52 protein-coding genes, 3 pseudogenes and 1 riboswitch (2 of these 56 cut by a window edge) are annotated in these 57,321 nt (G+C 70.9%); of the genes and pseudogenes, 35 read left to right on the top strand and 20 right to left on the bottom strand.

The window, feature by feature from the left end:
- From ABGB18_RS03105 to ABGB18_RS03085, 5 genes are all read left to right on the top strand, one after another.
- Positions 1–918, top strand: partial view of a sensor histidine kinase gene (locus ABGB18_RS03105; protein WP_347693754.1) — the 3' portion only. 663 nt of this gene lie to the left of the window's left edge; only the last 918 of its 1,581 coding nucleotides appear in the window; its start codon lies off the left edge, out of view; its stop codon occupies positions 916–918.
- 23 nt (positions 919–941) lie between these two features.
- Entirely contained in the window at positions 942–1,607 is a 666-nt protein-coding gene (locus ABGB18_RS03100; RefSeq protein WP_347693753.1) for a response regulator, read from the top strand.
- Between the two features lie 73 nt (positions 1,608–1,680).
- Positions 1,681–3,717, top strand: a complete 2,037-nt coding sequence (locus ABGB18_RS03095; protein ID WP_347693752.1) for an N-acetylneuraminate synthase family protein — start codon at positions 1,681–1,683, stop codon at positions 3,715–3,717.
- Positions 3,718–3,742: 25 nt separating this feature from the next.
- The gene (locus ABGB18_RS03090) at positions 3,743–4,723 is read left to right on the top strand and encodes a glycosyltransferase family 2 protein (RefSeq protein ID WP_347693751.1); all 981 of its coding nucleotides are present in this window, start codon (positions 3,743–3,745) and stop codon (positions 4,721–4,723) included.
- Positions 4,723–5,967: a polysialyltransferase family glycosyltransferase gene (locus ABGB18_RS03085; protein WP_347693750.1), complete on the top strand. Its 1,245-nt coding sequence runs from the start codon at positions 4,723–4,725 to the stop codon at positions 5,965–5,967. Before ABGB18_RS03090 ends, ABGB18_RS03085 begins: the two co-directional genes overlap by 1 nt.
- On the opposite strand, the gene ABGB18_RS03080 is transcribed toward ABGB18_RS03085, so the two are convergent.
- Together ABGB18_RS03080 and ABGB18_RS03075 are read right to left on the bottom strand one after the other, a co-directional pair.
- Complete coding sequence (locus ABGB18_RS03080) at positions 5,951–7,123, bottom strand: DUF6716 putative glycosyltransferase (RefSeq protein WP_347694294.1); 1,173 nt, start codon at positions 7,121–7,123, stop codon at positions 5,951–5,953. The two genes, ABGB18_RS03085 and ABGB18_RS03080, sit on opposite strands and share 17 nt — an antisense overlap.
- Positions 7,124–7,125: 2 nt before the next feature.
- On the bottom strand, positions 7,126–8,070 hold the full coding sequence (locus tag ABGB18_RS03075) for a hypothetical protein (protein ID WP_347693749.1): 945 nt from the start codon (positions 8,068–8,070) through the stop codon (positions 7,126–7,128).
- 97 nt (positions 8,071–8,167) lie between these two features.
- Here ABGB18_RS03075 and ABGB18_RS03070 point away from each other — a divergent pair, with 97 nt between their 5' ends.
- From ABGB18_RS03070 to ABGB18_RS03045, 6 genes and pseudogenes are all read left to right on the top strand, one after another.
- Positions 8,168–8,989 (top strand): aldo/keto reductase, encoded by an 822-nt coding sequence (locus ABGB18_RS03070; protein WP_347693748.1) that lies wholly within the window; start codon positions 8,168–8,170, stop codon positions 8,987–8,989.
- Positions 8,990–9,010: 21 nt separating this feature from the next.
- Positions 9,011–9,964 carry a Gfo/Idh/MocA family oxidoreductase gene (locus tag ABGB18_RS03065; RefSeq protein ID WP_347693747.1) on the top strand — a complete coding sequence of 318 codons (954 nt, stop codon included), beginning with the start codon at positions 9,011–9,013 and terminating at the stop codon, positions 9,962–9,964.
- Positions 9,965–10,081: 117 nt separating this feature from the next.
- Positions 10,082–10,218, top strand: a riboswitch (cyclic di-AMP (ydaO/yuaA leader).
- A gap of 11 nt (positions 10,219–10,229) precedes the next feature.
- On the top strand, positions 10,230–10,910 hold the full coding sequence (locus tag ABGB18_RS03060) for a CHAP domain-containing protein (RefSeq protein ID WP_347693746.1): 681 nt from the start codon (positions 10,230–10,232) through the stop codon (positions 10,908–10,910).
- 438 nt (positions 10,911–11,348) lie between these two features.
- Positions 11,349–12,059 (top strand): YoaK family protein, encoded by a 711-nt coding sequence (locus ABGB18_RS03055; protein ID WP_347693745.1) that lies wholly within the window; start codon positions 11,349–11,351, stop codon positions 12,057–12,059.
- Between the two features lie 156 nt (positions 12,060–12,215).
- Positions 12,216–12,356: pseudogene (locus tag ABGB18_RS03050) on the top strand (YciI family protein); the annotation flags it as partial.
- Positions 12,357–12,400: 44 nt separating this feature from the next.
- Positions 12,401–12,661, top strand: a pseudogene (locus ABGB18_RS03045) (RNA polymerase subunit sigma-24); the annotation flags it as partial.
- 23 nt (positions 12,662–12,684) lie between these two features.
- Here the strand turns inward: ABGB18_RS03045 and ABGB18_RS03040 are convergent.
- On the bottom strand, positions 12,685–13,461 hold the full coding sequence (locus tag ABGB18_RS03040) for an AraC family transcriptional regulator (RefSeq protein WP_347693744.1): 777 nt from the start codon (positions 13,459–13,461) through the stop codon (positions 12,685–12,687).
- Between the two features lie 100 nt (positions 13,462–13,561).
- Between ABGB18_RS03040 and ABGB18_RS03035 the strand changes: the two genes are divergently transcribed.
- The 7 genes from ABGB18_RS03035 to ABGB18_RS03005 all read left to right on the top strand — a co-directional run bounded on the left by ABGB18_RS03035 (position 13,562) and on the right by ABGB18_RS03005 (position 21,395).
- Positions 13,562–14,425, top strand: coding sequence for an SDR family oxidoreductase (locus ABGB18_RS03035; RefSeq protein WP_347693743.1), 864 nt, complete (start codon positions 13,562–13,564; stop codon positions 14,423–14,425).
- A gap of 321 nt (positions 14,426–14,746) precedes the next feature.
- Positions 14,747–16,084, top strand: a complete 1,338-nt coding sequence (locus ABGB18_RS03030; protein ID WP_347693742.1) for an extracellular solute-binding protein — start codon at positions 14,747–14,749, stop codon at positions 16,082–16,084.
- Positions 16,085–16,142: 58 nt separating this feature from the next.
- On the top strand, positions 16,143–17,099 hold the full coding sequence (locus tag ABGB18_RS03025; RefSeq protein WP_347693741.1) for a sugar ABC transporter permease: 957 nt from the start codon (positions 16,143–16,145) through the stop codon (positions 17,097–17,099).
- Positions 17,096–17,926 carry a carbohydrate ABC transporter permease gene (locus ABGB18_RS03020; protein WP_347693740.1) on the top strand — a complete coding sequence of 277 codons (831 nt, stop codon included), beginning with the start codon at positions 17,096–17,098 and terminating at the stop codon, positions 17,924–17,926. Before ABGB18_RS03025 ends, ABGB18_RS03020 begins: the two co-directional genes overlap by 4 nt.
- A complete protein-coding gene (locus ABGB18_RS03015) occupies positions 17,923–19,332 on the top strand; it encodes a GH1 family beta-glucosidase (RefSeq protein ID WP_347693739.1) in 1,410 nt (469 codons plus the stop codon). The genes ABGB18_RS03020 and ABGB18_RS03015 overlap by 4 nt, the downstream gene beginning before the upstream one ends.
- Positions 19,313–20,311 (top strand): LacI family DNA-binding transcriptional regulator, encoded by a 999-nt coding sequence (locus tag ABGB18_RS03010; RefSeq protein WP_347693738.1) that lies wholly within the window; start codon positions 19,313–19,315, stop codon positions 20,309–20,311. The genes ABGB18_RS03015 and ABGB18_RS03010 overlap by 20 nt, the downstream gene beginning before the upstream one ends.
- An 88-nt stretch (positions 20,312–20,399) precedes the next feature.
- Positions 20,400–21,395, top strand: a complete 996-nt coding sequence (locus ABGB18_RS03005) for an aminoglycoside phosphotransferase family protein (RefSeq protein WP_347693737.1) — start codon at positions 20,400–20,402, stop codon at positions 21,393–21,395.
- A gap of 43 nt (positions 21,396–21,438) precedes the next feature.
- On the opposite strand, the gene ABGB18_RS03000 is transcribed toward ABGB18_RS03005, so the two are convergent.
- The gene (locus ABGB18_RS03000; protein ID WP_347693736.1) at positions 21,439–22,353 is read right to left on the bottom strand and encodes an anti-sigma factor; all 915 of its coding nucleotides are present in this window, start codon (positions 22,351–22,353) and stop codon (positions 21,439–21,441) included.
- A 120-nt stretch (positions 22,354–22,473) separates the two neighbouring features.
- On the opposite strand from ABGB18_RS03000, the gene ABGB18_RS02995 reads away from it, so the two are divergent.
- The 3 genes from ABGB18_RS02995 to ABGB18_RS02985 all read left to right on the top strand — a co-directional run bounded on the left by ABGB18_RS02995 (position 22,474) and on the right by ABGB18_RS02985 (position 26,035).
- Positions 22,474–23,676, top strand: coding sequence for an FAD-dependent oxidoreductase (locus tag ABGB18_RS02995; protein ID WP_347693735.1), 1,203 nt, complete (start codon positions 22,474–22,476; stop codon positions 23,674–23,676).
- 83 nt (positions 23,677–23,759) lie between these two features.
- Positions 23,760–25,097: a 3-deoxy-7-phosphoheptulonate synthase class II gene (locus ABGB18_RS02990; RefSeq protein WP_347693734.1), complete on the top strand. Its 1,338-nt coding sequence runs from the start codon at positions 23,760–23,762 to the stop codon at positions 25,095–25,097.
- 170 nt (positions 25,098–25,267) lie between these two features.
- Positions 25,268–26,035, top strand: a complete 768-nt coding sequence (locus tag ABGB18_RS02985) for an SAM-dependent methyltransferase (protein WP_347693733.1) — start codon at positions 25,268–25,270, stop codon at positions 26,033–26,035.
- A 45-nt stretch (positions 26,036–26,080) separates the two neighbouring features.
- Here ABGB18_RS02985 and ABGB18_RS02980 read toward each other — a convergent pair whose 3' ends face one another.
- Positions 26,081–26,455, bottom strand: coding sequence for a thioredoxin family protein (locus ABGB18_RS02980; protein WP_347693732.1), 375 nt, complete (start codon positions 26,453–26,455; stop codon positions 26,081–26,083).
- Positions 26,456–26,849: 394 nt separating this feature from the next.
- Here ABGB18_RS02980 and ABGB18_RS02975 point away from each other — a divergent pair, with 394 nt between their 5' ends.
- Both ABGB18_RS02975 and ABGB18_RS02970 read left to right on the top strand, forming a co-directional pair.
- A complete protein-coding gene (locus ABGB18_RS02975; protein WP_347693731.1) occupies positions 26,850–28,217 on the top strand; it encodes a pentapeptide repeat-containing protein in 1,368 nt (455 codons plus the stop codon).
- A 79-nt stretch (positions 28,218–28,296) separates the two neighbouring features.
- Positions 28,297–28,965: a permease prefix domain 1-containing protein gene (locus ABGB18_RS02970; RefSeq protein ID WP_347693730.1), complete on the top strand. Its 669-nt coding sequence runs from the start codon at positions 28,297–28,299 to the stop codon at positions 28,963–28,965.
- An 18-nt stretch (positions 28,966–28,983) separates the two neighbouring features.
- Here ABGB18_RS02970 and ABGB18_RS02965 read toward each other — a convergent pair whose 3' ends face one another.
- Entirely contained in the window at positions 28,984–29,316 is a 333-nt protein-coding gene (locus ABGB18_RS02965; RefSeq protein WP_347693728.1) for a helix-turn-helix transcriptional regulator, read from the bottom strand.
- A gap of 86 nt (positions 29,317–29,402) precedes the next feature.
- Here ABGB18_RS02965 and ABGB18_RS02960 point away from each other — a divergent pair, with 86 nt between their 5' ends.
- The 5 genes from ABGB18_RS02960 to ABGB18_RS02940 are packed head-to-tail and all read left to right on the top strand — an operon-like array spanning position 29,403 to position 35,103.
- A complete protein-coding gene (locus ABGB18_RS02960; protein WP_347693727.1) occupies positions 29,403–30,575 on the top strand; it encodes a cytochrome ubiquinol oxidase subunit I in 1,173 nt (390 codons plus the stop codon).
- A 12-nt stretch (positions 30,576–30,587) separates the two neighbouring features.
- Complete coding sequence (locus ABGB18_RS02955) at positions 30,588–31,352, top strand: cytochrome d ubiquinol oxidase subunit II (RefSeq protein ID WP_347693726.1); 765 nt, start codon at positions 30,588–30,590, stop codon at positions 31,350–31,352.
- Between the two features lie 6 nt (positions 31,353–31,358).
- A complete protein-coding gene (cydD, locus tag ABGB18_RS02950; RefSeq protein WP_347693725.1) occupies positions 31,359–33,212 on the top strand; it encodes a thiol reductant ABC exporter subunit CydD in 1,854 nt (617 codons plus the stop codon).
- Entirely contained in the window at positions 33,209–34,975 is a 1,767-nt protein-coding gene (cydC, locus tag ABGB18_RS02945) for a thiol reductant ABC exporter subunit CydC (RefSeq protein WP_347693724.1), read from the top strand. The genes cydD and cydC overlap by 4 nt, the downstream gene beginning before the upstream one ends.
- Positions 34,879–35,103, top strand: coding sequence for a hypothetical protein (locus tag ABGB18_RS02940; protein WP_347694307.1), 225 nt, complete (start codon positions 34,879–34,881; stop codon positions 35,101–35,103). Before cydC ends, ABGB18_RS02940 begins: the two co-directional genes overlap by 97 nt.
- A 66-nt stretch (positions 35,104–35,169) precedes the next feature.
- Here ABGB18_RS02940 and ABGB18_RS02935 read toward each other — a convergent pair whose 3' ends face one another.
- From ABGB18_RS02935 to lon, 7 genes are all read right to left on the bottom strand, one after another.
- Positions 35,170–36,390, bottom strand: coding sequence for a trypsin-like peptidase domain-containing protein (locus ABGB18_RS02935; RefSeq protein WP_347693723.1), 1,221 nt, complete (start codon positions 36,388–36,390; stop codon positions 35,170–35,172).
- Positions 36,391–36,544: 154 nt separating this feature from the next.
- Complete coding sequence (locus ABGB18_RS02930) at positions 36,545–38,080, bottom strand: acyl-CoA synthetase (RefSeq protein WP_347693722.1); 1,536 nt, start codon at positions 38,078–38,080, stop codon at positions 36,545–36,547.
- A 119-nt stretch (positions 38,081–38,199) separates the two neighbouring features.
- The gene (locus ABGB18_RS02925) at positions 38,200–38,805 is read right to left on the bottom strand and encodes a hypothetical protein (RefSeq protein ID WP_347693721.1); all 606 of its coding nucleotides are present in this window, start codon (positions 38,803–38,805) and stop codon (positions 38,200–38,202) included.
- A gap of 137 nt (positions 38,806–38,942) precedes the next feature.
- On the bottom strand, positions 38,943–39,770 hold the full coding sequence (locus tag ABGB18_RS02920) for a MetQ/NlpA family ABC transporter substrate-binding protein (RefSeq protein ID WP_347693720.1): 828 nt from the start codon (positions 39,768–39,770) through the stop codon (positions 38,943–38,945).
- An 8-nt stretch (positions 39,771–39,778) separates the two neighbouring features.
- Positions 39,779–40,435, bottom strand: a complete 657-nt coding sequence (locus tag ABGB18_RS02915) for a methionine ABC transporter permease (RefSeq protein WP_347693719.1) — start codon at positions 40,433–40,435, stop codon at positions 39,779–39,781.
- Positions 40,432–41,385: an ATP-binding cassette domain-containing protein gene (locus tag ABGB18_RS02910; RefSeq protein WP_347693718.1), complete on the bottom strand. Its 954-nt coding sequence runs from the start codon at positions 41,383–41,385 to the stop codon at positions 40,432–40,434. The genes ABGB18_RS02915 and ABGB18_RS02910 overlap by 4 nt, the downstream gene beginning before the upstream one ends.
- Positions 41,386–41,850: 465 nt before the next feature.
- Positions 41,851–44,223 (bottom strand): endopeptidase La, encoded by a 2,373-nt coding sequence (lon, locus tag ABGB18_RS02905; protein WP_347693717.1) that lies wholly within the window; start codon positions 44,221–44,223, stop codon positions 41,851–41,853.
- 100 nt (positions 44,224–44,323) lie between these two features.
- On the opposite strand from lon, the pseudogene ABGB18_RS02900 reads away from it, so the two are divergent.
- A pseudogene (locus ABGB18_RS02900) lies at positions 44,324–44,551 on the top strand (response regulator transcription factor); the annotation flags it as partial.
- Between the two features lie 13 nt (positions 44,552–44,564).
- Here ABGB18_RS02900 and ABGB18_RS02895 read toward each other — a convergent pair.
- From ABGB18_RS02895 to ABGB18_RS02865, 7 genes are read right to left on the bottom strand one after another with little or no spacing between them, the layout of a single operon-like run.
- Positions 44,565–45,569 carry an Lrp/AsnC family transcriptional regulator gene (locus ABGB18_RS02895; RefSeq protein WP_347693716.1) on the bottom strand — a complete coding sequence of 335 codons (1,005 nt, stop codon included), beginning with the start codon at positions 45,567–45,569 and terminating at the stop codon, positions 44,565–44,567.
- A gap of 19 nt (positions 45,570–45,588) precedes the next feature.
- Positions 45,589–46,428 (bottom strand): alpha/beta hydrolase, encoded by an 840-nt coding sequence (locus tag ABGB18_RS02890; RefSeq protein WP_347693715.1) that lies wholly within the window; start codon positions 46,426–46,428, stop codon positions 45,589–45,591.
- 12 nt (positions 46,429–46,440) lie between these two features.
- Complete coding sequence (locus ABGB18_RS02885) at positions 46,441–47,610, bottom strand: Xaa-Pro peptidase family protein (protein WP_347693714.1); 1,170 nt, start codon at positions 47,608–47,610, stop codon at positions 46,441–46,443.
- Positions 47,607–48,461, bottom strand: a complete 855-nt coding sequence (locus ABGB18_RS02880) for an ABC transporter permease (protein ID WP_347693713.1) — start codon at positions 48,459–48,461, stop codon at positions 47,607–47,609. Before ABGB18_RS02880 ends, ABGB18_RS02885 begins: the two co-directional genes overlap by 4 nt.
- Complete coding sequence (locus ABGB18_RS02875; protein WP_347693712.1) at positions 48,458–49,408, bottom strand: ABC transporter permease; 951 nt, start codon at positions 49,406–49,408, stop codon at positions 48,458–48,460. Before ABGB18_RS02875 ends, ABGB18_RS02880 begins: the two co-directional genes overlap by 4 nt.
- A gap of 4 nt (positions 49,409–49,412) precedes the next feature.
- Entirely contained in the window at positions 49,413–50,993 is a 1,581-nt protein-coding gene (locus ABGB18_RS02870) for an ABC transporter substrate-binding protein (protein ID WP_347693711.1), read from the bottom strand.
- Complete coding sequence (locus ABGB18_RS02865) at positions 50,993–52,201, bottom strand: membrane dipeptidase (RefSeq protein WP_347693710.1); 1,209 nt, start codon at positions 52,199–52,201, stop codon at positions 50,993–50,995. The genes ABGB18_RS02870 and ABGB18_RS02865 overlap by 1 nt, the downstream gene beginning before the upstream one ends.
- A 129-nt stretch (positions 52,202–52,330) precedes the next feature.
- Here ABGB18_RS02865 and ABGB18_RS02860 point away from each other — a divergent pair, with 129 nt between their 5' ends.
- From ABGB18_RS02860 to ABGB18_RS02835, 6 genes are all read left to right on the top strand, one after another.
- A complete protein-coding gene (locus ABGB18_RS02860) occupies positions 52,331–53,332 on the top strand; it encodes an ABC transporter ATP-binding protein (RefSeq protein ID WP_347693709.1) in 1,002 nt (333 codons plus the stop codon).
- Positions 53,316–54,341 carry an oligopeptide/dipeptide ABC transporter ATP-binding protein gene (locus tag ABGB18_RS02855; RefSeq protein ID WP_347693708.1) on the top strand — a complete coding sequence of 342 codons (1,026 nt, stop codon included), beginning with the start codon at positions 53,316–53,318 and terminating at the stop codon, positions 54,339–54,341. Before ABGB18_RS02860 ends, ABGB18_RS02855 begins: the two co-directional genes overlap by 17 nt.
- A gap of 126 nt (positions 54,342–54,467) precedes the next feature.
- Complete coding sequence (locus tag ABGB18_RS02850; protein ID WP_347693707.1) at positions 54,468–54,632, top strand: hypothetical protein; 165 nt, start codon at positions 54,468–54,470, stop codon at positions 54,630–54,632.
- 162 nt (positions 54,633–54,794) lie between these two features.
- On the top strand, positions 54,795–55,439 hold the full coding sequence (locus ABGB18_RS02845; protein WP_347693706.1) for a biliverdin-producing heme oxygenase: 645 nt from the start codon (positions 54,795–54,797) through the stop codon (positions 55,437–55,439).
- Positions 55,440–55,555: 116 nt separating this feature from the next.
- Positions 55,556–56,158, top strand: a complete 603-nt coding sequence (locus ABGB18_RS02840) for a TetR/AcrR family transcriptional regulator (protein ID WP_347693705.1) — start codon at positions 55,556–55,558, stop codon at positions 56,156–56,158.
- Positions 56,159–56,279: 121 nt separating this feature from the next.
- Positions 56,280–57,321 carry the 5' portion of an MFS transporter gene (locus ABGB18_RS02835; protein WP_347693704.1) on the top strand. 371 nt of this gene lie beyond the right edge of the window, so only the first 1,042 of its 1,413 coding nucleotides appear in the window; the start codon lies at positions 56,280–56,282; its stop codon lies off the right edge, out of view.

Below are 57,321 nucleotides of genomic sequence, written 5' to 3'. Positions count from 1 at the left end.
CTGCTGCTGGTCGGCCGGGACGGCACGCTGACGCTGTGCAATGACGCCGCCCGGCAGTTGCTCGGCCTGCCGCCGGACGCGGAGGGCCGGCACATGGCCGGGCTCGGACTCTCGGAGGTGCTGGCCGACCCCGAGGAGCGCGTTCACCTGGTGGGCGAGCGGGTGCTCGCGGTCAACAGCGCCGTGAGCCGGCTCGGCACCGTGGTGACCGTGCGGGATCACACCGAGTTGCAGTCGCTGGCCGGGCAGCTCGACGCCGAACGCGGGTTCGCCGACTCGCTGCGCGCGTCCGCGCACGAGGCCGCCAACCGGCTGCACACGGTGATCACGCTGGTGGAGCTGGGCCGTACCGAGCAGGCGGTGGCGCTGGGCACGGCGGGGCTGCGGGCCGCACAGGAGCTGACCGACCGGGTGGTCGGCGCGGTGCGCGAGCCGGTGCTCGCGGCCCTGCTGCTGGGCAAGAGCGCCGAGGCGGCCGAGCGCGGCGTGGAGCTGCTGATCAGCCAGGACAGCGAGCTGGACGACCTGGGCCTGGATCCGGGCGACCTGGTCACGATCGTGGGCAACCTGATCGACAACGCGATCGACGCGGCGGGCCGGGTGGAGGTGCATCTGGCCGGCGACGCGGACGGGGTGGTGATCAGGGTGGCCGACGACGGGCCGGGGCTGAGGGACCCGGGGGCGTTCGCCAAGGGCTGGACCACCAAGGGTGACGGGCACGGGCTGGGGCTGGCGCTGGTGGGCCAGGCGGTGCGGCGGCTGGGCGGCACCATCGACGTGGCCGGATCGACCTTCACGGTGCGGCTGCCGGTGCCGGACCCGGGCACTGTCAGGCCCGTGCCGGACCCGGGCCCAGGCAAGCGCGCTCCGGACCCGGGCACGACCGAGCGTGCGCCGGCGCCGGGACGGGTGCGATGAGTTCGGCGCCGGTCCCGGGTGGGGTGATCTCCGTTCTGGTGGTCGAGGACGAGGAGATCACCGCCGAGGCCAACCGCGTCTACGTCGAGCGGGTGCCGGGTTTCGCGGTGGCCGGGGTGGTCAGGTCGGGCGGGGAGGCGCTGCGCTTCCTGCGCGGGAGGCCGGTGGACCTCATCCTGCTCGACCTCTACCTGCCCGACATGCACGGCCTGGAGGTCTGCCGGGCGGTACGCGCGGGCGGCCTCATGTGCGACATCATCGCCGTCACCTCGGCCCGCGACCTGGCCATGGTGCGCTCGGCGGTGTCGCTGGGCATCTCGCAGTACCTGCTCAAGCCGTTCACCTTCGCGACACTCGCCGAAAAGCTCACGCGTTACGCACGGTTCAAGGAGGAAGCGGGCCTGGCCGTCGGGCAGGGGGATGTGGATCGGGTCCTGGGCACGCTCCGCGGCAGCTCAGAGCTGCCGAAGGGAATGTCCAGGGACACCCTCGACAGCGTGGCCGCGCAGCTACGCGGGCACCCGGGGGGCATGGCGGCCCAGGCCGTGGCCGACGCCGTCGGAGTGTCCCGCGTGACGGCCCGCCGATACCTGGAATGCCTGGTGGAGCTGGGTGTGGCGGCCCGCTACCCACAGTACGGCGGAGTGGGCCGGCCAGAGTTGCTCTACCGGATCCCCATGGAAAGTTAATGACGCTGACGCTGGCTGTTCAATCCGGCCCTCTAGCTTCTGGGTGCAATCCAATGCTTTGAGGAGACACACCTTGCGAGTCCTGGCCGTTGTTCCCGCCCGCGGAGGTTCGGCGGGCGTACCCCTGAAGAACCTCGCCCTGGTCGGGGGCGTCCCACTGGTCACGCGCGCGGTGCGGGCCGCGCTGCGCGCCGAACTGGTGGACCGGGTCGTGGTCAGCACTGACCACGACGGCATCGCCGAGACCGCCAGGCAGGCGGGCGCCGATGTCGTCGAACGACCGGAGGAGCTCAGCGGCGCCACCGCCTCCAGCGAGTCCGCGGTGCTGCACGCGCTCGACGCTCTCGGTGAGGAACCCGAGGTGGTCGTCCTCGTGCAGTGCACGAGCGCGTTCATCGATCCCGAGAACATCTCGGCCGCGGTGCGCAAGGTGCTCGACGGGGAGGCCGACTCGGTGGTGTCGGGGCTGCCGACGCACGAGTTCCTCTGGACCGCCGCCGGCGGCGGGGTCAACCACGACCCGGCCGTCAGGCAGCGCCGGCAGGACCGCGAGCCCGAGTTCCGCGAGAACGGCGCCTTCTACGTCATGCGCACCTCCGGTCTGCGCGAGCACGGCCACCGCTTCTTCGGCAGAACCGCCGTGCAGCCGGTGCCGTCCAAGCACGCCATCGAGGTGGACAACCCCGAGGACCTGGAGCTCGTACGCGCGCTCGCCCCGTTCATCGACCAGCCCGAGCCGATCGACGTGGACGCGGTCATCACCGACTTCGACGGCGTGCACACCGACGACCGCGCCTACGTCGACTCCGACGGCCGGGAGATGGTGCTGGTCAGCCGCTCGGACGGGATGGGCGTCTCGCTGCTGCGCCGTTCCGGCGTCAAGGTCCTGATCATGTCCACCGAGCACAACCCGGTGGTGGCCGCCCGCGCCCGCAAGCTGGGCGTGCCGGTGCTGCAGGGGCTGGCCGACAAGCGCACCGTGCTGCGCGACTGGCTGAAGATCGAGGGTCTCGACCCCGCCCGGGTGGCCTACGTCGGCAACGACGTCAACGACCTCGGCCCGATGAGCGAGGTCGGCTGGCCGGTCGCGACGCCCGACGCCCACGCCCGCGTGCGTGCCGCCGCCCGGGTCGTGCTGACCAGGGCCGGCGGGGACGGCGCCGTGCGCGAGCTGAGCGACCGCGTGGTGGCCTCCCGGCCGCAGCCGACGGCCGCCGACATCAGGACGCAGCCCAGGCTCGGCCCGGTGGCCATCGGCGACGTGCTGGTCGGCGACGGCGAGCCGGTGTACATGATCGGCGAGATCGGCATCAACCACAACGGCGACCTCGACATCGCCCGCCGCCTCATCGACGTGGCGGCCGAGGCCGGCTGCCAGGCTGTCAAGTTCCAGAAGCGCACTCCCGCGATCTGCGTGCCCGAGGAGCAGAAGGGGCAGATCAGGCAGACGCCGTGGGGCGAGATGACGTACCTGGAGTACAAGGAGCGCACCGAGTTCGGCTACGACGAATACCGGCAGATCGCGAAATACTGCGACGAGCGTGGCCTGCACTGGTTCGCCTCGCCGTGGGACGTCCCCTCCGTGGAGTTCCTGGAGGAGATGGACGTCCTGGTGCACAAGGTGGCCTCGGCCAGCGTCGCCGACCACGAGCTGCTGCGTGCCCTGGCCGCCACCGGCAAGCCGCTCATCCTGTCCACCGGCATGTCCACGCTGTCGGAGATCGACCAGGCCGTGGAGATCCTCGGCATTGATAAGCTGATCATGATGCACGCCACCTCGACGTACCCCCTGCCGCCCGAGGAGGCCAACCTGCGCACGATCACCACCCTGAAGGACCGCTACGGCGTCCCCGTCGGCTACTCCGGGCACGAGCGCGGCCTGCAGATCTCGCTGGCAGCGGTCACGCTCGGCGCGGTCTGCGTGGAGCGGCACATCACGCTCGACCGCACCATGTGGGGATCCGACCACGCCGCCTCGCTCGAGCCGTCCGGGCTCGAGCACCTGGTACGCGACATCAGGATCATCGAGCAGGCCCTGGGCGACGGCGTCAAGCGCGTCTTCCCGGGTGAGGAGGCCCCAAAGGCCCGGCTGCGCAGGGTGACCGTCTGACCGTCCCGTACCAGGAGAAATACCGTTGATCACCCTCTCGGTTGTCGTGCCGGTGCGGGACGGCGAGCGCTTCATCGCCGACGCGCTGACCTCCCTCTGCCGCAACGCCCGGCACGACTTCGAGTTCATCGTCGTGAACGACGGCTCCGTGGACGCGACCGGAGAGATCATCGAGGACTTCCTCCCTGATCTCCCCGGGCTGACCGTGTTGCGCAACCCCGCCCCCGTCGGGCTGGCGGACGCGCGCAACACGGGCCTTTCAGCCGCGTCCGGCCGATACGTGACGTTCATGGACGGTGACGACTGGCTCGCGCCCGGCTACCTGGCGCAGCTCGTCGCCGCCATCGACGGGCTCGGCTGCGACTTCGTACGCACCGACCACGTCCAGGTCGAAGGCCGCAAACGGGTCCTGCACCGGGCCCCGATGACGCAGCGCGGCGTCGTGCTCAACCCCCGTGATGCCATCCTCCCGGCCAGCACGCGGACCATGGTCGACTACCCCTACGCGTGGGCCGGCATCTACCGGCGCTCCCTGCAGGACCTGCTGCACTTCCCCGGCTCGCTGCACACCGCCGAGGACCGCCCGTGGATCTGGCGGCTGCACCGCGAGGCCGCCACCTTCGCGGTCGCCTCGCTGGCCGGGGTGTTCTACCGGCGCCTTGTCTCCGGGTCGCTGACGCAGGTCGGCGACGAGCGCCAGCTCCACTTCTTCGACGCCTTCGACCTGGTGTTCAAGGACCTGGAGCCGGAGTTCATGCCCAAGGCCGTACGGAACTTCTGCGCGCTGCTCGCCCACCACCTCGGGCTCGCCGACCGGTTCACGCCGGCGCTGCGGGCCCGCTTCGAGGAACGCGGCGCGCAGATGATGCGCGCGCTGCCGCGGGAACTGGTGGCCGCATCGGTGGCGCGAATGTCCCTTGAGCGCGAGACCACGCTCCGGGCCCTGGTGCCCGATCTGCCCCCCAGCCCGTACATCCGGGTCCGCCGCGACCGGGAGGAGTCCTAGTGAAGGTCTTCTACGCCTCGACGCTGTTCGGGGCGATGTCCCTGGCTGCCGCCATCGATGACGGCCGGTTCGGGGACGGGCGCCGCGTTCTCGTCGTGTCCAACAACTCCGCCATCCCCGAGGTGGCGATGCCGCTGGACAAGTCCCCCGGCTTCGCGGCGCTGCGCTCCCGCTTCGACGAGGTGCTCTCCTGGAACGAGCTGATCGCGCCGCTGCACCCGTCCGACTGGCGGGCGCGCGTCATCGAGGTGCCGATGATGGAGCGCCTGATCCGCTCTCACTGGGGGCTGGACGGGATCGAGGAGCTGGTGCTGGAGTCGATCGCGGTGCCGCCGGCGCGGACGATCGCGGGGCTGGTGCGCGACTGCGCGATCACGGTCTACTCCGACGGCCTGATGAGCTACGGCCCGACCCGCGACCCGCTGCCGGCCGAGATCTTCCGCCGCATCGGGCGGCTGCTCCACCTGGACCTGGTGCCGGGGCTGACGCCGCTGCTGCTCAGCGAGTACGGCGTCACCCCCGCCATCCTGCCCGAGGAGCGCTTCCTGTCGATCGTGCACGACGTCGCCTCCACCGCGCCCGACCTGCCCACCGGCAGGGCCGTCATCCTCGGCCAGTACCTGTCGGCGCTGGAGATCGTCACGCCGGAGGAGGAGGCCGCGCTGCACGAGACGATGCTCAAGGCGCTGGTCGCCCGCGGCTTCCGGGACATCGTGTTCAAGCCGCACCCGGCGGCCGGGCGCCGGCACGCCCAGCTCCTGCGCGGCGCGGCGGTGCCGCTCGGCGTGCGGCTCTCGGTGGTCGGGGAGAGCGTGCCGGCCGAGGTGTGCTTCGCGGCGCTGCGCCCGGAGCTGGTGGTGGGCTGCTTCTCCACCGGCCTGGTGACGGCCCAGCGCTACTTCGGGCTGCGGGTCGCCTCCCACGGCACGGAGATGGTGCTCGACCGGCTGGCACCCTACGAGAACAGCAACCGGATCCCGGTCACCATCGTGGACGCGCTGCTGCCCCGGATGTCGGCGGACGGCACGATCGAGCAGCCGTCGCCGGCCCTGGACCTGCCCCGGCTCGTCCACGCGGTCGGCTATTGCATGCAGGCCGAAAGCTATCCGGACCTGCGGCCGGAGGGCATCGAGTTCGACCGGCGCTACTTCAAGCGCAAGCGCCTGGAAGTGCTGGGCCTCGCCGAAGGGGGTAAGCCCAGCACGTTCACCAAGATCCGCAGAAAGATCAGGTCAGCGATCTGAGATAGCGGCGCATCCGCCGCTTGGCCCGGTAGCCCGCCCGCAACATCGTGGGCGGCACCTCCACCCGCAGCCTGGCCCGGCGCCGCGCGGCCGCGAACTCGGGCCCGTCGAGCAGCGACTTGGCGGGCACCCGCGGCCGGGAGATCACCAGCCCGGTCAGCAGCCCCGCCCAGTCGTTGCGCTCGGCCGGCTGGAAATAGTTGGCCGCGCACCACCGTTGCGAGGCCATCCGGAAGTCGCCCTTGGCCAGGTCGTCGAGCGTGCCCAGCAGGTCGCTGTCCTCGAACACCAGGTTGATCATCTCGGCGCTCACGCCGAAGTCGCTCAGCACCAGCGACGGCACGCCCATGGCGATGGCCTCCAGCGCCGCCGTCGAGCTCACCGTGACGAACCCGGCCGCCTGCGAGAGCTGGTCGTGCATCGACCCGGCCTCGAACAGCAGCCGCCCCGGCTCGCCCATGTCCCGCCACAACCGCTGGTAGTGGTGGCGCTCGTTGTGCGTCTGCCGCTCGTCCTCCAGGGCGCGCAGCTTGATCACCACATCCAGATCGGGCCGCCGCCCGGCCAGGTCGGCCAGCGCGGTCAGGATGCTCTCGCGCTGCTCGCGCTGGCGCGGCACCTTGGCCTGGGTGGCGAACACCACCCGGTTGCCACCCCTGGAAACGACGTCCGGCCGCAGGAACGGCAGCCTGGCCAGGCCCACCGCCCCGCCGCCGCCGAGCCGGGCCGCGATCTCGCCGAACTCGGCGGTCTCCCGCTCGCTGTGCACCACGAACAGATCACAACCGCTGCGGAACAACCACGCCTTCTCCGTCGCGGGCACCGAGATGCCGGGCAGCCCGCTGACGAACACCGGGCGCGGCCGCAGCCCCGCGAACACCTCGGCCACCAGCACGTCCACCACCGGGCCCGTGCAGGCCACGAGGATCACGTCCGGCTGCGTACGCTCGGCCACGCGGCGCACCGAGCGCGCGGACAGCACCGGCGGCAGCTCGCCCCCGTGGTCGCGCCCGCCCACCGCGGCGGCGATCTGTTCCGGCGAGGGCGCGATCGGTGTGCGCACCACCACCAACTCCGTCGCACAACCCGGGGGGAGATCCTCGAGCAGACAAGCCGCCCACTTCAGATATGAATCGGAGTCGGCAACCGCCAACACTTTCAACCGGACACTCCAGTCAGATGTGAGCGCAGGGCAGGAGCCGCCCTGCTGGTCCACCAGTCATCAGGAACGTCCACGGGCTCCACGGCGACACCGCGCGGGCTGAGCAGCACCCGCAGCGAGGTGATCGCGGTGGAGGGAAGGCTCAGCACCCGCTGGCCCGGGTCCAGGCCACGCAAGGTCAACTCGGCGGGCGCGCCGGCGTCGTGCACGGTGATGCCGGGACGCTCCCGGATCAGCGCCACGTCCACCGGGTCCTCGCGGCGGTGCGGATAGTAGGCCAGCGGCTCCCGCGCGGCCAGCTCCGTCAGCCAGCGCAGGTAGTGCTCGCGGTGCACAAGGCCGTTGCGCACGAGCGAGGTGCCGAGCACGACCGTACGCTCGGCGGGCCCCTCGGTGCTCGGCGGCTGGGCCCGCAGCCAGGAGAAGTCGTGCCGGACCAGGTTGACGCCCGCCTGCCGGACGGCCTCCGCCAGCTTGTCGTCCACGGCCAGGGCGGTGAAGATCGACACCTTGCTCAGGCGCAGCCGCAGCGCCGCCGCCAGGCCGAGCGCACTGCGCAGCTTGGTCGGCGTGGCGCGGGCCCGCAACAGCGGCTTGTACGGCCCCCCGGCCAGCAGTTCGAGCAGCCGGATCGTGGCCAGCCCATCGTCCACCACGATGATGCGGCCGGGATTGGACACGAGCCAGCGAAGCTGCACCTTGCCGGAAAAGGCGTCGCCGACCGCCTGCACCCGCCTCGGCATGCGCTCACGCGGCTCCGCCAGCACCAGGCCGTCAGGGAGCCCGAGTGCGCCCAGCTCCCGCCGCGTCGCCTTCAGCGGTCGAAGCCCCGCACGCGGCACGACAGCCGTGGTGGGACCGAGGAGCCCGGCGTGATGGGCCTCGACGGCGCACAGCATCTGGAGCGGGGACTCCACCCAGGCCGACGCCTGTTCGACCACTCGTTGCCCTCCCAGCCGGGTGATGGCCCGTTATGACCCCTGCAAGCTACCCCGGCCGCCTTAAGCCCTCAGAAACTCAACGTGAACAATGGACGGTATGAACTCGCTCATGCTCAACACCGACGGCGTGCAGATCCCGCAACTGGGGTTCGGCGTCTGGCAGATACCCGCTGACGAGGCCGAACAGGCCGTGACGACCGCGCTGCGGGCCGGTTACCGGCACATCGACACCGCCGCGGCCTACGGCAACGAAGACGGCGTGGGCCGGGCTGTGCGGGCCGGCGGGCTGCCCCGCTCGAAGGTGTTCGTCACCACCAAGCTGTGGAACGGGGATCACACCCGCGCCGAGGAGGCCTTCGACGAGAGCCTGGCCCGGCTGGGCCTGGACTACGTCGATCTCTTCCTCATCCACTGGCCGGTGCCCAAGCAGGGCAAATATGTGCAGGCGTGGAAGGCGATCGAGAAGATCTACCGTGACGGCCGGGCCAAGGCCATCGGCACGTCCAACTTCACCGTCGCGACGCTCACCCGGCTGATGGACGAGACCGAGATCACGCCGTCGATCAACCAGATCGAGCTGCACCCGTACCTGCAGCAGCGCGAGATGCGGGCCTTCCACGAGGCCAACGGCATCCTCACGGAGGCGTGGAGCCCACTCGGGCAGGGCAGGGGGCTGCTCGACGACCCGGCGCTGGGGGTGCTGTCGGGGAAATACGGCAAGACGCCCGCGCAGATCGTGCTCCGCTGGCACCTGCAGCTCGGCAACGTCGTCATCCCCAAGTCGGCGACGCCGTCCCGGATCGCCGAGAACATCGACGTCTTCGACTTCCTCCTCGATCCCGAGGACATGGCGGCCATCGGCGCGCTGAACAGGGGGCAGCGCATCGGGCCCGACCCCGACACGTTCAATGTGAGCTGAAACGTCGTAACATTCTCCCCCGTGCGGGAGTTTGCGTGGGGTATAGCGGCGACGGGCGGCATCGCGCGTACGGTCGGGGCGGCGATCGTGGCCGAGCCCGGGATGCGGGTGGCCGCCGTCGGGTCCAGGGTGCTGAGCCGGGCGCAGGCCCTGGCCGCCACGTTGGGGGCGGAGTCGGCCTACGACTCCTATGAGCGGCTGTGCGCCGACCCGGCGGTGGACGCGATCTACGTGGCGACGCCGCATGCCCAGCACCTGGAGGTGGCCGAGGCGGCCATCGCCGCCGGCAAGTCCGTGCTGTGCGAGAAGCCGCTGGCCGCCACCGTGGCCGACGCCGAGCGCATGGTACGCCTGGCGCGCGAGGCGGGCGTGTTCCTCATGGAGGCCATGTGGATGCGCTTCAACCCGCTGATCCAGGCCATCGCGGCCGATCCGCGCTTCGGCGACCTGCGCTCGGTGCAGGCCTCCTTCGGCTTCAGCCACCCCTACGACCCGGCACACCGGCTGTGGGCGCCCGAGCTGGGCGGCGGCGCCCTGCTCGACCTCGGGATCTACCCGTTCGGGCTGGCCCAGCTACTCCTCGGCATGCCCTCCGGCCTGCGGGTCACCGGCTCGCTGGCGCCGAGCGGGGTGGACGCGGAGGCGGCCGGTGTCCTGTTGTATCCGGAGGGCCGGCGGGCCCTGGTGGAGACGTCGCTGGTGGGCGACTACCCCAACAGCGCCAGTGTCGTGGGCACCCGGATGCGGGCCGACATCCTGGCGCCGTTCTGGGCCCCGCGGCGGATCCTGTTCTCCGGGCCCGGCATGGAGCCGGAGGAGCACGTGCTGAATCCCGCCGACAACGGGTACGCCGGCGAGCTGCGCGAGGTCCGGGCCGCGACGGCCGAGGGCCGGACCGAATCCCTGATCATGCCGCTTGACGAGTCCCTTGCCATGATGGGCCTGCTGGCCGACGCTCGGAAACAACTTGGCTAGCCATGCCTTTATGGACTTGTAATCCACTTGCCTGATGTATTACCTTATGGGGCATTCGGAGATAAACATCCGGTTTGTCCGGATTTATCCGACCATCGTTTGGAAGATCACAGGAACGTCCTGTGACCGCTGAATCCGCCTCCGGGCGGAACCGGGGACCCACGTCCTTGGGGTGAATCGGCACTCCGGTGCCGTAGGGCAGCTTCCACGCCCGAACCCGTCAGCTAACCCGGTAAGCGGCATGGAAGCAAGGAGCGCCCCCTCGATGGCTACGCATCCCTGTACGACCTCGCCGAAGACGCACCTCGCCCGCGCCGCCCTCGGTGTGGCCGTCGCCGCCGCGGTCTTCGGCGGCCAGGTCACCGCCGCCGGCGCCGACACCGGCCACGAGCAGCCGGCCGCCGTCACCGTCCACGAGCAGCCGGCCGCCGACAAGCCGGAGAAGGCGCCCATCACGGCCACCGCCGCGCAGGTCCTCGCGCTCGCCCGATCCCAGATCGGCACCTCCGAGGACGCCGACGGCGGCGGCACCAAGTACCAGAAGTGGTACGCCGCCTCCCCCCGCGCCGAGGAGACCGTCGCCCGCGACGGCGGCACCACGGCGGGCTACCTGAACGCCGCCTGGTGCTCGATGTTCGTCTCCTGGGTCGGAGACCACATCGGCGCCCCCAGCCTCGTCGGCTGGGACGCCTACACCGTCGCCCACGCCGAGTGGTTCGCGGCCAACAACCGCTTCGGCGACAAGCCCAAGCCCGGTGCCGTCGTCTTCTTCTCCTGGAGCGGCAGCAAGAACATGGACGACATCCAGCACGTCGGCTTCGTCGTCAAGGACAACGGGGACGGCACCATCTCGACGATCGAGGGCAACACCCGGGGCCAGGTGGCCGCCCGGGTCCGCCCGAAGTCCCAGGTCGTCGGCTACGGCTACCCGGACTACGCGGCCTGACCACCCGGGGCCCCGCCGGACACGATGTGAGCGCGCGCCTTTCGCCCGAGGCGCGCGCTCACATCGCGTCCGGGGGCGATCTACCCCGGGCGGCAGGGTCGCGCGACGGCCGCGTTCGTCGCAAGCGCACGACAGCGGAATCACCGGGGCCGCCAAGACGGCGGGTTTGCCCGGCCCGCTGAGTGGCTACGAGTATCCGGCGGCACTGTCATCAGCGGAAACCCGCCGACAACACACCGCGGCACCGCCGGCGCGCCACCACCGTGGGCGCCACAGGGGCGCCGCAGTGGGTGCCCACACCGGACATCACTGTGGGCGCCGCAGGGGGCGCCGCAGGGGGCGCCACATGTGTCGCCGCCACGCCGCCGAGGAGACCCGCATGAGAGCCGACCCGCGACCCCGCCGGTCCGCCGGCGTCCGCCGTACCGGAGGTCGTGGGTGAGGGGCGGGCTGAGGCGGATCGCCGACGCGCTGTTCCCCGGGGGAGAGAACCCGCACGGCGAGCTGCCGGCCCTGCTGATCGTGCTGACCCTGGTGAGCGGCCTGGTGGACGCCGTCAGCTTCCTCGGCCTGGGCCGGGTCTTCGTCGCCAACATGACCGGCAACGTGGCCTTCCTCGGCTTCGCCCTGGCCGGCGACAACCAGCTGGCGGTCTGGGCCCCGCCGCTGGCCCTGGCCGCCTTCGCCGGCGGCGCGTGGAGCGCCGGACGGCTGACCGGGCTGCTCGCGGACGCGCGGCGGGAGTTCGTCATCCTCACGGTCGCGCACGCGTTCCTCGTGGCCGCCGCGCTCGCGCTGGCCCAGCTCGCCGGGCACCGCGAGCCGGTCGTCCAGGCGGTGCTCATCGCCCTGCTGGCCTGGGGCATGGGTTTGCAGAACGCCTCCGTGCGCAGGGCGGGGGTGCCCGACATGACCACCACCGTGCTCACCCGTACCATCACGGGCCTCATCGTCGACCCGCCGGGGCGGGCCGCCCGGCGGCGGCAGGCCGTGTCGGTCCTCACCCTGCTCGCCGGCGCGCTGGCCGGCGCCGCGCTGAACCTGACCGTCGGACCGGTGCCGGCGCTGGCGGTGGCCCTGGTCCTGCTCGTACTCGTCGCCGTCACGACCCCCCGCACGCCTGGGCCCCCGGCCCCGGCGGGAACGTAGGCGGCCGCCTTTACCATGTAGATTTCTTGAGGATCTTGACACGGTGGATTCCTCGGTGGCCGGCGGCGCGGCGGAGGTGTCGATCCGCCGCGGAGTCGTTCGACGCGTCGACGGGACCGGCGGGTGGCCGGGACACACGAAAAGGAGATCATCTCGATGAAGTTCATGATCGTGGGCAAGGCCGGCGTGGAGACCGAGGCCGGGGTGCTGCTGGCGGCCGAGGGCCTCTACCCGAGCTCGGAGGGGGCGCGGATCGCCTACAGCGGAGGCCGGGCGAGCGTGATCGACGGGCCGTTCACCGAGGCCAAGGAGCTGATCGCCGGGTTCTGGCTGATCCAATGTCCCGCTCCCCCATCGTCGAGCTCAACCGGGCCGTCGCGCTCTCCATGGCGTACGGGCCGGAGGTGGGCCTCGGCCTGCTCGACCAGATCGTGGACGAGCCGTCGCTCAAGGACTACCACCTGCTGCCGAGCGTGCGGGGTGACCTGCTGTTCAAACTGGGACGGACCCGGGAGGCCCGCGCCGAGTTCGGGCGGGCGGCCTCGCTGACCCGCAACGCCCGCGAACGCGCCCTCCTGGAGGAACGCGCCGCCGCCTGCTGACGGGCCTCTCGCGGGGCGCAGGCTCAGCAGGTCTCCAGAGCCGGGAGGCGTCCGGCGAAGAACGCGCCCGGGGACACCCCCATCATGGTGCGGAACTCGGCGTTCATGTGCGACTGGTCGTAGTAGCCGGCCGCCGCGGCGAGCCGCGCCCAGCGCGGGGCCCTGGCCCGGCCGGCGGCGAGCACCCGGCGGATCCGCGCGATGCGCGCGAAACGCTTGGGCGGCAGCCCGACCCAGCCGGTGAACAGGTCACGCAGGTGCCGCTCGCTGACGGACAGCCGCCGGGCGATCCCGGCCACCGACTCCCGGCGCGGCCCGGGACCGTCGGCCAGGGCTTCGGCGGCGAGGCGTACCAGCTCGCTCCGGGCCAGGTCGGCGCTGCTCCGCGCGCGCAGGCGGGCCGACAGGGCCGCCTCGACCCGTTCGAGAAGCGCCCGCGGATCGACGCCCGTCTCCGCCGGCCCCTCCCACGGTCCGCCGCCCAGATCGCCGAGGTTGATCACTCGATCCACCAGCTCGCTCGCCTCGACCCCGAGCAGCAGTCTCGCCACCCCGGGGCGGAGCCGGATCCTGAGGCAGAGGGGGAATTCCTTGCCGGCATGGTAGGTGGCGCGGGTGCGCGGCCCGACCAGCAGCAGCTCGGCGCGGCGCGCGGCGGCCGTGCGGAGGACCAGCGCGGTGTCGCCGTCGGGGACGTGCACCAGCGGCTCCCGGCCGGCACACCCGCCACCGGAGGTCAGGACGGTGACGCCGCCGGCCCACCACCGCGGGGGCAGGTCCATGGGGGCTTCGGTGCTCACGGGCCTCACGTTATCCGGGCTCCACGGGGCCTCGACGACCGGGCCCGCTGTGCCGAAACTTCCTATAGGCGCTGGTGGGAGCGCTGGCAGGGTAATGACCATGATCCTTGTTACAGGTGCGACCGGCACGGTCGGCAGTGAGGTGGCCCGGTTGCTGGCGGCCGGGGGCGAGCGCGTACGGGCACTGACCCGGAATCCGGCGAAGGCGCCGGCGATGGCCGGTGTCGAGATGGTGCGGGGCGACTTCGACGACCCCGAGTCCCTGGCGTACGCCGCGGCGAAGGCGGAGGCGCTCTTCCTGCTCGACGCCCCGGGCCCGGAGGTGCCCCGGCACGACCAGGCCATGCTGGCGGCGGCGCGGACCGCGGGCGTGCGCAAGGTGGTGAAGATCTCGGCCATCGGCACCGGCGAGCGGGACGGCGCCGAGGTGGGGGACTGGCATCTGCCGGGAGAGCAGGCGCTGCGGTCGACCGGCACGCCGGATGGCTGGGTGTGGACGGTCCTGCGTCCTTCCAGTTTCGCCTCCAACGCCCTGGGATGGATCGAGCCGATCCGGTCCGGGGCCCCGATCCCCAACACCACCGGGAACGGCACGCAGGGCGTGATCGATCCGCGGGACGTGGCCGAGGTCGCCGTGCGGGCACTGACCTCCGACGACCATGCGGGCGAGGTGCTCACCCTCACGGGGCCGGAACTGCTGAGCGTCCCCGACCAGGCCGCACGGCTGGGCGAGGTGCTCGGGCGCCCGCTGGAGACGGTGGACGTGCCGCTGGAGACCTACCGTGAGGGCCTGCTGGCCGCCGGCCTGCACCCCGCCTTCGCCGAGGTGGCCGTCAGCGGCTCCCGCCTGGCCGCGGCGGGCGGGAACGCCCGCCTGACCGGGGACGTGGAACGGGTCCTGGGCCGCCCGGCCCGCTCCTTCACCGTCTGGGCGCGCGACCACCGCTCCGCCTTCGCGAGCTGACCGGCCCGCCCCGTGGCCTCCTCCGCGTGACTGGCCGGGTGACCGGGAGCCAGAGGAGGCTGTGCGGGTGACATGCCCTTGATGCGACACAAAAGATGTCTCTTGTGGTGGGAGCGCTCCCAATCAGGTCTTTGCGAGCTTTATCAGGAAAGCTCCCCTTCTTAGCGGCCTAAACGCCCCAGAGGTAACGGTTGCGTTTCGGCGCATTGACGCGCAGACCCCGTAAGTGCACCCTTTGTGGGAGCGCTCCCAAAGACCCCACCGCGGCGGGGCGCATGCCGCGGTGCATCTCCCCAACATTCACCCGAGAAGGGGTCCACCATGATGATCAGCAGGCGTCGCGGCGGTCTCGCCGCGGCCTCGGCCCTGGCCGTGGCGGTGCTGACCGTCGCGTCCTGTGGCTCCGGCAGCACCCCGGAGTCCAGCGCTCCCGCCTCGTCAGCGGCGGCCGAGCCCGTCACGATCCGCGTGCAGACCTTCGGCGGCGGCACCAACTTCGGCTACAAGAACGCCATCGCCAAGTGGAACGCCGAGCACAAGGACATCCAGATCAAGGAGGAGCACCTCACCGACCAGTTCGAGCAGCAGTACTGGCCGCAGATGATCCAGTGGTTGCAGGCCGGCAACGGCGCGGGCGACGTGGTCGGCATCGACGAGGGTGGCATGGGCCTGGCCAAGGCGCACCCCGAATGGTGGACCGATCTGAAGGAGTACGGCCTGGAGTCCCGCAAGGCGGACTTCCCCGCCTGGAAGTGGGAGAACGGCGTCACCGCCGACGGCAAGCTGTTCGGCCTGGGCACCGACATCGGCGGCATGAGCATCTGCTACCGCAAGGACCTGTTCGAGAAGGCCGGCCTGCCGGGCGACCGCGAGAAGGTCAGCGCCCTCTGGCCGACCTGGGACGAATTCATGAACGTCGGCAAGACGTTCCAGTCGAAGATCAAGGACAGCAAGTTCGCCGACGGCACGAACACGCTCTACCAGGTGGTCCTCTACCAGGAGGCGGCCAAGAACGGCAACGTCACCTACTTCGACAAGGACAACAACCTCATCGTCGACAAGAACCCGGCGGTGAAGGCGGGCTTCGACTTCGCCACGAAGATGAGCCAGCAGGGCCTGACCGCCAAGCTGCGCAACTTCACCGACGAGTGGGCGGCGGGCACCCAGAAGGGCTCGTTCGCCACGCTCGGCTGCCCGTCCTGGATGCTCGGCGTGGTCAGCGGCAACGCGGGCGACGCCGGCGCGGGCAAGTGGGACGTGGCCGCGGTGCCCGGCGGCGGCGGCAACTGGGGCGGCTCCTGGCTGGCCGTGCCCAAGCAGAGCAAGCACCCCAAGGAAGCCGCGATGGTCGCCGACTACCTGACCAGCGCGCAGACCGAGGCGAGCATCTTCACGGACTTCGGCAACATGCCGAGCAACACCAAGTCGCAGGCCGACCCCGCCGTGCAGGGCGCCAAGAACGAGTTCTTCAACGACGCCCCCATCGGTGAGATCTTCGCCAAGTCCGCCTCGAGCCTGCAGCCGGTCTTCATGGGCGTGAAGCACGCCCAGGTCAAGAACGCCATCGAGTCGGTCATCCAGGGCATGGACGACGGCTCCGTCCCGTACGACAAGGCCTGGCAGCAACTGGTCGACGACGCGGTGAAGGCCGCGGGCTGATCTCCCCGCCCGGCCCGCGCGCTGCGGGCCGGGCATTGCCGCCGTCGAAAGGTCTGCTATGAGCCTCGACACCCTTTCGCGGGCGACGCGGAACAACCACCGCCGCCCCCGCCCGCCCGGCCGTCGCTGGCGTTCCAGAATGGACGTCAAGGCGATGCCGTACGCCCTGGTGTCCCCATATTTCCTGCTTTTCGCCGCCTTCGGGCTCTTCCCGTTGGCCTTCACCCTGTACTACTCGCTCTACGACTATGACCTGGCCGGCACCACCGAGTGGGCCGGACTGGGCAACTACACCGCGCTGCTGGCCGACGACGACTTCTGGAACGCCGTGGTGAACACGGTGGGCATGTTCGTCATCGCGACCGTCCCGCAGATGCTGCTGGCGTTGTTCCTGGCCAACGCGCTGAACAAGCGCTTCAGGTTCCGCCTGGCGATCCGGATGAGCGTGCTGCTGCCGCTGGTCACCTCGGTGGTCGCGGTCGCGGTGGTGTTCACGCAGCTCTACGCCCGTGACTGGGGTCTGGTCAACTGGATCCTGAGCTGGTTCGGGGTGGACCCGACCAACTGGCGGGCCGAGCGCATCCCGTCCTGGATCGCCATCGCCACCATGGTCGACTGGCGCTGGACCGGCTACAACGCGATCATCTTCCTGGCCGGCATGCAGACGATCCCGCGCGACCTGTACGAGGCCGCGGCGATCGACGGTGCCTCGCGGCGCCGGCAGTTCTGGCAGATCACCCTGCCGATGCTGCGCCCGACCATGATCTTCGTGGTGCTCAACTCCACGATCGGCGGCCTGACGCTGTTCTCCGAGCCGACCACGTTCTACAACGGCAACGTCGACGGCGGGTCGCAGGGCCAGTTCCAGACGGTGGCGATGTTCATCGTCAAGCAGGGCTTCCGCGAGTTCGACTACGGCTACGCCGCTGCGGCCGCCTGGCTGCTGTTCCTGCTCATCCTCATCGGAGCGCTCATCAACTTCCTGTTCGTGCGCAGGATCGGGGGCACGAAATGACCAACTGGTCTCCGACCGTCATCACCAGGGTCATGCTGGGCCTGGCCATCGTGCTGTCGGCGTTCCCGTTGTACTGGATGCTGGTGATCGCCTCGCGCACCAACGCCGACGCGGTGTCGGTGCCGCCGCCGTTCCTGCCGGGTGGCAACCTGGGCGAGAACATCGTGGCGGTGCTGAACAACGAGGACGCGCATTTCCTGCTGGGCCTGACGAACTCGTTCATCGTCGCGAGCATCGTCACGATCTCCGTGGTGCTCATCTCGACGCTGGCCGGCTTCTCGTTCGCCAACCTGAACTTCAAGGGCCGGAACCTGCTGCTCCTCGCCGTGCTGCTGACCATGGCGGTGCCGCTGCAGCAGATGGGCGTGGTGCCGCTCTACCGGCTCATGGTGAGCCTGGAGTGGACGGGCACCCTCAAGGCGGTCATCCTGCCGTACCTGCTCAACGGGTTCGGCGTGTTCCTGATGACGCAGTACACCCGCCAGGCCGTGCCCATGGAGCTGGTCGAGGCGGCCCGGGTGGACGGCGCCGCCACGCTGCGGATCTGGTGGAACGTCGTCCTGCCCGCCGTGCGGCCCGGCATGGCCGTGCTCGGCATCAACACGTTCATGCTCATGTGGAACGACTTCATGTGGCCGCTGATCGTGCTCACCCCGGACAACCCGACCGTGCAGATCGCGATCACCCAGCTCAACGCCAGGTTCTCCACGAACTACACGTTGATCTTCGCGGGCACCGCGTTGTCCATCATTCCGCTCATCGCAGTATTCGTCGCATTCGGCCGCCAGATCGTCGGCGGCCTCATGGAAGGTGCGGTCAAGGCGTGACGACACAAGAGGAACAGACGCGTTCCGGGCTGCGCTTCCCCGCGGGCTTCGCGTGGGGTGCGGCGACCTCGGCGTACCAGATCGAAGGAGCCGTCAACGAGGACGGGCGTGGGACCTCCATCTGGGACACGTTCGCCAGGACGCCGGGCCGGGTGCTCAACGGGCACCACGCGGATGTGGCCATCGACCACTACCACCGGTACAGGGAAGACGTCGCCATCATGGCGGATCTGGGCCTGTCGGCCTACCGCTTCTCGGTCTCCTGGCCCCGGATCCAGCCCTCGGGCTCCGGCCGGATCAACGCCAAGGGGCTCGACTTCTACAAGCGGCTCACCGACGAGCTGCGCCAGCACGCCATCGACCCCTGGCTGACCCTCTATCACTGGGATCTCCCCCAGGAGCTGGAGGACAGGGGCGGCTGGCCCAACCGTGACACGGCCTACCGGTTCGCCGAGTACGCGGCGGCCGTGCACGAGGCGCTGAAGGATCACGTACACACCTTCAGCACCGTCAACGAGCCATGGTGCGCCGCGTTCCTCGGCTACGCCTCGGGCGAGCACGCCCCGGGCCGCCGCGAGCCGCAGAACGCGATCAGGGGCGCGCATCACCTCAACCTGGCGCACGGGCTGTCCGTGCAGGCGATGGACGCCCGCCGCGTCGGCGGGTGCGTCAACCTGTACGCGGTCAGCCCCGCCACCGACAGCCCCGAGGACCTGGACGCGGCCAGGCGCATCGACGGGCTCCAGAACCGGTTCTTCCTGGACGCCCTGCTGGCCGGGCGCTACCCGGAGGACGTGCTGGCCGACCTGCCGTTCGAGATCGACTTCATCGAACCGGGCGACATGAAGATCATCAACGCGCCGATCGACGTGCTGCTCGTCAACTACTACAGCCGCTTCACGGTCTCGGGAGCACCAGGCGGCAGGGCGTCGGCGGCGGCGGCCCCCACGGACACGGCTTCGCCGTGGGTGGGCAGCGAGCACGTGTCGTTCGTCAGCGGCGGCCAGCCGGTCACCGCGATGGGCTGGGAGATCGACGCGGGCGGGCTGGTGGAGGTCCTCACCAGGGTGGCGCGGGACTACCCGCCGATCCCGATGGTGCTCTCCGAGAACGGCGCCGCCTTCGACGACCACCTGAACGACGGCCGGGTGCACGACCGGGAGCGGCAGGCGTTCGTGGAGGCGCACCTCGCCGCCTGCAAGGAGGCCATCGAGGCGGGCGTGCCGCTGGAGGGCTACTTCGCCTGGTCCCTGCTGGACAACTTCGAGTGGGCCTGGGGCTACGGCAAGCGCTTCGGTCTGGTTCATGTGGACTTCGAGACCCAGAAGCGGCTGCTCAAGGACTCAGCGCTCTGGTACGCGGAGATCATCCGGCAGAATAGGCGCCATGAACCGACCGACTCTTGAGGCAGTCGCTGCCCGGGCCGGCGTTGGCCGGGGCACGGTGTCGAGAGTCATCAACGGCTCGCCGAATGTCAGCGCCAAGGCCCGCGAGGCCGTGGAGCTGGCCATTCGCGAGCTGGGTTACGTGCCCAACCGTGCGGCGCGCGCGCTGGTGACGCGCCGCACGGACACGGTGGCGCTGGTGGTGTCAGAGTCGCAGTTCCGTGTTTTCGACGAGCCGTATTTCGCGGGCACGATCCGCGGCATCGGCTCGGCGCTGTCGGAGACCGGGCTGCAGCTCATCCTGGCGATGGCCAGGACCCAGGAGGAGCACGAGCGGCTCCAGCACTACCTGACCTCGCAGCACGTGGACGGCGTGCTGCTGCTGTCGCTGCACGGCGCCGACCCGCTGCCTGGCAGGCTGGAGGCGATGGGCGTGCCCACCGTGCTCGGCGGCCGGCCGGTGGGCCTGGACCCCTACAGCTACGTGGATATGGACAACAGAGCAGGGGCCCGGCAGGCTGTCAAATACCTGCTGGGCCTCGGCCGCGGCGCCATCGCGACGATCGCGGGCTCCCAGGACATGGGCGTGGGCGTGGACCGGCTGGCCGGCTACCGCGACGCGCTGCTGCCCTCGCGCCTGCCGGAGCTGGTGGCCTACGGTGACTTCTCGGAGGAGAGCGGCGAGACGGCGATGGCCGAGCTGCTGGCGGCCTATCCCGATCTCGACGCGGTCTTCGCCGCCTCCGACCCGATGGCGCTGGGCGCGATGCGCGTGCTCAAGGCCCAGGGGCGGGCGATCCCCGGCGACGTGGCGGTGATCGGGTTCGACGACTCCAAGGCCGCGCTGCACGCCGACCCGCCGCTGACCACCGTCTACCAGCCGGCCGAGGCCATGGGCCGGCAGATGGCCCAGCTCCTGGTGGCCCGGATCAACGGCGAGGAGCTGCGCCAGCCCGTGGTGATCCTCGACACGCACCTGGTGCGGCGCGAGTCGGCGTGACCGGAAGGCCCGCCTTCCGCGGACCGCGGACCGCGCGGTCGGGACCGCCCGCGGGAGTCGTCGGCAGAGTTCCGGTGTAGGAGGCTCCGTGGACAGTAGGACCAAGCGCCGGCTGACCGGCGCCGAGCTCGACGCTCTGGCCCGGCGCGCGTTGGGCGCGGGTGTGGCGGCCGCCACCGAGCTGACCGACGGCTTCGCCAACGCCGTCTGGCGGCTGCGGCTGGACGACGGGCGCGAGGTGGTGCTCAAGCTGTCGCCGCCCCCGGATCTCGACCAGCTCAGCTACGAGCGCAACCTGCTGCGCATGGAGGCGGTCGCCTACGAGCTGGCGCTGAAGGCGGGTGTGCCGGTGGCGGAGCTGCTGCGGGCCGGTTTCGACGACCCGGTGCTGGGCGGCGACTACCTCCTGCTGAGCGCGCTGGACGGCGTGTCGTGGAACGACGTCAAGCCCGCGGGCGAGGACGCGCTGCGCAGGGAGCTGGGCCGCCATCTGGCCAGGTTCAACACGGTGACCGGCGAGGTGTTCGGCTACCCGCACGCCGGGATCGTCGGCGCCACCTGGCGGGAGGCGTTCCTGGCCATGGTGGGCGCGCTGGTCGGCGACATCGAGCGCTACCCGACGCCGCTGCCCCGCCCGGCCGGGGAGATCATGGCCGTGTTCGAGGCGGCGGCGCCGGTGCTCGACGAGGTGACGACGCCGCGGCTGGTGCACTTCGACGTGTGGGCGGGCAACGTCTTCCTCGACCTGACGGGGACGCCGCGGATCCAGGCCATCATCGACCATGAGCGGGCCTTCTGGGGCGACCCGATCGCCGAGTTCGTCACCCCGACGATCTTCGGCGAGCTGCGCGAGGACGACCCGCTGCTGGCCGGCTACCGCGAGGTGACGCCGCTGGAGCTCACCCCGTCGGCGCTGCTGCGGCTCGACCTCTACCGCGCCTACCTCTATCTGATCCTGCTGGTCGAGAACGGGCCCCGGCAATACCCGGAGGACGAGTACGCCAGGGTCCGCGACCTGGCGATCGGCTCACTCCGCGACGTGCTGGACCGCCTCGAACACGCGTCCCCGGGGCCCCGGGGCTAGCGTCGCGCACCGCCCGGCGCCCGTGATCGTGCTCGGCCGGCCGTCAGGTGCCGGGCAGCCTGGTCAGCAGGATGGGCGGGCTCGTGGGCTTCTCGGAGCCGCGCGCGGGCTCGACGGTGAGCGCCACCTGGTCGTCGTCCGGCACGGCCGTGACGAGCATGGGCGTGGTCAGCCCGTCTTCGTCGCGGGTCAGCATGCCGGCCGCGCGCGGGCCGCCGGGGCCCATCAGCCACAGCTCGTATCCCTGGCCGCGCGGCAGCTCGGGCAGGTCCGAGGAGGCGAACACCATGCGGCCGCGCGAGCGGGAGATCACGACCGTGCCGGTGCCGCCGCTCGTGACGGGCTGCCGCATCGTCTCGGCGTCCGGCGCGGCCAGCACGGCGAGCATCTCGCCGTTCCTGGCGTTGACGATGTCCAGCTCGCGGCGGGTGTCGAGGGCCAGCACGCCCAGCACGACCGCGGCCGCCGCGGCCGCCGCCGCGAGCCCCGCCAGCAGCTTGGTCCGCCGGGGCCGTAGCGGCACGACCTGTCCCCCCTCGGGCGTCACGGGGATCCGCGGCGCCATCCGGTACGCCTGCCCGGGCGGCCGGCCGGCCGTGTCACCCTCTCCCTGGCCCGGTCGCAGCCCTGGCAGGCTCATCGTCGGCGCGTCGGGGGGCACGGCTTCCGGTGTGCGTTCCTGACGGGGCCGCCAGATGGTCGGGCTGTCGTCGTACGGCCGCGCCGGCGCGTCGGGGCGCCGCCTCTCGTGCGCGGCGGACAGAAGCCGCTGCCTGAGCCTGCCGGGCGGCGGCTCGGCCACCGCCTCCGCCAGCCTCGCGGCCGTTTCCCGCAGCCTGCGCACCTCGGCGCCGCAGCGCGGGCAGCCGAGCAGGTGTTCCTCGAACAGCACCCACTCGGCGTACGGCAGTGCGTGCACGGCGTAGGCACCGGCGAGGGTGTGGAGCTCCTCGTTCATCGTTCCACTCCCTGTGTGAGAGGCGGCTCACGCATGTACTTCGGTGCTTCGGGCATGCCGGATGGCCACGGGCCTTGCTCATTTCGCGTGAGATGAGACAATCTCATTAGGTGATGAATTATGAGCTGTGTAATAGCGGGCGGCGGCCCCGCGGGCGCGGTGCTCGCGTTGCTGCTGGCCAGAGCGGGCGTCGAGGTGACGCTGCTGGAGAAACACGGTGACTTCCTGCGCGACTTCCGGGGCGACACCATCCATCCGTCCACGCTGCAGGTGCTCGACGAGCTGGGCCTGGCGGCGGAGTTCGAGAAGATCCCGCACCGCAAGGCGTACGGGCTGACCATGGTGTCGGACGCCGGCGACATCCGGCTGGCGAGCCTGAGGGACCTGCCCGGCGGTTTCGGCTACATCGCCTTCGTCCCGCAGTGGGACTTCCTCACGCTGGTCACCTCGGCCGCCGCGACCTACCCGACGTTCCACCTGAAGATGAACGCCGAGGCCCACGACCTCATCAGGGAGGACGGGGCCGTGCGCGGCCTGCGCTACCGGGACGGGGACGGCGAGCACGAGATCAGGGCGGACCTGACGATCGCCGCCGACGGGCGGCACTCGACGCTGCGGCAGCGCGCCGGGCTCGTGCCGCAGGACCTCCGCGCGCCGATGGACGTGGTGTGGTTCCGGCTGCCCCGGCAGGCGGACGACCGGGAGGACACCTTCCTGCGGATCTCGGACGGCCACATGATGGTCGCGATCAACCGGGAGACCTACTGGCAACTGGCGTACCTGATCCCCAAGGGCGGCTTCGACGTGCTCGTACGCGGCGGGATCGAGGCCCTCCGCGAGCCGGTGGCCAGGCTGCTGCCGTGGCTCGGCGACCGGGTCGGGCAGATCCGCGGCTACGAGGACGTCAGCGTGCTCACGGTCGCGCTCAACCGGCTGCGCCGCTGGCACCGGCCCGGCTTCCTGTGCATCGGGGACGCGGCGCACGCCATGTCGCCCGTGTTCGGGGTGGGGATCAACCTGGCCGTGCAGGACGCGGTGGCCGCCGCCAACCTGCTGGCGGGCCCCCTCCGGTCCGGCGCGCCGATCCCGGAGTCCACCCTGCACCGGCTGCAGCGCCGGCGGCTGTTCCCCACACTGGTCACGCAGGCGGCGCAGCGGCTGGTGCAGAACCGGGTGATCCGGCCCGCGCTGAGCCGGCGGTTCAACCCCTCCAGGCTGCCGCGCGACCTGACGAGGATCCCGGTGATCAAGCGGCTGACGGCGCGCTTCATCGGCCTGGGCATACGGCCCGAGCACGTCGAGGTGCCCTCGGTGAGGAGCTGATCCGGTCTCCGGGGCCATGTCAAACGTGGACAATGAGGTCGGTTGGTCGGCGGAGCGGGGCCAGTGGAATACCCTCGTATCTCGTGAGCAGCAATCTCGTGGATCTGGATTCCTGGCGAGCCCTCTCCGCCGCGCAGCAACCCGACTGGCCCGACCGTGGCGAGCTCGAAAAGGTCGTCGCCGAGCTCGGCGGCCTGCCCCCGCTGGTCTTCGCGGGCGAGTGTGACCAGCTCAAGGAGCAACTGGCCGCCGTCGCCCGGGGCGAGGCGTTCGTCCTGCAGGGCGGCGACTGCGCCGAGACCTTCTCCGGCGCCACCGCCGACAACGTGCGCAACAAGCTCAAGACGTTGCTGCAGATGGCGATCGTCCTGACCTATGCGGCCAAGGTGCCGGTCGTCAAGATCGGGCGGGTCGCGGGGCAGTTCGCCAAGCCGCGGTCCAAGTCCACCGAGACCCGTGACGGCATCGAGCTGCCCGCCTACCGCGGCGACATGGTCAACGGGTTCGACTTCACCGCCGAGTCCCGCCTGCCCGACCCGTGGCGGCTGCTCAAGGCCTACCATTCCTCGGCCGTCACCCTCAACCTGGCCCGCGCCTTCACCAAGGGCGGCTACGCCGACCTGCGCCAGGTGCACGCCTGGAACCAGGACTTCGTCGCCGAGTCGCCCGCCGGGCGCCGTTACGAGCGGCTGGCCCGGGAGATCGACCAGGCGCTGGCGTTCATGCGGGCCTGCGGGGCCGATCCCGAGGAGTTCCACACGGTGGAGTTCTACTCCTCGCATGAGGCGCTCATCCTCGACTACGACCGCGCGCTCACGCGCATCGACTCGCGTACGGGCCTGCCCTACGACGTGTCGGCGCACATGGTCTGGATCGGCGAGCGCACCCGGCAGCTCGACGGGGCGCACGTGGAGTTCTTCAGCCGCATCCGCAACCCGATCGGCGTCAAGCTCGGCCCCTCGACGACGCCGGACGAGGCGCTGGCGCTGGTCGAGCGGCTCAACCCGCGCAACGAGGCGGGGCGGCTGACGTTCATCACCCGGATGGGCTCCACCAAGATCCGCGAGCTGCTGCCCGCGCTGGTCAAGGAGGTCACGGCCTCGGGCGCGAAGGTGGCCTGGATCTGCGACCCGATGCACGGCAACACCTTCGAGGCGCCCAGCGGGCACAAGACGCGGCGGGTCAACGACGTGCTCGACGAGGTGGCGGGCTTCTTTGAGGTGCACCGCGCGCTCGGCACGCATCCCGGGGGCATCCACATCGAGTTCACCGGCGACGACGTGACGGAGTGCGTGGGCGGCGGTCACGAGATCGTCGAGGGCGACCTCGCCACGCGCTACGAGACGGCCTGCGACCCGCGTCTCAACCGCAGCCAGTCCCTCGACCTCGCCTTCCAGGTGGCCGAGCTCTACCGCGGCTGACCCTGCCTCGCCCCTTCGTGTCACCGGCCGCCACGGGCCGGTGACACATTCATGTTCCGGCAGTGATCTGCGTCTCATCGGAGCCGCCGGGGAGAACGAAATTCGGTGAAATGTGCGTGGCCCCGGTTATGATCGCCCCGTCATCAGGGCGGAATATCGGGAGAATAACCGTGGACAGTGCCCCCGAGGGAGTGGACCCCAACGTCCCCAACGTCGCACGGATGTACGACTACTTCCTCGACGGAAAGGACAATTTCGCGGCCGACCGCGCGGCCGCGGACACGATCCTTCAGACGTTCCCGCGTACCAAGCCGGCCGCCCGCGCCAACCGGGCGTTCCTGCGCCGGGCCGTGCGGCACGTGGTCGACTCGGGCATCCGGCAGATCGTGGACCTGGGCGCCGGCCTGCCCACCCAGGGCAACACGCACGAGATCGCGCCCGAGGCGCGGGTGATCTACGTGGACTACGACTCCGTGGTGTGCGTGCACGGCAGGGCGCTGCTGGCCAGGAAGGACGACGTCGACTTCGTGCAGGGCGACCTGCGCGAGCCGGACGCGCTGCTGGACAAGCTGGGCGGGCTGCTGGACTTCGGGCAGCCGGTGGCGTTCCTGATGCTGGCGGTCCTTCACTTCGTCCCGGACGAGAGCGCCTACGACATGGTGACCAAGCTGCGGGAGACCAGCGCGCCCGGCAGCCGGCTGGTGATCAGCCACGCGGTGGACACCATGCCGAGCACCGCCCCGCAGGCCCTGGAGATCTACCGCAGGGCCACGGCGGCGCTCAACCTCCGCTCCAGGGAGGAGATCCTGCGCTTCTTCGACGGCTACGAGCTGGCGGAGCCGGGCCTGACGTTCCCGGACAACTGGCGTCCGGACGACCCGGACGCCCCGGGGAACGGCATCGACTTCGGCTACGTGGGAGTCGGCCGCAAACCCTGACCCCGCCTCCCGGCACCGCCGACGGGAAGCGGGGCCCCGGCGCGCTCAGTTCTTCTCGGCGCCCTTCAGCTCCTCGGCGAGCTCCGCCCTGATGCCGTCCATGTCGAGCGCCCGCACCTGGCGGATCAGGTCCTCCAGCGCCGGCCCCGGGATGGCACCCGCCTGGGAGAAAACCACGATGCCGTCGCGGATCGCCATGAGCGTGGGGATCGAGGTGATCTGGAAGCCCTGCGCGAGCCCCTGCTCGGCGTCAGTGTCGATCTTGCCGAAGGTGATGTCGTCGTGCGTGTTCGAGGCCTGCTCGAAAATCGGCCCGAACTTCTTGCACGGCGGGCACCAGTCGGCCCAGAAGTCGAGCAGCACGATCCCCTTGTCGGCGATGTCGTTGAAGTTCGTCTCGGTTACTTCGATGGTCGCCACAAGTGGCTCCTCGTCCGTCGCTGAAGGTTTGCACTGGGTATGAACCACTACCCTGCCCGTGGCATTCCAGCAACCCGCCGCCCGGCCCCGGCCCTGTCCCCTCAAGGCCCCTGGACCTGCCGCTCCGCTCCTGTCCGCCTTCCTGCCGCTGAGATACCACCGCGCCGAACCTGCGCGGCGCCGTGAGTCGCGGGGGCGTCAGGGACCGCCGGTTCGCGGCGGGCGCCGGTGGGCGGGCGGATCTCCCGCGACAAGGGCGGTTAGGGATATTCGTGATTTAACACGCATCTCCCGACACATTTCGCGAATTTAGACCGTCTATTTCCCCAAAAAAGTGACTATCACATAAAATCGACGAACCTTGACATCGGCCGCTGCGGGTATGACCAGGTTCATGGACTGGGTTACCTGCGCGTATTCGGCTGCCTGCACCGGAATCGCCGGCCAGCCGTCCGGCTTCTGCATGGCGCATCTGCCACCCGAGCAACTCCGGGAGGCTCTCGATGAGCTGTCTCCGGGCCGTCTGCTCGACCTGCGCGGCACCGTCGTCAACAGCGAGTTGCTGTCACAGGTACTCGACGCCACCAGCGCCCGGCCCGGCCGGGCGCGGCTGGACCGGGCCAGGTTCACCGGCGACGTCCGGCTGTCGGGCGTGACGTTCGCGGGCGACGTGTCGCTCGACGGCGCCAGGTTCGAGCGGCTGGCCTCGTTCTTCGGTGCCCGCTTCGAGGGCAACGTGTCGCTGGCCGGCGCCCGGTTCACCCGGGAGCTGTCCTTCCACGGCGTCACCGTGCGCGGGCACGTCTCGCTCGACCGGGCCGTGATGTGCCGCGACGCGCTGTTCGGCCAGGTGATGATCGGCCACGGGCTGTCGTGCGAGCACGCCAGGTTCGACGGGTACGCCGCCTTCGACGGGGCCCGCCTGGGCGACGGGGCCGCCTTCCGGGGCGCGCGCTTCGGCCGTACCCTGTCCTTCCGCAAGGTCAGCGGGCCGGCCGGGTTCGAGGGCGCGCACTTCGTCGCGGACGCCTATCTGTCGGCCACCGGCCGGCTGTCCGGCGCCCGGGCGCGCGCCGACGGGCTGCTGGACGTGGCGGTCGCGCGCTGCGGCGTGGACCTGCGCGGGGTCGAGGTGGCGGGGGCCACGACGGTGCGGCTGACCGACTCCCAGGCCGACCTGGAGGGCGCGGTGCTGCGCGGCCCGGCCACCGTGACCGGCCGGGGCAGGTCCGTGCTGACGTCGTTGCGGCGGGTGGAGGCGGCCAGCCTGAGCCTGTTCGGGCTCGACCTGTCGGCGTGCAGGTTCGCCGGGCTGGCCCACCCCGCGGGGGTGCGGGTCAAGGACTGCACGTTCGCGCTCACCCCGCGCGGCGTGCGCGTGAGCCTGCGCTGGCCGATGTTGCGCTGGTTCTCCCGCCGCCGCGCGCTGGCCGACGAGCACACCATGCGCGGCTGGTCGACCCCGGGCGACCCGGCCGGCACCACTCCCGACCGGCTGGCCGTGCTCTATGCGGGGCTGCGCCCCAGCGACCACGCCACCTCGGTCGACTTCGCCTTCGCCGCCATGGAGATGCGCCGCCAGGCCGGCCATCGCTGGTGGCTGTCGGTGTCGTGGCTGCTGTGCGGGTACGGCCTGCGCATGGGCCGGGCGGCGGCCTGGGTCGCGCTGCTGGCGGCGCTCACCGCGGCCGCGGTGTTCTGGGGCTCGGCCTCGCACGCCGACCGGCGGGCCGAACCGCCGAGCCCTGTCATGCACCGCTGACGGCACATCCGGGGACAGGGGCGAAAAATCGGGGAGCTCCCTGATGAGACCCTGAGATCGACGTTCGTACACTTGGACCATGCTGATCGACGACTACGTGGCCGACCTGCACCGCTGCCTGGCCGGTCCGCACGGTCCCAAGCGCGACATGGTCGTCGAGGCACGTGACAGCCTGACCGACACCGCCGACGCGCTGGAGGCCGGCGGGCTGGACCGCGCCGAGGCGGAGCGCCTGGCGGTCGCGGAGTTCGGAGAGGTCGCCGAGATCGCCCCGGAATACCAGGCCGAGCTGACCGCGGCCTCGGGCCGCCGGCTGGGCGCCCTGCTGTTCCTCGGCGTGCCGGTCATCACGGTCATGTGGTCGGCGCTGTGGAGCCTCTACCCGGCCACGGAAGACGTCTGGATGAACCGGCCCGACTGGTATTCGGTCGTCTCCCGGTCGCTCGACATCCTGCAGCTCTGCGTCGGTCTCTATGGCGGGATCGCGCTGTTCGCGCTGAGCCGGGGCGGCCGGTGGATCCGCCGGCCGCGGCTGATCACCCGGTCGCTTGGCGTGATCGTCTGGGCCATGCTGCCGATCACCGTCGTGATGGGGCTGGTCCTCAGCTTCGGCATGGGGTCCCCCAACACCCTGACCCCGCTGCCCGCCGTGCTGGCCAACCTGGTGGGCGCGGCCATGTGGGGCATGCAGATCTATTGCGCCACGCGCTGCCTGCGTGTCACCCGGCCCTCGCCTCGGCGCGACTGACCACGCCGCGGGCGGCCGTCACGTGGTGGTGGCATCCGCGCGCAGGACGCTGCCGATCACGCTGGTGAACTCGTGCCAGGCCGACCGCTCCCCTTCGAGCTGCTTCCTGCCCGAGTCCGTCAACCTGTAGGTGCGGCGCTTGCGGCCGCCCACCGTCGCCCACTCGCTGGCCAGGTAGCCGACGCGTTCCAGCCTGCGCAGAGCCGGATAGACCGTGCCCGTGGGCACGTTGAGCACCCCACCACTGCGCTCCTGCAGTGCCTCGATGATGGCGTAGCCGTGCAGCGGCCGTGCTTCGAGCACCGACAGCAGCAGCGCGTCCATGTGCCCGCGCAGCGCGTCTGGATTCATGTCTCAGATCCTAGACATCCGTGCGTCATGTAGACAGTCTACATGTAGGCTCTCTATATGTAGACAGGCACAACAACGGAGTCGCAATGGACGTACTTGACCTGGCACGGACACAGTTCGCGGTGACGGGGAGCCTGCACTTCCTGTTCGTGGTGCTCACGCTGGGGCTGGCGCCGCTCGTGGCGATCATGCACACCCGGTGGGCGAGGTCGGGCAAGCCTCTCCACGAGCAGATGACCCGGTTCTGGGGGCAGATCTACGTCATCAACTACGCCCTGGGCATCGTCACCGGCCTGGTGATGGAGTTCCAGTTCGGGCTGTCGTGGAGCGGGCTGTCCCACTACGCGGGCGACGTCTTCGGCGCGCCGCTGGCCATGGAGACGCTCGTGGCCTTCTTCCTGGAGTCCACGTTCCTGGGCCTGTGGATCTTCGGCTGGCGGCGGCTGCCGAAGTGGGCCCACGTGGCCTGTATCTGGGCCGTGACGCTGACCGCGTACGCGAGCGCGTTCTTCATCATGGTGGCCAACTCCTACCTCCAGAACCCGGTCGGCTCGGTCGTCAGGAACGGCCGGATGGAGCTGGTCGGCTTCTTCGCGCTGCTCACCAACAAGTCGCTGGTCTTCTCCTTCCCGCACGTGGCCGGGGCGGGGCTGTTCACCGGGGGCATGGTGCTGGTGGGGGCGAGCGCGTACCAGCTTTGGCGCCGCACCCGGGACGCGGAGTTCTTCACCGCGTCGCTGCGGACCGGCGTGGTCACCGCGGGGCTCGGGATCCTCGTCACCATGGGCTTCGGCTACGCGCAGTTCGCCGGGGTCGCGGAGGGCAAGTTCGGGGGCGGCGGGCCGGCGAGCGTCGCACTCGGGTTCATGATCGAGATCGGGCAGTTGCTGGGGCTCGTCGTGCTGCTCGGGATGTGGCCGCTGGTCGGCTCCCTGCACCGGCGGCGATGGGCGCACCCGATCCTCATGCTGTTGACGCCGCTGCCGTTCGGGCTGGCGATCCTGGGCTGGATCGCCAGGGAGGTCGGGCGGCAGCCATGGATGATCTGGGAGCGGCTGAGCGTGGCCGACGCCATGTCGCCGGGGCTGACCTCCGGCATGATCACGGCCTCCCTGATCGGGTTCGTGGCCGTGCTGGGGCTGCTGGGGGTCGTCGACTACGTCCTCATCGCGCGGGCGATCCGGCGGGGGCCGCGGCGGCTCGCGCTCGGGGCCGCCACCGACGTCGACGAACCGCGGTCGCCCGCGCTGAGCTACTGAGGGGTACGTGACATGGAAATCTTGTGGTTCGTCGTCTTCGCTGTGCTGCTCGCCGGATATTTCGCCCTTGAGGGGTTCGATCTGGGGGTCGGGCTGCTGCTGCCGCTGCTGGGCAGGACGCGGGAGAACCGGGACCGGATGGTGGCCGCCGTGGCGCCGTACGTTCTGGCCAACGAGGTCTGGCTGGTGGCCGTGGCCGGCACGCTGTTCGGGGTGTATCCCCTGCTGGAGGGCGAGGTGCTGTTCGGCCTCTACCCGCTGGTGGTGGCCATGCTGCTGAGCTGGGTGCTGCGGGACGCCGGGCTGTGGTTCCGGCGCAGGCTCGACGGGCGCCGGTGGCGGGGGTTCTGGGACGGGATGATCGCGTTCGGCTCGCTGGGGCTGTCGTTCTGCTGGGGCATGGCCCTGTACGCCGCCGCCACCGGCTTCGAGTCCCCTCCCGTGCACCCGCTCGGCATGCTCCTGGGCGTGGTCGTGAGCGGGCTGTTCGCCCTCCACGGGTGGACGTTCCTGGCCTGGCGGACGCCCGGGGTGTTCGGCGGGACCCGGTCGGGGCGGGCGCTGCTGGTGTCGGGGGTGGCGGCGGCGCTGCCCGTGGCGGGGCTGCTGGCGGGCGCGATGCCGTACCTGCTGGCGCACAGCGCGCCCGCGGGCACGCTGAATGTGCTCAGTATCATGGCCCTGCCCTTCGCACCGGTCATGGTGGGCGCGCAAGTATGGGTGTGGCGCACCTTCCGCCCGGGGAAGGACGCCGTCCGTCTTCCGTCGTTCTTCTGAGGGCTCGTGCACAAGGATCTCCTACGGCTCATGCGGGCCGAGCGGTCGGTGCGCCGCCACCTGGCCGTGACCATGGTCGCGGCGGTGGCGGCGGGGCTGCTCGTGCTGGTGCAGGCCGAGTTGCTGGCCGGGGTGCTGTCCGGCAGGTTCACGGCCGCCGCCCTGGCGGGGCTCGCGGCGGTCGTCGGCGTCCGGGCGGCGCTCGCGTGGGGCCAGGGCGTCTTCGCCGGCCGTACCGCGACCGGGGTGAAGTCGGCGCTGCGGCACCGGCTGCTGGGCCGGCTGCGCGACCTCGGGCCCGCGCGGCTCGCCGCGCACCGCTCCGGCGAGCTGGTCACTCTGGCCGGGCGGGGCCTGGACCGGCTCGACGACTACCTGACCGGCTACCTGCCCGCGGTCGCGGTGGCCGCGGTGGTGCCGGTGGCGGTGCTGGTGCGGCTGTTCGCCGCCGACCTGGCCAGCGCGGTCATCGTGCTGGTCACGCTGCCGCTGATCCCGGTGTTCGGGGCGCTGGTGGGCATGACCACGAAGGCCGTCACCGAGCGCCAGTACCGGGCGCTGTCGCGGCTCGGCGGGCACTTCCTGGACGTGGTGCGCGGGCTGCCCACGCTGCGCGCCTTCGGGCGGGCCCGCTACCAGGCCGCCGTCCTCCGGCAGGTCGCCGACGCGCACCGGAGCGCCACCATGCGGACGTTGCGGGTGGCGTTCCTGTCGTCGCTGGTGCTGGAGTTGTGCGCGTCGCTGTCGCTGGCGCTGGTGGCGGTGCCGATCGGGCTGCGGCTGCTCGGGGGGTCGCTGGATCTGACGACGGCGCTGCTGGTGCTGTTGCTGGCGCCCGAGGCCTATCTGCCGCTGCGGGCGATGGGGACCCGCTTCCACGCCTCGATGGAGGGGGTGGCCGCCGCCGACGCGGCCTTCGCCGTACTGGAGGATCCCGCCCCTGATCCCGACGCTGGTCCGGCCGCTGATCCGGCCGCTGGTCCGGCGCGCCCGGCGGCGCCCGGGGCCCGACCGGCGAATCCGGGATCGCCCGAGATCCGGCTGGAGAGCGTGACCGTCCGCTATCCCGGCCGGGACGGCGCGGCGCTGGAGGACGTCTCGCTCGTCATCCGGCCGCGGGAGCGGGTGGCGCTGGTGGGCGAGAGCGGCGGCGGCAAGAGCACGCTGCTGCACCTGATCCTCGGCTTCATCCGGCCGTCCGAGGGGCGGGTGCTGGTCGACGGCGTGGACCTGCGCGAGCTGGACCTGGGGAGCTGGCGTGCCCGGCTGGCCTTCGTGGCCCAGCGGCCGCACCTGTTCGCCACGTCCGTCGCCGACAACATCCGGCTCGGCGCGCCCGGCGCCTCCCTGGAGGAGGTACGCCGGGCGGCCGCCGCCGCGCACGCCGACTTCGTGGACGCGCTGCCCGAGGGGTACGACACGGTGGTGGGCGAGCGCGGCGCCAACCTGTCCGCGGGGCAGCGGCAGCGGATCGCCCTGGCGCGCGCCTTCTGCCGCCCTGACGCCTCGGCGCTGCTGCTGGACGAGCCCACGGCCCGGCTGGACGGGCGCAGCGAGGCGGCCGTGGTGGCGGGCACGGCGGAGCTGGCCCGGGATCGCACGGCCGTCATCGTCGCCCACCGCCCGGCCATGATCGACCTCGCCGACCGCGTCGTCCGCCTCCACGACGGCCGCATCGTCAGCGACACCACCCGCCCCGCCCGGGACCCTTCCGGACACGATGCCCCCGGTCAGGAAGCGTCGGGCCCGGAGGCATCCGAGCCGGAAGCATCCGAGGCGGGGGCGGACGGGGAGCGGGCGGACGGAGCCCGGTGGCCGGGGCGGGTCGCGGTGGCGCGGGGCGAGAGGGGACAGCGGTGAACCGGCGGATGGGGACGCGGCTGGTCTGGGCCGTGCTGGCGGGCGCGGCGGCCGACCTGGCCGGGCTGGGGCTGATCGCCGCGGCGGCGTGGTTGATCACCCGGGCCGCCGAGCAGCCGCCGCTGGCCGCCCTGAGCGTGGCGATCGTGGCGACCAGGGCGTTCGCCACGAGCAAGGGCGTCTTCCGCTACGCCGAACGCCTCACCGGCCACGACGTGGCCCTGCGCGCCCAGGCGGGCACCAGGGAACACCTCTACGAGGCCCTGATCCCGCCCCAGCGGCCACGGCACGCCGGCGCCGACCTGCTCAGCCGGATGGTGGACGACACCGAGGCCGTACAGGACCTGCTCGTCCGCTGCCTGCTCCCGGCCGTCGCGGCGGCGCTGGCCGGCCTCGCCGCCGTCGTGGTCGGCCTGACGCTTCTGCCGGTGGCGGCGCTGGTGCTGGTGGCCGGGCTGGTGCTGGCCGGGGTGCTGCTGCCCGCCGGTACGGCCGCCGCGGCCCGCCGCTGGTCGGCCCGGATCGCCCCGGCGCGGGCGGCGCTGGCGGGCCGGGTGGCCGACCTGGTGCACGGCTCCGCCGACCTGGCCGCCTACGGGGCCGACGAGGCGGCCCTGGGCAGGGCGCGGGCGGCCGACGAGGCGCTGGCCGTCCTCGAACGCCGCCAGGCCCGCGTGCACGCCGCCGCCCTGGCCGGGGGGACCCTGGTGCAGGGCCTGACGGTGGCGGCCGTCGTCCTGCTCGCGCAGGGGGCGGAGGTGAGCCCGGTCGGCACGGCCGTGCTCGCGCTGACCGCCCTGGTGTCCTTCGAGCCCGTGCTCCCCTTGGCGGCGGCGGGCGAGCGCCTGGCGGGCATCATGGCCGCCCTCGGGCGGCTCCGGGAGGTCCGCGCGGCCGCCCCCGCGGTCGCCGGGCCCGACCACGCCGCACCGAGGCCCGCGGCTCCGCTGACCGTCGAGATCGACGATCTCGTGGTCCGCCACACCGGCCCCGCCTCGCGGGAGGCCGCGGTCGGGCGGCCCGCTCTGGACGGGGTGTCGCTGCGGCTCACGCCCGGCCGGCGGGTGGCGGTCGTCGGGCCCAGCGGGGCTGGGAAGAGCACGTTGCTGGCCGCCCTGATGCGGCTGGTCGAGCCGGAGTCGGGCAGCATCCGGGTCAACGGGGTGGAGCTGCGGGAGCTCGCCGGTGACGACGCGCGGGCGCTGATGACGGGGCTCACCCAGGATCCGTACATCTTCCGTACCAGCCTGCGGGACAACCTGCGCCTGGCGGGTCCGGAGGCCGGTGACGAGGCGTTGCGGCAGGCCGTACGGGATGCCCGGCTGGAGGAGTGGGTCGAGCGGACCGGGTGGGACACGGAGCTGGGCGAGGACGGCACGACCGTGTCCGGCGGGCAGTTGCAGCGGCTGGCCCTGGCCAGGGCGCTGCTGTACGACCCGCCCGTGCTGCTGCTCGACGAGCCCGCCGAGGCGCTCGACGAGGAGACGGCCGACCGGCTGATGGGCGACCTGCTCGACGTCACCAGGGACCGCACGACGCTGCTGGTGACGCACCGCCTCAAGGGGCTGGAGACGGTCGACGAGATCGTGGTGCTCGACGAGGGCCGGGTCGCCCAGCGGGGGCGCCACGACGAGCTGGTGGCCGTGCCCGGCTACTACCGCGACCTGTGGGAGTCCGAGGTCCTGACCCGGCGGCCCGGCATCGGCGTCGCTTCATCGAGGTCATCTCGCCGTACACGCCCGCCAGGGGCGCGGCCGAGCTGATCTGGGGGGCGGCCACGGACCACACGCCCGACCCGGTCGCACTGGCCGCGCCGGCCGGGTGGACCGTGGTCGCGGCGCTGGCCGCCGCCTGGGCCCACCGGCGCGACGAGGGCCGGCGTTTCACCTGATGGGGGGGTGTGCCGCCGAGTCCGCAGCGATCTCGACGGCACACCCGTCCATGTGGGGGTCCCGGGTTACTTGTCCTCCTGGAGGGTGACGTCGATCTCGTGCGACGCGCCATCCCTCATATATGTGATCTTGACCTCTTGGCCCGGTTTGAAACCTCTGACCTGCCCAACAACCGTATCGCCCCCGTCAACCGCTGTGTCACCGATCCTGGTGATGAGGTCGCCCTGCCGCAATCCGGCCTTCTCCGCCGGGCTTCCCGCGGTGACCTGCCTGATCAGCGCGCCGGGCACGTCGCCGGTGGCGTCCGTGACGCTCACGCCGAGGAACGCGTGGCTGACCTTGCCGGTGCTGATGAGCTGCTCGGAGACCTGCTTGGCGGTGTTGACCGGGATGGCGAAGCCGACGCCGCCGCCGGCCGCCTCGGAGGCGATGGCGGTGTTGATGCCGATCACCTGGCCCGCGGCGTTCACCAGGGCGCCGCCGGAGTTGCCGGGGTTGATCGAGGCGTCGGTCTGGATGGCGCCGCCGATCGTGGTCCCCGCGCTCTGCTGCTCCTGTCCGAAGCCCGGCGGGAGCTGCTGCTGCTCCGGCCCGGTGGTGAGCGTGCGGTCCAGCGCGCTGACGATGCCCGCGGTGACGGATCCGTCCAGGCCGAGCGGGCTTCCGATGGCCAGCACGGCGTCGCCGACCTTGAGCGCGTCGCTGTCGCCGAGCGTGGCCTTGCTCAGCCCGGAGACGCCCTCGGCCTTGATGACGGCGAGGTCGGTGGCCGGGTCGGTGCCGACGATGGTGGCCCTGGCCGTCTTGCCGTCGCTGAACTTGACGGACATCTGCCCGCCCTGACCGGCGCCCTCGACCACGTGGTTGTTCGTGAGGATGAGGCCGTCCTCCGACAGCACCACACCCGAGCCCTCACCGGTCTGGCCCTGGATCATCACGACGGTCGGCTGCACCTTCGCCGCGACCTCGGCCACGGTGAGCTGGTCGGAGGCCGGCTTGAAGACGGGGCTCGGCGCGCTGGCGGTCGCGACCGGCTCGGGCTGGAACGAGGTGGCCACGGCGGCCCCGACGGCACCGCCGCCGATCGCCATGGCCGCCAGGGCGAGCCCCGCGAGGGCCTTCTGACCGGCGGTGAAGCGCGCCGCCTTGTGCGGAGCGGCCGGGGGTGGCGGGGGCTGCTCCATGGCGATGGTGTCGCGCCGGGGAAAGCCCCCGGCGGCCGGCGGAGTGGAGCCGAACTGACTCCACCCACCGGTGCGCTGCTCGTGAGGCTCGTTCGCGTTCATCTGTCATCTCCCTCGAGTCCCATTAGCTCAAGGGTGTCAAGTCTCTCGTAAGAGCTGGTTAAGCCACTGGTCCGCGCGGACTCCCGACCCCTGATGACGGCCTTATCGATCGAGGTGGGACGGCGATCGGGGCCCGTGAAAATCTTGGCAGAATTTACCCGCGGACGGGCCAGTAGTCGTCCCTGAGCAGCCTCTTGTACAGCTTACCGGTCGGGTGGCGGGGCAGCTCGGCCCGGAAGTCCACCGACTTCGGGCACTTGTAGTGGGCCAGCCGTTCCCGGCAGTAGGCGATCAGCTCCGCCTCCAGCGCCGGCCCGGCCTCGGTCATGGACATCGGCTCGACCACGGCCTTGACCTGCTCCCCCATCTCCTCGTCCGGCACCCCGAACACCGCCACGTCGGCCACCTTCGGATGCACCGAGAGCACGTTCTCGGCCTCCTGCGGGTAGATGTTCACGCCACCAGAGATGATCATGTACGAGCGGCGGTCGGTGAGGTAGAGGAAGCCGTCGGCGTCCAGATAGCCGATGTCGCCCAGCGTGGTCCAGCCTCTGCCCCGGGGGTCCTGCACCGAGCGGGTCTTGCCGGGGTCGCCGTGGTATTCGAAGCGGCCGCCGTTCTCGAAGTAGATCGTGCCGTGCTCTCCCGGCGGCAGGTCGTCGCCGTTCTCGTCGCAGACGTGCACGGCGCCGAGCAGCGAGCGGCCGACCGTGCCGGGGTGTGCGAGCCAGTCCTGGGGGCCGACGTAGAGGAAGCCGTTGCCCTCGGTGCCCGCGTAATACTCATGGATGATCGGGCCCCACCACTCGATCATCTCCTGTTTGACGGGGACGGGGCAGGGCGCGGCCGCGTGGATCGCATACTCAAGCGATGAAATATCGTATTTTGTCCGGGTTTCTGGCGGCAGCTTGAGCAGCTTGATGAACATCGTGGGGACGAGCTGCGAGTGCGTCACCGCGTACCGCTCGACCAGCTCCAGATAACGCTCCGGCTCGAAGCGCTCCATCACCACCACCGTGGCGCCCAGCCGCTGGAACGTCAGGCAGTAGCGCAGCGGGGCGGCGTGGTAGAGCGGCGCGGGCGAGAGGTAGACGCTGTCCCCCGACGGCGCGAACAACGCCCCGATGAGCTTGAACAGCAGGCCGGGATCGGTGAGCGGGCCGTGCGACGAGGCCAGCTTGACGCCCTTCGGCCGGCCGGTGGTGCCGGAGGAGTAGAGCATGTCCGCCCCCGTGCACTCGTCGGCGATCGGGGTGACCGGGTGCCTGGCGACGGCCTGCTCGTACGACTCGAAGCCGGGGGCGAGGCCGTCCAGCATGAGCCGCAGTTCGACGCCCGGCGTGGCGGCGGTGATCGAGGTGGCCGGCCCGGCCAGGTCGGCGCTGGAGATGAAGACCCGCGCGCCGCAGTTACCGACGATGTAGGCCAGCTCCCCGGCCTGCAGCCGGGAGCTGATGGGCGTGTAGTACAGGCCCGAGCGGTGCGCGGCCCAGGCGATGGCCAGGAAGTGGGGGTGGTTGGCGAGCATGAAGGCGATGTGGTCGCCGGGGCGTAGCCCGGCCGCGCGGAACAGGTGTGCCAGCCGGTTGGACTCCTCGTCCAGCTCGCGATAGGTGACGACCCGCCCGGAGCCCGCCATGATCACAGCGGGCTTGTCGGGGGTGACTGCTGCGATGGCTCCCGGATACATGAACAGAACACTAATCGGCTGGTCGCCCGCCACGCCAGAACGGCCCGGTGCGGCCCTCTGCCGCCCCCGGACACCGACAAGCCGCGGCCTCGCCGTTGAGGCCGCGGCTCACGGGGGGATCAGGCGGCCGCGTGGTAGACGTCCCGCCAACCCGAGGGATAGCCGCTCGGGCCGTGGCGGTGACCCGTGCTCACCTTCACGTAGATGTGCGCGGCGTTCTTGCCGAAGAAGGAGAAGTCCTTGCCGTACTTCGAGCAGTTGGAGAAACTCTTGAAGTACGAGGAACCGTCCAGGTTCACGATTTTGAAGGTCTCCCAGGCGCAATCGCGCTTGCCCCACCACTTGTAGTTCTTGAGCGTGCTGTGCACCTTGTAGAAGTGGTCATAGCGCCACTCCCACACGTGCTTCTTGACCTTCTTCACGACCCAGTGGCAATCGTCCTTGCCCTCGTGGTGGCCCTTGTCCTTGCCCTTGTGGTCGTCCTCGCACACCCACTTCTTGACCGGCACCCACTTCCAGTACCAGTACTTGGAGCGCTTCTCGTCGACGCTCACGTGGCCGTCGGCCCTGGCCTTGTGGTCGCTGGAGAAATAGGGTCCCCAGCCGTCGGAGTGAGCGGTGGCGGATGTCGCGGAAGTGACCGTCGCGTTCGCGGCGACCGGAGCGGCGATCGCGACAGTCGTGGCGGCGGCGACGCCGATGAGGATTCGTGAAACGAATCGCACTTTGGGTCCTCCTCGGGAGAGGTTTTGCTGTCCCCGCCTTGGTACGCCGACCGGATTGCGCCCCACTTACAATTCGCTTGCCGCCGCCAATTCCCGGATATATCGATATTCCCGATCATCGCCGGCGGTTCCCGAGGTCATTCCGCCGGAATGACCGAGCCCTGGTACTTCTGCTGGATGAAGTCCTTGACCCGCTGGTCGCGCAGCAGCTTGCCGAGGGTGACGATGTTGGCGTCCTTCTCGTGGCCGGCCTGGACGACCAGGCCGTTGACGTACGGGTTGCCCGCGCTCTTCTCCAGCACCAGGGCCTGCGAGGCGGGCTTGAGCCCGGCCTCGATGGCGTAGTTGCCGTTGATCACAGCGGCGTCCACGTCCTCCAGCGAGCGCGGCAACTGCGCCGCCTCCAGCGGCTCGAACCTCAGGTTCTTGGGGTTCTGCACCACGTCGCGCTCGGTCGCGGTGGTGCCCGCGCCGTCCTTCAGCTTGACGATCCCGTTGTCGGCGAGCAGCTTGAGCGCGCGGCCGAGGTTGGTGGCGTCGTTGGGCAGGGCCACGGTGGCGCCGCTCGCCAGCGCGGACACGTTCGTGATCTTCTTGGAGTAGAGGCCGAGCGGCTCCAGGTGCACCGGCGTGACGAACGACAGCTTGGTGCCCTTGGAGGCGTTGAAGTCGTCGAGGTAGGGCTTGTGCTGGAAGAAGTTCGCGCTCAGCCGGCCCTCGTCGAGCTGGACGTTCGGCTGCACATAGTCGGTGAACTCGACGATCTCCAGCTTCAGCCCGGCGGCCGGGGCCAGGTTCTTCTTGACGAAGTCGAGGATCTCGCCGTGCGGCACAGGGCTGGCGCCCACCTTGAGCACGGTGTCGGCCGACTCGGCGGCGGGTCCGGAGGTCGCGGACGGCGACGTGCCGCATGCGGCGAGCGACAGGGCCAGGGCGACCGCACCCGCTATATAACGAAATTTCATTATTTTCCTTACTTGTGGGAAAGGCGCCGGGCCAGCCGGTCGCCCAGGCTCTGCAGGACTTGCACGATCACGACGAGCAGCACGACGGTCACGATCATCAGCAGCGTCTCGAACCGCTGGTAGCCGTACCGGACGGCCAGGTCGCCCAGCCCGCCGCCGCCGAGCGTGCCGGCCATCGCGGAGTAGCCGATGAGCGCGACGACGGTCACGGTGAGGCCCGCGACCAGCCCGGGCAGCGCCTCGGGCAGCAGGACCTTGCGCACGATGGTGGCGCGGCTCGCGCCCATGGCCTGGGCGGCCTGCACCACGTCCGCGCCGACCTCCCTGAGCGCCGTCTCGACCAGCCGCGCGAAGAACGGCACCGCGCCGACGGTGAGCGGCACCACGAACGCGGCCGTCCCGATGGTGGTGCCGACGACGAGCCGGGTGACCGGAGTGATCGCGATCATCAGCACGATGAACGGCAGCGACCGCCCGACGTTGACCACGAACCCCAGCACCGCCCTGACCGCGGGCGCCGGCCGCAGCCCGCCCCGGTCGGACACCACCAGCGCCACGCCGAGCGGCAGCCCGACCAGCAGCGTGAACAGCGTCGACCACCCGACCATCTCCGCCGTCTCCACGGTTGCCGGCCACAACAGCGGCAGCATCTCCTCCCAGGTCACGCCGCCTCCTCGATGATCACTCCGGCCTCACGCAGGTACGCCAGCGCCGCCGTGGCCTCGCCGCCGTCGAGCACGACGCGCAGGCGGCCGGCGGCCCCGCCGGCGAGGTCCTCGATCGAGCCGCCCAGGATGCTCAGGTCCACGTCGAACTTGCGGATCAGCTCCGACACCACCGCCCTCCGGGGGTCGCCGGTGAACGTCAGCGTCACCGAGCCGGCCGGGGCGGGCTCGGGCAGCGGGAAGATCTCCCTGGTCAGGCGGGATCCCGGGGTACTGATGAGGTCGGCGATGGCCCCGGACTCCTCGATGCGGCCGCGGGCCATGATGGACACGGAGTCGCAGACGTTCTTGATCACGTTCATCTCGTGGGTGATGAGCAGGATCGTCAGGCCGAGCTCGGCGTTGAGCCGCTTGAGCAGCGCGAGGATCGACTCGGTGGTGGCCGGGTCGAGCGCGGAGGTGGCCTCGTCTGACAGCAGCACGGCCGGGTTGCCCGCGAGCGCCCTGGCGATGCCCACCCGCTGCTTCTGCCCGCCGGAGAGCCGGTCGGGACGGTCCGCGCCGCGGCCTTCGAGCCCGACCAGGTCGAGCAGTTCGGCGACGCGCCGCTCGCGCTCGGCCCTGGGCACGCCCATGACCTCCAGCGGGAAGGCCACGTTGCCCGCGACCGTGCGCGAGGAGAGCAGCGCGAAATGCTGGTGGATCATGCCGATGTTCCGCCTGGCGCGGTTCAGCTCCCGCTCGCCCAGCGCGGTCAGGTCCTGTCCCGCGACGGTGACGGTGCCCGCGGTGGGGCGTTCGAGCAGGTTGACGCAGCGCAGCAGCGTGCTCTTGCCGGCGCCGCTCTGGCCGAGCACACCGTGGATCTCGCCTTCGCGTACGTGCAGATCGACGCCGTCCAGGGCGACGGTGTCACCGTAGTGTTTGCGCAGGCCGGAAGCCTGGATCATGAAAGTCCCCATGACTGACGAGCGGCCGGGGCCGCGGGAGGGTGCCTCGGAACGGGCCGGGGCCGCGGGAGATCGCCTCGGAACGGGCCGGGGTCAGCGCGTGCCGGGGTGGAACGGCAGGTGGCTCAGCCTGCGCAGCACGAAACCAGGTGCGATCACGACGGCCTTCGACGGGAACGGGCGGACAAGTCTGTCTCAGCGGGCCGGCATTCGCCCCGCATGCGCGCGACAACACGACGCGTCACTGCGGGCGCTCTGGTCGTTCGCGTATGCCTCGTTCACGCCGGTCCTAACGACTTCACCGAATCCCCCTATTCCCCATGGGTTTGTGATTCGGGTCACGCTCCGCGACGGCCGGGGACGTACCGGGGTCGGCGTGGTGGGCGGGCGGGCGGAAAACCGGCTGCCCCGCCGCGCGTCCGTAGCCGGGCGCGGCGGGGCGGTCGTCACCGGATGGTCAGGCCGTCAGGCCGCCACGGAGCTGGCGACCTGGGCGGGGCTGAGCGCGATGTCCAGGACCTCCCGCACGTCGCTGACCGCGTGGATGGTCAGCTCGTTGCGGATCTCCTCGGGCACGTCGTCCAGGTCCGGCTCGTTGCGGGCCGGGATGAGCACCGTGGTGATGCCGGCCCGGTGCGCGGCCAGCAGCTTCTGCTTGACGCCGCCGATCGGCAGCACCCGACCGGTCAGCGAGATCTCGCCGGTCATGGCCACGTCGGCGCGGACCAGGCGGCCCGACAGGAGCGAGGCCAGCGCGGTCGTCAGCGTCACGCCGGCCGAGGGGCCGTCCTTCGGCACCGCGCCCGCCGGGAAGTGGACGTGGACCGAGCGGTCCTTCAGCGCGGTGACCGGCAGCTCCAGCTCCGCGCCGTGCGAGCGCAGGTAGGACAGCGCGATCCGGGCCGACTCCTTCATCACGTCGCCGAGCTGGCCGGTGAGCGTGAGGCCGGTCTCGCCGGTCTCCGGGTCGGCCAGCGACGCCTCCACGTAGAGCACGTCGCCGCCGGCGCCGGTGACCGCCAGGCCGGTGGCCACGCCGGGCACCGAGGTGCGCTGGGAGGCCTCGGGCAGCGAGGACTCGGGCACGAACCGCGGCCGGCCGAGGTAACCGACCAGATCGTCCTCGCCGACCCTGACCGGCAGCTCGCCTCCGCCGGCCGTCGCGGCCGCCACCTTGCGCAGGACCCTGGCGACCGCCCGCTCCAGCGAGCGGACCCCGGCCTCGCGGGTGTATTCGGCGGCCAGCCTGCGCAGCGCACCGTCCTCGACCGTGACCTCCTCGGTGGTCAGCCCCGCGAGCTCCCGCTGCCTGGGCAGCAGGTGGTCGCGGGCGATGGCCACCTTCTCGTCCTCGGTGTAGCCGTCGAGGGTGACGACCTCCATCCGGTCGAGCAGCGGCCCGGGGATGGCCTCCAGGACGTTGGCCGTGGCCAGGAACAGCACGTCGGACAGGTCCAGCTCGACCTCGAGGTAGTGGTCGCGGAACGTGTGGTTCTGCGCCGGGTCCAGCACCTCCAGCAGGGCGGCCGTGGGGTCACCGCGGTAGTCGGCGCCGACCTTGTCGACCTCGTCGAGCAGCACGACCGGGTTCATCGAGCCGGCCTCGCGGATGGCGCGGACGATGCGGCCGGGCAGCGCGCCGACGTAGGTGCGCCGGTGGCCGCGGATCTCGGCCTCGTCGCGGACGCCGCCGAGCGCCACCCGTACGAACTTGCGGCCCATCGCGCGGGCCACGGACTCGCCGAGCGAGGTCTTGCCGACCCCGGGAGGGCCGGCCAGGGCCAGCACCGCGCCGCTGCGCCGCCCGCCGACCACGCCGAGGCCCTTGTCCTGGCGGCGCTTGCGCACGGCCAGGTGCTCGATGATGCGGTCCTTCACGTCGGCCAGGCCCGTGTGGTCGGCGTCGAGCACCGCCCGCGCGCCGGTGATGTCGTAGTTGTCCTCGGTGCGGTCGTTCCACGGGATGTCGAGCACCGTGTCGAGCCAGGTGCGGATCCAGCCGGTCTCGGGTGACTGGTCGAAGGTCCGCTCCAGCTTGTCGACCTCCTTGAGCGCGGCCTCGCGCACCTTCCCCGGCAGGTCGGCGGCCTCCACCCGGGCCCGGTAGTCCTCCTCCTCGGACTCGGTGGCGTCGCCGTTGAGCTCCTTGAGCTCCTTGCGCACCGCGGCGAGCTGCTGGCGCAGCAGGAACTCGCGCTGCTGCTTCTCCATGCCCTCCTGGACGTCCTTGCGGATCGTCTCGGCGACGTCGAGCTCGGCGAGGTGCTCGCGGGACCACTCGATCAGCCTGGCCAGCCGGTCGGCGGGGTCGGCGGCCTCCAGCAGCTCGACCTTCTGCGCCGTGGTCAGCCACGGCGTGTAGCCGGAGCTGTCGGCCAGCACCGACGGGTCGTCGATCTGGTTGACCTGGTCGATCACCTGCCAGGCGCCGCGCTTCTGCAGGATCGTGGTGGCCAGGGCCTTGTACTCCTTGGCCAGCTCCTGCGCGCGCTCGCCGGCGGGCACGATGTCCATGGTCTCGGCCTCGACCCACAGCGCGGCGCCGGGGCCGGTCGTGCCGGTGCCCACGCGGGCGCGGCCGACGCCGCGCACCACGGCGGCGGGCTCGCCGCCCGGCAGCCTCCCGACCTGCTCGACCACGGCCTGTACGCCGATCGCGCCGTAACGGCCGTCAATTCTGGGAACGAGCAGGACCCGCGGCTTGTTGCCACCGGATGCGCGGGCCGCGTCTATGGCAGCGCGCACCTCGGAGTCTGAGAGGTCCAGCGGGACCACCATTCCCGGCAGGACGACCTCGTCGTCCAGCGGCAGCACCGGGAAGGTCAAGCTCTCACTCATGCGAACTCCAAAGGGTTGAGTTATACCGACTCAATTCATCAGAGCCCGCCAATGTTCCCAACCTTGCTGATGTTCGCTCATGGCGATCGTAATCATGTAACTGCCACCTGAGGGGGTGCTGATGGACGTGCGCATGCCGGTGATGAACGGCCTGGAGGCCACCAGGGAGCCGGTGTCGCGACCGGCCTCGCCGAAGGTGCTCATCCTGACGACGTTCGACCTGGACGACTACGTCTACGAGGCGTTGCGCGGCGGGGCGGGCGGGTTCCTGCTGAAGGACGCCTCGGCGGCGCAACTGGCCGAGGCGGTGCGGGTGGTCGCGGCCGGGCCCGCCACCCGCGTCAGACCGTGAGCTGCTGGGTCAGGGCCGCGGCGACGCGGTCCTCGGCCCACGGCACCATGAGGAAGCCGCGCTTGACGGTCAGCACCTGCACGCCCGCCGTCCACGACTGGATGCCCGGCACCGAGGCCAGCGTGCGCGAGGTGAAATGGTGCAGGTCGGCCGTGGTCGGCACGATCACCTCGCACATCAGCGACGCCTGCCCCAGCATGGACGCGATCATCCGCACGCCCCGCTCGTTGGACAGCCGCTCGGCCACGCTGTCCTGCATGCTGGGCTCCACCGACAGCCAGAACAGGATCTCCGCCTCGTAGCCGAGGGCGGCGGCCGGGATGAAGGTGGCCACCGTCGCGCAGCCGCGCTCCAGCATGGCCTCCAGCCGCCGCCGGGCCGTGCTCTCGCTGATGCCCAGCCGCCGCCCTACCGACTGGAAGCTGGCCCGCCCGTCCGCCCGCATCGCCGCGAGCACCTCGCGGTCGACATCATCGAGATGGCCGCGCTCGCACGAGTGCACGCGGGGCGGCACCGCGAACGGGACCGCCCGCTCCCCCAGCACCGGAACGCTCCAGTCGTAGCTCACCTTGTACGTGTGCAGCACCAGGTCGGCGTTGCTCTGCTGGGTGCCCGGGATGGTCTCCACGAACTGCACCAGCATCGAGTACAGGTCACGGCGCTTGGGCGCGACCAGCTCGAACACGATGTCGTAGCCACCCGTGACGACCGTGACATACCGGATGTCGGGGTTGCGGGCCAGCAGCCCGGCGACCCTGAGCTGGCTGCCCGGCGCGCAGGTCAGCCGCACGATGAACACGTGGATGGGTCCGTCGTGCTCCAGGTGCGGCAGCACCGCCACCCGCGCCAGGCCCGCCGCGAACAGGCTCTGCGCCCGCCGTGCCACGGTCGTGGTGGAGGTGCCGAGCAACTGCGCGATGTCGGTCCAGCTCGCCCTGCCGTTCACGTGGAGTGCGGCGAGGATCTTCCGGTCGAGGTCGTCGAGATCGTCCATCGGGGGCATCATCGCGCGTTCAGGCCCGTTCTCGCACCCTGGCGAGGAAGCCGCGTACGGTCGCCTCCCACAGCTCGGCCTCCTCGACCTGCGGTGAGTGGCCCGACTGCTCGAAAACGCGCAGCTCGGCGTCGGGGATCAGCCCGGCGATCGTCTCGCTGCACTCCGGGGGCGTGATCCAGTCGTGCCTGCCGACGGTCACCAGCGTGGGCGCCGAGATGGCGGGCAGCAGGTGCTTGATGTCGTAGTTCGGCTGGTTCACGGCGAACGCGAAGTTGTGCGTCCTGTAGTGGTACGGCGTGGCGGCCACCCGCTGCTCGACCTTGGCCGGGTCGTAGTCGTGGTCGTAGAGCGGCAGGATCTCCCGCCAGCAGTCGCGCAGGTCGTCGTCGTCGCGCACGGTGCCGGACATGATCCGGTCCAGCTTCTCCTGGTCGATCGTCACCCGGGAGGAGGCGGCGGCGTTGCGGACGGCCAGCTCCTGGTTGCCGTTGTCGGCCGAGGTGTCGCGCAGCACGACCGCGCTCACCCGGGAGGGGTGGCGGGCGGCGTACTCCATGGCGATGAAGCCGCCGTACGAGCCGCCGCCGATCACAACCTGCTCCACGTCGAGCCACTGACGCAGCGCCTCGACGTCCGCGACCCACTGCTCGTGCGTGAACGGGCCCTCCTGCCCGCTCTGCCCCGAGCCGCGGGCGTCGAAGACGACCACCCGGTAGGCGTCGGCGAGCCGGCCGAAGCTGCCCTTCGGCTCGGCGAGCGAGCCGAGGCCCGGCGCGCCGTGGTGGGCGATGACCGTCTGCTCCCCGTCCCCGAGGATCTCGACGTTGAGCGAGGTGCCGTTGATGTCGACGAACAAGTGTCCCTCTTTTCAGATGATGATGTCGGTGAGCTCGCGCGGGTACGCCGTGAGCCGGCGCGGACCCTGCTCGGTGACCAGGACGGTGTCGGAGATCCGGTAGCCGGCGTGGCCCGGCACGTAGACGCCGGGCTCGCTGGACAGGATCATGCCGGGGGCCAGCACGGTGTCGTCGCCGTCGGACAGCCACGGTGGCTCGTGGAACCCGAGCCCGATGCCGTGGCCCTGCCGGTGGCGGATGTGCTCGGCCAGCCCGGCCTCCTCGATCACCGCCAGGCAGCGGCGGTTGGCCGCCTCGCAGGAGACGCCCGCGACCAGGGCCTCGGTGCCGATCTCCTGCGCCTCGCGGACGGCCTCGTAGTAGCGGGCCTGCCGCTGGGTGGGCTCGCCGATCACGAACGTGCGCTCGCTCTCCACGAACCGGCCGCCGACCGCGCAGCCCAGGGACAGCATGAACGTCTCCCCCGCCTTGAGCCGGTCGCCGCCCGGCAGACGGTGCGGCTGGGCCGAGTTGGGGCCGCCGTAGACGAGGCCGCCGGTGAGCATCGGCACCACGACGACGTCCTCGTGCTCGGCGTACATGAGCCGGGACCCGAAGGAGATGACGTGGGCGGCCAGGTCGGTCTCCGTGGGCAGCTCGCCGCCGTCCTCGACGGCGGACCTGACCAGCTCGACGCCGGCCTGGATCATCGCGTCGGCGATGCGGGCGGCCTCCTCGTGCAGCACGACCTCCTCGGGCAGCTTGCGCAGCCGTGCCCGGCCGACCGCGTCGGAGACGCTCCAGCGGGTGGCCGGGAATGCCTCGGCCAGCGCCCGAGCGCGGGCGACGCTGGTGGCGGGGGCGTGCCCGGCGGTGGCGACCGCGGGCACCTGCCCGGCGAGCACGGCGAACGGCGAGCGGCGGCCGGGGAACTCGGGGTAGGCCCGGACCTCGGCGCGGACCCGCTGGTCCTGGGCGTACTCGCGTTCCAGGTCGGGCACGAGCAGCACCGGGCCGCCCTCAAGGGGCAGCCAGCAGGCGACCGGCCGCTCGTTCGGGAAGTGCTGGAAGCCGGTGACATAGGCGACGTCGAGCGGGTCGTCGAGCACCAGCGCCGCCACGCCGTCGGCGGCCATCTCGGCGCGCACCTGGCTCAGCGCCGTGTCGTAGAAGGTGTCCGGGAGTCGCTGGGAGAAGGTCATGAGGCGTCCCTGTGGTTGCGGGCGTCGTTGTAGGCCACGGAGAGCAGCGTCGTGGACAGGACCAGCAGCAGGATGGCGAGCGACGGGAACAGGGTGGTCCACCAGGCGGTGGCCAGCGCGCCCGACTGCTGCGCCTTGTGCAGGATCGTGCCCCACGACCAGCTACTCGGGTCGCCCAGGCCGAGGAACGACAGCCCGGCCTCGGCGATCACGGCGCGGGAGGTGGTCAGCACCACCGACACGCCCACGACCGGGATCACGCCCGGCAGCAGGTGCTTGCGCACGATCCAGAAGGACGACCCGCCGACGACCTTGGCCGCCGACACGAACGGCATGGGCACGATGGACATCGCCTGCGAGCGCACCACGCGGGCCACCTCCGGCCAGCTGAACAGCGCGATCACCACGGCCAGGGTGCGCACGCTCGGCCCGGCCAGCGCCGCCACCAGGATCATCAGCGGCAGCATGGGCAGCGAGAGCGACAGGTCGACCAGCACCCCGAGCGGGGTGTCCAGGCGCCGGAAGTAGGCCGCGCTGACACCGATGAGCAGGCCGATCACGATGGCCAGCACCGAGGCGCTGACGCCGACCGCCATGCTGACCCTGGTGCCCCAGACCACCTGGGCGAACACGTCCTGCCCGATGTCGTCGGTGCCGAACCAGTGCGCGCCCGAGGGCGGCTGCGAGGTGTCGGAGCCGTACCCCTCGGGGAAGGGCGCGATCAGCGGAGCGAAGATCGCGACCAGGGCCAGCAGGACCAGCACCGCTCCGCTGGCGAGGCCGAGCGGGTTGCGCCGGAAGGAGGCCCAGGTCCGCTGGCGGGGCGTGAGTTCCACAGCTGCCGCCGTCATGTGCGCACCCTGGGGTCGAGGATTCCGTACGCCACGTCGGTGATCAGGTTGGCCACCACGACGGCCGCCGCGAGCAGCACGAACGCGCCCTGCAGGACGGGGAAGTCGAGCTGCCCGACCGCCTCGTAGATGGCCCGCCCGATGCCCGGGTAGGCGTAGATGGTCTCGGTCAGCACCGCGCCGCCGACCAGCGTGCCGAGCTGGAGCCCGGCGATCGTGGTCGTCGGCAGCAGTGCGTTGCGCAGGGCGTGCTTCCACACGACCTTGCCCGGCCGCACGCCCTTCGCCTTGGCCAGCGACACGTAGTCCTCGCTCAGCGCGTCGATGAGCGTGGTACGCATCGTCAGCACGTAGCCGCCGAGCTGGATGAGCACCAGCGACAGGCAGGGCAGCACCAGGTGGTGGATCATGCTGACGGTGGCGGCGATGCCGGTGGCGTCGAGGTCGACCGCGCCGCCGATGGGGAACCAGCCGAGCCAGACCCCCAGGACGTACATGAGGAAGATCCCGACGCTCGGCACGAACAGCGACTGCGCGGTGACACCGGTGACCTGGATCACCCGGTCCAGCCAGCCCTTGGCCCTGGTGGCGGCGAGCACGCCGAGCGGGATGCCCAGCACGATCGTCACCACCATGGCCGTGATCGTCAGGATCAGCGTCCACGGCAGCCTCTCCATGAGCACGGTCGTCACCGGGATCGACTGCCGGAACGACATGCCGAGGTTGCCGTGCAGGAGCTGACCGAGGTAGTCGATGTACTGCACGCCGAGCGGCTGGTCCAGGCCGAAGTCGGCCAGCAGCTTGCGGTGCAGTTCCTCGGTCATGTTCGGGTCGGCCACGGCCAGCACCGGGTCGCCGGGCAGCAGGCGGACCAGGAAGAAGGTCACCGTGACCGCGAACCACAGGGTGAGCACGCCGCGGGCCAGCCGTAGGCCGATGAACCTCATCCGATCAACCCGCCGGCTTCGCCGTCACGAGGGAGAGCGGGTTCAGGATGGACAGCAGCTCGCTGGGCATCGGCTTGAACCCGGTCCACTTCGTCGAGTACGCGATGTTGAACGTCTCCACGTACAGGACGTTGTCGTAGACCTGGTCGTGGATGATCCGCGCGGCCTCCTGGATCGGCGCCTTGGCCTCGGCCGGGCTCAGCGCCCGCTGCGACTGGTCGATCAGGTCGTCCAGCTTGGGGTCGGTGACCTTGCCGTAGTTGATGAACCCGCCGGTCTTGAACGCGAGCCCCAGGTTGGCGGGCGGGTTGTCCATGATCGCCCACGACCCGGCGTAGATGTCGAAGTCCGACTTCAGACTCTTGTCCACGTACGTGTTCCGCTCCAGCCCCTGCAGGTTGATCGTGATCCCGGCCTTCTTCGCCGAGTCGCGGACCATGGGAGCCCAGCGGGCGATGTTCGGGTCGGCCTGGTCGTAGATCATGTTCAGGTTGAGGTTGGAGACCCCGGCCTGGGCCAGCAGCTTCTTGGACAGCTCCGGATCGAAGGTGTACTCCTTCGAGGCCGGGTCCATGTAGTCCGGCTGTGAGGGAGTCAGGACGCTGGAGTTGGAGGACTTGGCGAAGCCCTTCATCGCGATGGTCCTGATGGCCTCGTAGTCCACCGAGTGCGCGAGCGCCTGGCGGACGCGGACGTCGTCCAGCGGCTTGCGCTTGGTGTTGTACTGCAGGTGCGCCCAGCCCAGCGACGCGATCTGCTGCAGCTTGACCTTGGGGTCGCTCTTCAGCTCGGCCGCGGTGGCGGGCGGCAGCACGTTGCCGATCAGGTCGATCTCACCGTTGCGCAGAGCGAGGACCTCGGTGTTCACGTCGGGGAAGACGCGGAACACCACCTGCTTGATCGTCGGCTTGCCGGGGCCGAAGTCGTCGACGCGGTCCATGATGTAGCGCTGGCCGCGCTCGACCTTGGTCAGGTTGAACGGCCCCGCGCTCACCCAGTTGGAGTCGTTGGCGAACTTCTGCAGGCTCGGCGCCTTCCCGAACACGTGCTTGGGCACAACCGGCATCCAGAAGCCGACGTTGTCCAGGAACGTGCCGTCCGGCCGGGTGAGGTGGAACCGCACCTCGGTGGGCGAGACCGCCTCGGCCTTGTCCAGGGCGGTGATGAGCCCGGCGACGACGCCGAAGTTCTCCTTCTTGACCGCGTTCACGGTGTAGGCGACATCGTCGGCGGTGACCGGCTTGCCGTCGGTCCACTTCAGGTCGTCGCGCAGCTTGGCCGTGGCCGTCTTGCCGTCCTTGGAGTAGGACCACTCGGTGGCCAGGTACGGGATGCGCTTGCCGGCCTCGTCCATCTGGGTGAGGTGCGGGTACATCAGGTCCGTGACCCACGAGTCGGTACGGCTGTTGCCGACCAGGGGGTTGTAGTTGAGCACGTCGGCGGTGGTGCCGATGGTCAGCCGGTCGGCGCCGGCAGCCGGGGCCTGCGAGCCGGACGTCCCGCCCGAGGACCCCGGCACGCTGGGAGCGCAGGCCGCGCTCAGGGTAAGAGCCGCCAGCGCGGCCAGCAGCGTGGCACGTCTCATCAGATCCAAACCTCTTCCAACACCCGCAGCACGTTGCCGCCGACGACCTTGGTGATCTCGTCGTCGGAGTAACCGTGGCTGACGAGCCAGGCGATGATGTTCCAGAAGCACTCGGCCGGGTTCTCCAATCCGTCCACGTACGCGACCTTCTCGTACGTGGTGCCGCCGTGCGCCTCGTTGAGCGACAGGTGCTCGGCGAAGGTGTCGTGCAGGCCCACGTGGTCGCCGAACAGCGTGTCCGGGCCGAAGGCCACGTGGTCGATACCGACCAGGTCCACACAGTACGTGAAGTGGTCCATCACCGACTCCAGGCTGTGCCGCGGGTGCTCCGGCGACAGGGTCGTATGCGGGGCCGCCTCCAGGCCGATCACGCCGCCGCGCTCGGCGGTGGCCTTGATGACCGAGTCCGGCTTCATCCGGTTCGTCGGCCAGACGGACCGGGCGCCGGCGTGGGTGATGAGGATCGGCTTGGTGGAGTGCTTGACCGTGTCGAGCGCGGTCTGGTCGCCGGAGTGCGAGACGTCGATGGCGATGCCGAGCTTGTTCATGCGGCGCACGGCCTTCTCGCCGAACAGGGTCAGGCCGCCGTCGCCGCGCTCCTTCAGGCCGCTGCCCAGGGCGTTGGCCTCGCTGTAGGCGATGCCCATCTGGCGGACGCCGAAGCCGTACAGCATGTCGATGCGGTCGACCTCGTTCTCGATCATGGTGGCGGCCTCAAGGGCGAGGACCAGGCCCATGCGGCCGGTCTCCTGCGCCTCGCGGATGTGGGCCAGGCGCTCGACCTTGATCAGGTAGTCCTGGTGGGCGATGTCCGACAGGCGCATGCCGATGTCGGCGACCACGTCGTTCCACTTCCAGCCGGCCTGGCTGGTGATGCAGCAGGTGCCGTCCATGAGGTTGTCGAAGACGACGGTCATACCGGAGTGGGCCAGGCCCTCGTACCCGGTGCGGTGGCGGGCGGTGCGGTTGTACTCGACGGTCTGGCGGATCTCGTCGGGGAAGATCGACGGGTGGTCGTGCAGTGAGATGACCAGGCTGTCGGTGAGCAGGCGGCGCACCCGCTCGGCCTGCTCGGCGCTGAGCTCAGGCCCCTGGTACGCGGGAACCCTGCCGAGTTCCGGCGCCAGGTCGAACTCGCGGTAGTCGACACCCGCCTCCAGGTATTCGTAGGAACGGTAACCCTTGTAGCTCTTCGCGGCTTCCAGCACTTGCTATCCCCTCTTGTCCGATTGCGGGAAGTTTGCCAGGATCAGGCGCGAAAGACAATATTGGAGTTGTTTTCCGGCAACCAAGCCGGAGTCGGCGCCAAGTTTCGTCACTACTGAGGAAGGGGTGCGGTGAGCGAAGCACCGGTCCTGGAAATTCGCGACCTCCACGTCACGTTCACCGCCCACGGGCACGAGATCCCGGCGGTGCGCGGCGTGGACCTGACCATCGAACGCGGCCAGACGCTGGCGCTGCTCGGCGAGTCCGGTTCGGGCAAGTCCGTCACCGCCAAAGCCCTCATGGGTCTGCTCGACCAGCCGAACGTGCGGGTGCGCTCCTCCATGGCCCGGCTCGGCGGCCGGGACCTGCTGAGCCTGTCGGCCGAGGAGCGCCGGGACCTGCGCGGCAGCGCGATGACCCTGGTCTTCCAGGACGCGCTGTCGGCCCTGAACCCCGTGCTCAGCATCGGCGACCAGGTCGGCGAGCTGTTCCGGGTGCACCGGGGCATGTCACGCAAGGAGGCCAGGGCACGCTCGATCGAGATGCTGGACCTGGTGGGCATCCCGGCGGCGGCCAAGCGCGTCAACGACTACCCGCACCAGTTCTCCGGGGGCATGCGGCAGCGCATCCTGGTGGCCATGGCGGTCGCGCTCGAACCCGACCTGATCATCGCCGACGAGCCGACGACCGCGCTGGACGTGACCGTGCAGGCGCAGATCCTGGAGCTCATCGACCGGCTGCGGCGCGAGCTCGGCACCGCCGTCCTGCTGATCACCCACGACCTGGGGGTGGCGGCGGAGGTCAGCGACCGGGTCGCGGTGATGTACGCGGGGCGGATCGTGGAGAGCGGCGAGGTGCAGGAGCTGTACGACCGGCCCGCGCACCCGTACACCGCCGCGCTGCTCGCGGCCATCCCCGACCTGGAGCGCCCGTCCTCGACGCTGCGCGCCATCCCGGGCGCCCCGCCCAGTCCCGCTTCCCTGCCGCCGGGCTGCTCGTTCGCGCCGCGCTGCGACCGGGCCACCGAGGTGTGCTCGGAGGCCCGGCCGGAGCTGATGCTCCTGGACACCGGCACCGGCCGGCGCGCCGCCTGCCACTACTCGGAGGAGATGCTCCATGGCGCCCTCGCCTGAACCCACCGCTCCCGCCGCACCTGGCGGGCGTGGGGCCACCGCCTCCGAGCCGGTGCTGCGGGCCGCCGGGCTGCACAAGACCTACCACGGCGGGATGCTGTCCCGGAGCGGCGCGGTGCGCGCCGTCGCGGGCGTCGACCTGGAGCTGTACGCCGGGGAGACGCTGGGCATCGTCGGCGAGTCGGGGTGCGGCAAGTCGACCCTGGCCCGCATGCTCGTCGGCCTCGAACGCCCCGACCAGGGCGAGGTGACCTTCCGTGGCCGGCCGTTCTTCACCCGCGGGGGCGTGCCACGCGACATCCGCCGGCGGGTCCAGATGGTCTTCCAGGACCCGCTCACCTCGCTCAACCCGCGCATGACCGTGCACGACATCGTGGCCGAGCCGCTGCGCGTGCACCGCCTGTCCCCGAACGCCCGGGCCATGCGGGACCGGGTCGGCGAGCTGCTGTCCCTGGTGGGGCTGCCGCCCGACCGGATGAACCGGTTCCCGCACGAGTTCTCCGGCGGGCAGCGGCAGCGCATCGGCATCGCCCGCGCCCTGGCCACCGAGCCGGACGTGATCGTCTGCGACGAGCCGGTGTCGGCGCTGGACATGTCGGTGCAGGCGCAGGTGGTGAACCTGTTCGCCGAGTTGCAGAGCACGCTGGGGGTGGCGCTGGTCTTCATCGCCCACGACCTGGCCGTGGTGCGGCACGTGTCGCACCGGGTGGGGGTGATGTACCTGGGCAAGCTCGCGGAGATGGGGCCGGCGGCCGAGGTGTACGGGGCGCCGGCGCATCCGTACACGATGGCGTTGATGTCGGCGGCGCCGGTGCCGAAGCCGCAGTTGCGGGGGCGCTCGCGGATCATGCTGGCCGGCGACCCGCCGAGCCCCGTCTCGCCGCCGCCCGGATGCCGCTTCCACACGCGCTGCTGGAAGGCGACCGAACGCTGCGCCGAGGTGGAGCCCCCGCTGGAGGCGGTCGGCGAGCACTTCGCCGCCTGCCACTACGCGGAGCGAGCGTCGTGACCTACGCGGCGGCGCATGCGGCGTGGGGGCGCCGTCCGGGGTAGCCGCCGTCCCCCTGAGGTCCTACGCGCAAGTTCGAACCCAGCGGTGACGCGGTGGAGGGACCACTCTCCGTGGCGTCACCGCATGCTCAGACACCTTGCGATCTTGCCCCGCGTCAAGATCGGCCCGCTCGGCTTCGGCGCCAACCCGATGAGCGAGGAGTTCGGCGCCCGCGTCTTCGAGACGGGCCCGGCGGCCACAGTGACTGCTTCCGTCCCGGCACCCCCTTGCTGCGCAACCTCGCCCTGATCGCCCTCGGCCATCCCGAGCGGGTGACCCTTGACCTGCCGATTCTGGGTAGATGACACAAGGAGGAAGTCTTTGATGACATGGTGTCGTCATAAGCTTGACGCCGAGTGCCGATGTTTGTGACACTTCGTCATGAAATGCCAGTGCGAGTTGGGGTGAGCCGTGACCACGCCGTTCTCCGAGACCTTGCGGAACGCGACCTGGACCGACCACGAGTCGGCCGAGTCCGAGGGTTACCTCGCGGAGCTGATGGGCGGGCGGCTGAGTGAGCACGAATACGGCGAGATGGTCGCCCAGCACTACTTCGCCTACGCCGCCCTCGACGGGGTGTCGCGGGAGCTGTCCGGCCACCCGGTGGCGGGCCGGTTCGTGTTCCCCGAGCTCTATCGCGAGCGGGCGCTGGAGCGGGACCTGGCCACGATCTACGGGCCGGGCTGGCGGGCAGGGATCACGCCGTCCAAGTCCACCAGCACCCTGGTCGCCCGCATCCACCAGGTCGCCGACTGGCCGGGTGGCTTCATCGCCCACCACTACACCCGCTACCTGGGCGACCTGTCGGGCGGGCAGTTCATCCGGATGGAGCTGCAGAAGATCTACGGCTACCGGAAGGGCGGGGGCGTCGACTTCTACATCTTCGACGAGCTGGGCAGCATCCCCCGGTTCAAGAGCGCCTACCGGGCCCGGCTGGACGAGCTGGAGGTGGACGAGCGCGAGCGGCAGCGGATGATCCGCGAGGTCAAGCTGGCCTACCAGCTCAACACGGAAGTTCTGACCGACCTCCACCGCACCGTCCGAACCGCCGCCTGACCCCCTCCCCCATTCCGGCCTCCCCGGCGCGTACCCGTCGGAGCTGATCAGGGCGGCCGCGACGAGCCATCTCTCGACAGAGCCGGATGATCTTCAACCCGGCCTACGATGGACATATGCCCCGCATCTCGGCCGCCACGATCGGCGAGCACCGCGCCCAGACGCGCGACCGGATTCTGCAGGCCGTCTCCCGCCTGTCCAGGGTGCAGGGCATCGACGCCATCTCCATGACCGACGTGGCCGTCGAGGCCGGCATCACCCGGACCGTGCTCTACAACTACTTCCCGGACAAGACCGCCCTGCTGCTGGCCTTCACCGAGCGGGTGACCCGCTACTTCATCGACAGCTTCGAGCGGGACCTGCCCGAGGGAGCCTCTCCGGCGGACCGGCTGCGCGCGTTCGTACGGCTGCAGCTCGCCGGGCTGGTCGCCCATCCGCACCCGGGAGCCGCCGATCTGAGCGCCGCCCTGGGCCCGGACGCCTACCAGCGGCTGGCCGAGCACGTCGCGCCCATGCAGGCGATCCTGGCCGGCATCCTGGAGAGCGGCGTCGCCACCGGGGATTTCCGGGTGCCGGACGTGGGCGCGACGGCCCGGATGGTGCTCGCGGTCATCGGCGCCGAGCGGGTGCCCCTGATCAGCGGCGAGGTCACGGTGGAGGCGGCCGGGGAGCTGGTGTCGGAGTTCGTCCTGCGGGCCCTGGACGCCCGGGCCACGTGACCGACGCGTGGGGCCACCACCCCATCCAACAGTGAAACCCAACACCTTAACCTACCCGCCGCGCCTGCTCAGCCCCCGGTCCGCGTGATCGGCCGAAAAGGGCCGATGACAGGATGAAACCATGACATCCGGCCCAGAAGAGTCCCCCGTCGACGGCCACATCAGGCTCAAGTCGGCCCGCGGGCGGTGGATACTGGCGGCTACCGTGCTCGGCTCCGGGCTGGCCCTGCTCGACAGCACCGTGGTCAACGTCGCGCTGCCCTTTCTGGGCGGGGAGCTCAAGGCCGGCATGGCCGGGCTGCAGTGGACGATCAACGCCTACACCCTCACCCTGGCCGGGCTGATCCTCCTGGGCGGTTCCCTCGGCGACCGGTACGGCCGGCGCAAGATCTTCCTCATCGGCACGGTCTGGTTCGCCGTCGCCTCCGCCCTGTGCGGACTGTCACCGAACATCGAGTTCCTGATCACGGCCCGGGCACTGCAGGGCGTCGGGGGCGCCCTGCTCACGCCCGGCTCGCTGGCGATCATCCAGGCCTCGTTCGTCCGGCACGACCGCCCGCGCGCCGTCGGGGTGTGGTCCGGGCTCGGCGGGGTGGCCAGCGCCATCGGGCCGCTGCTGGGCGGCTGGCTGGTACAGACAGCCGGGTGGCGGTGGGCGTTCCTGATCAACCTGCCGTTCGCGCTGCTCATCATGTTCGTCGCGCTGCGGCACGTGCCGGAGAGCAGGGACGAGCTTGCCGTGGGCCGCTTCGACGTGCTCGGCTCGGCGCTGGCGGCGCTGGCCCTGGCCGGCATCACCTACGGGCTGATCCAGAAGGGCGCGCCGCTGCCGCTGGTGGCGGGGCTGGCGCTGGGGGTGGCCTTCGTGGCGACCCAGATCCGCCGCTCGCCGGACTCGCTGGTGCCCGTGGGGATCTTCCGCGACCGCGTGTTCACCGCCGTGAACGTGGTGACGCTGATCATGTACGCGGCCATGGGCGTGGTGTTCTTCCTGCTCGTCATCCAGCTCCAGGTCGTGTCGGGCTTCTCCCCCATCCAGGCCGGGCTGGCCATGCTGCCCACGACCATCCTGATGCTGCTGCTGTCGGCCAGGGCCGGGGAGGTGGCCAAGCGCGTCGGGCCCCGCTGGCCGATGACGTTCGGGATCCTGCTCGCGGGCGTCG

The organism is Nonomuraea sp. B12E4, assembly GCF_039871825.1.
Lineage (GTDB): Bacteria > Actinomycetota > Actinomycetes > Streptosporangiales > Streptosporangiaceae > Nonomuraea.
This window is presented reverse-complemented; position numbering and strand designations above follow the sequence as displayed.

Excerpts from the sequence above, each read along its gene's own strand:
- ABGB18_RS02995 (WP_347693735.1), top strand. The coding sequence starts at position 22,474 with ATGAGCTGTGTAATAGCGGGCGGCGGCCCCGCGGGCGCGGTGCTCGCG.
- ABGB18_RS02875 (WP_347693712.1), bottom strand. The coding sequence starts at position 49,408 with ATGAGGTTCATCGGCCTACGGCTGGCCCGCGGCGTGCTCACCCTGTGG.
- ABGB18_RS02870 (WP_347693711.1), bottom strand. The coding sequence starts at position 50,993 with ATGAGACGTGCCACGCTGCTGGCCGCGCTGGCGGCTCTTACCCTGAGC.
- ABGB18_RS02885 (WP_347693714.1), bottom strand. The coding sequence starts at position 47,610 with ATGACCTTCTCCCAGCGACTCCCGGACACCTTCTACGACACGGCGCTG.
- ABGB18_RS03035 (WP_347693743.1), top strand. The coding sequence starts at position 13,562 with ATGATCCTTGTTACAGGTGCGACCGGCACGGTCGGCAGTGAGGTGGCC.
- ABGB18_RS02880 (WP_347693713.1), bottom strand. The coding sequence starts at position 48,461 with ATGACGGCGGCAGCTGTGGAACTCACGCCCCGCCAGCGGACCTGGGCC.
- ABGB18_RS02910 (WP_347693718.1), bottom strand. The coding sequence starts at position 41,385 with ATGATCCAGGCTTCCGGCCTGCGCAAACACTACGGTGACACCGTCGCC.
- ABGB18_RS02895 (WP_347693716.1), bottom strand. The coding sequence starts at position 45,569 with ATGGACGATCTCGACGACCTCGACCGGAAGATCCTCGCCGCACTCCAC.
- ABGB18_RS03070 (WP_347693748.1), top strand. The coding sequence starts at position 8,168 with ATGAACTCGCTCATGCTCAACACCGACGGCGTGCAGATCCCGCAACTG.
- ABGB18_RS02850 (WP_347693707.1), top strand. The coding sequence starts at position 54,468 with ATGCTCAGACACCTTGCGATCTTGCCCCGCGTCAAGATCGGCCCGCTC.
- ABGB18_RS02965 (WP_347693728.1), bottom strand. The coding sequence starts at position 29,316 with ATGAATCCAGACGCGCTGCGCGGGCACATGGACGCGCTGCTGCTGTCG.
- lon (WP_347693717.1), bottom strand. The coding sequence starts at position 44,223 with ATGAGTGAGAGCTTGACCTTCCCGGTGCTGCCGCTGGACGACGAGGTC.
- ABGB18_RS02975 (WP_347693731.1), top strand. The coding sequence starts at position 26,850 with ATGGACTGGGTTACCTGCGCGTATTCGGCTGCCTGCACCGGAATCGCC.
- ABGB18_RS02855 (WP_347693708.1), top strand. The coding sequence starts at position 53,316 with ATGGCGCCCTCGCCTGAACCCACCGCTCCCGCCGCACCTGGCGGGCGT.
- ABGB18_RS02930 (WP_347693722.1), bottom strand. The coding sequence starts at position 38,080 with ATGTATCCGGGAGCCATCGCAGCAGTCACCCCCGACAAGCCCGCTGTG.
- ABGB18_RS03060 (WP_347693746.1), top strand. The coding sequence starts at position 10,230 with ATGGCTACGCATCCCTGTACGACCTCGCCGAAGACGCACCTCGCCCGC.
- ABGB18_RS02840 (WP_347693705.1), top strand. The coding sequence starts at position 55,556 with ATGCCCCGCATCTCGGCCGCCACGATCGGCGAGCACCGCGCCCAGACG.
- ABGB18_RS03000 (WP_347693736.1), bottom strand. The coding sequence starts at position 22,353 with ATGAACGAGGAGCTCCACACCCTCGCCGGTGCCTACGCCGTGCACGCA.
- ABGB18_RS03025 (WP_347693741.1), top strand. The coding sequence starts at position 16,143 with ATGAGCCTCGACACCCTTTCGCGGGCGACGCGGAACAACCACCGCCGC.
- ABGB18_RS02960 (WP_347693727.1), top strand. The coding sequence starts at position 29,403 with ATGGACGTACTTGACCTGGCACGGACACAGTTCGCGGTGACGGGGAGC.
- ABGB18_RS03010 (WP_347693738.1), top strand. The coding sequence starts at position 19,313 with ATGAACCGACCGACTCTTGAGGCAGTCGCTGCCCGGGCCGGCGTTGGC.
- ABGB18_RS03020 (WP_347693740.1), top strand. The coding sequence starts at position 17,096 with ATGACCAACTGGTCTCCGACCGTCATCACCAGGGTCATGCTGGGCCTG.
- ABGB18_RS02970 (WP_347693730.1), top strand. The coding sequence starts at position 28,297 with ATGCTGATCGACGACTACGTGGCCGACCTGCACCGCTGCCTGGCCGGT.
- ABGB18_RS02955 (WP_347693726.1), top strand. The coding sequence starts at position 30,588 with ATGGAAATCTTGTGGTTCGTCGTCTTCGCTGTGCTGCTCGCCGGATAT.
- ABGB18_RS03030 (WP_347693742.1), top strand. The coding sequence starts at position 14,747 with ATGATGATCAGCAGGCGTCGCGGCGGTCTCGCCGCGGCCTCGGCCCTG.
- ABGB18_RS02920 (WP_347693720.1), bottom strand. The coding sequence starts at position 39,770 with ATGAAATTTCGTTATATAGCGGGTGCGGTCGCCCTGGCCCTGTCGCTC.
- ABGB18_RS02935 (WP_347693723.1), bottom strand. The coding sequence starts at position 36,390 with ATGAACGCGAACGAGCCTCACGAGCAGCGCACCGGTGGGTGGAGTCAG.